Annotated in this window: 47 protein-coding genes and 3 rRNA genes (1 of these 50 running past the window's edge); 7 read left to right on the top strand and 43 right to left on the bottom strand. The window is 59.3% G+C overall.

From position 1 onward, the window contains the following. From coaBC to AC1EJ1_RS02645, 24 genes are all read right to left on the bottom strand, one after another. Nucleotides 1-3 carry the 5' portion of a bifunctional phosphopantothenoylcysteine decarboxylase/phosphopantothenate--cysteine ligase CoaBC gene (gene coaBC / locus AC1EJ1_RS02760; RefSeq protein WP_285014030.1) on the bottom strand. The gene continues 1,218 nt to the left of window position 1, outside the view, so the window shows 3 of its 1,221 coding nt (coding positions 1-3); the start codon lies at nt 1-3; its stop codon lies beyond the left edge, outside the window. 2 nt (nt 4-5) lie between these two features. After that, the gene (gene rpoZ, locus AC1EJ1_RS02755; RefSeq protein ID WP_285014029.1) at nt 6-272 is read right to left on the bottom strand and encodes a DNA-directed RNA polymerase subunit omega; all 267 of its coding nucleotides are present in this window, start codon (nt 270-272) and stop codon (nt 6-8) included. Nucleotides 273-315: 43 nt separating this feature from the next. Next, nucleotides 316-888, bottom strand: a complete 573-nt coding sequence (gene gmk / locus AC1EJ1_RS02750; RefSeq protein ID WP_480295302.1) for a guanylate kinase — start codon at nt 886-888, stop codon at nt 316-318. 9 nt (nt 889-897) lie between these two features. After that, nucleotides 898-1,209, bottom strand: coding sequence for an integration host factor, actinobacterial type (gene mihF, locus AC1EJ1_RS02745; protein WP_058236788.1), 312 nt, complete (start codon nt 1,207-1,209; stop codon nt 898-900). Nucleotides 1,210-1,310: 101 nt separating this feature from the next. Then, nucleotides 1,311-2,159, bottom strand: a complete 849-nt coding sequence (gene pyrF, locus AC1EJ1_RS02740) for an orotidine-5'-phosphate decarboxylase (protein WP_285014027.1) — start codon at nt 2,157-2,159, stop codon at nt 1,311-1,313. Then, nucleotides 2,156-5,470 carry a carbamoyl-phosphate synthase large subunit gene (carB, locus tag AC1EJ1_RS02735; protein WP_285014026.1) on the bottom strand — a complete coding sequence of 1,105 codons (3,315 nt, stop codon included), beginning with the start codon at nt 5,468-5,470 and terminating at the stop codon, nt 2,156-2,158. The genes pyrF and carB overlap by 4 nt, the downstream gene beginning before the upstream one ends. Next, nucleotides 5,454-6,656: a glutamine-hydrolyzing carbamoyl-phosphate synthase small subunit gene (gene carA / locus AC1EJ1_RS02730; protein ID WP_070727314.1), complete on the bottom strand. Its 1,203-nt coding sequence runs from the start codon at nt 6,654-6,656 to the stop codon at nt 5,454-5,456. The genes carB and carA overlap by 17 nt, the downstream gene beginning before the upstream one ends. Beyond that, on the bottom strand, nt 6,653-7,975 hold the full coding sequence (locus AC1EJ1_RS02725) for a dihydroorotase (protein ID WP_285014025.1): 1,323 nt from the start codon (nt 7,973-7,975) through the stop codon (nt 6,653-6,655). The genes carA and AC1EJ1_RS02725 overlap by 4 nt, the downstream gene beginning before the upstream one ends. Then, nucleotides 7,968-8,960, bottom strand: a complete 993-nt coding sequence (locus AC1EJ1_RS02720) for an aspartate carbamoyltransferase catalytic subunit (protein WP_058236793.1) — start codon at nt 8,958-8,960, stop codon at nt 7,968-7,970. Before AC1EJ1_RS02720 ends, AC1EJ1_RS02725 begins: the two co-directional genes overlap by 8 nt. Beyond that, the gene (gene pyrR, locus AC1EJ1_RS02715; protein ID WP_285014024.1) at nt 8,960-9,532 is read right to left on the bottom strand and encodes a bifunctional pyr operon transcriptional regulator/uracil phosphoribosyltransferase PyrR; all 573 of its coding nucleotides are present in this window, start codon (nt 9,530-9,532) and stop codon (nt 8,960-8,962) included. The genes AC1EJ1_RS02720 and pyrR overlap by 1 nt, the downstream gene beginning before the upstream one ends. Before the next feature lie 153 nt (nt 9,533-9,685). Continuing rightward, nucleotides 9,686-10,309, bottom strand: a complete 624-nt coding sequence (gene nusB, locus AC1EJ1_RS02710; protein ID WP_285014023.1) for a transcription antitermination factor NusB — start codon at nt 10,307-10,309, stop codon at nt 9,686-9,688. Between the two features lie 2 nt (nt 10,310-10,311). Next, nucleotides 10,312-10,875: an elongation factor P gene (efp, locus tag AC1EJ1_RS02705; RefSeq protein ID WP_058236796.1), complete on the bottom strand. Its 564-nt coding sequence runs from the start codon at nt 10,873-10,875 to the stop codon at nt 10,312-10,314. Between the two features lie 42 nt (nt 10,876-10,917). Continuing rightward, nucleotides 10,918-11,451 (bottom strand): shikimate kinase, encoded by a 534-nt coding sequence (locus tag AC1EJ1_RS02700; protein WP_058236797.1) that lies wholly within the window; start codon nt 11,449-11,451, stop codon nt 10,918-10,920. Further along, nucleotides 11,441-13,039, bottom strand: a complete 1,599-nt coding sequence (gene aroB / locus AC1EJ1_RS02695) for a 3-dehydroquinate synthase (RefSeq protein ID WP_285014022.1) — start codon at nt 13,037-13,039, stop codon at nt 11,441-11,443. The genes AC1EJ1_RS02700 and aroB overlap by 11 nt, the downstream gene beginning before the upstream one ends. Next, complete coding sequence (aroC, locus tag AC1EJ1_RS02690; protein ID WP_285014021.1) at nt 13,036-14,247, bottom strand: chorismate synthase; 1,212 nt, start codon at nt 14,245-14,247, stop codon at nt 13,036-13,038. The genes aroB and aroC overlap by 4 nt, the downstream gene beginning before the upstream one ends. Nucleotides 14,248-14,304: 57 nt before the next feature. Then, nucleotides 14,305-15,000 carry a prepilin peptidase gene (locus AC1EJ1_RS02685; RefSeq protein WP_480295301.1) on the bottom strand — a complete coding sequence of 232 codons (696 nt, stop codon included), beginning with the start codon at nt 14,998-15,000 and terminating at the stop codon, nt 14,305-14,307. Between the two features lie 2 nt (nt 15,001-15,002). Then, complete coding sequence (locus tag AC1EJ1_RS02680; protein ID WP_285014019.1) at nt 15,003-15,887, bottom strand: shikimate dehydrogenase; 885 nt, start codon at nt 15,885-15,887, stop codon at nt 15,003-15,005. After that, the gene (gene mltG, locus AC1EJ1_RS02675; protein ID WP_285014018.1) at nt 15,853-17,001 is read right to left on the bottom strand and encodes an endolytic transglycosylase MltG; all 1,149 of its coding nucleotides are present in this window, start codon (nt 16,999-17,001) and stop codon (nt 15,853-15,855) included. Before mltG ends, AC1EJ1_RS02680 begins: the two co-directional genes overlap by 35 nt. Nucleotides 17,002-17,137: 136 nt before the next feature. Next, the gene (ruvX, locus tag AC1EJ1_RS02670) at nt 17,138-17,635 is read right to left on the bottom strand and encodes a Holliday junction resolvase RuvX (RefSeq protein ID WP_058236802.1); all 498 of its coding nucleotides are present in this window, start codon (nt 17,633-17,635) and stop codon (nt 17,138-17,140) included. A 24-nt stretch (nt 17,636-17,659) separates the two neighbouring features. Further along, nucleotides 17,660-20,350 carry an alanine--tRNA ligase gene (gene alaS, locus AC1EJ1_RS02665; RefSeq protein ID WP_285014017.1) on the bottom strand — a complete coding sequence of 897 codons (2,691 nt, stop codon included), beginning with the start codon at nt 20,348-20,350 and terminating at the stop codon, nt 17,660-17,662. A 124-nt stretch (nt 20,351-20,474) separates the two neighbouring features. After that, nucleotides 20,475-21,098, bottom strand: coding sequence for a 30S ribosomal protein S4 (gene rpsD / locus AC1EJ1_RS02660; protein ID WP_058236804.1), 624 nt, complete (start codon nt 21,096-21,098; stop codon nt 20,475-20,477). 112 nt (nt 21,099-21,210) lie between these two features. Then, a complete protein-coding gene (locus tag AC1EJ1_RS02655) occupies nt 21,211-22,551 on the bottom strand; it encodes a replication-associated recombination protein A (protein WP_480295300.1) in 1,341 nt (446 codons plus the stop codon). Nucleotides 22,552-22,562: 11 nt separating this feature from the next. After that, entirely contained in the window at nt 22,563-24,008 is a 1,446-nt protein-coding gene (locus AC1EJ1_RS02650; protein WP_285014015.1) for a L,D-transpeptidase family protein, read from the bottom strand. Between the two features lie 140 nt (nt 24,009-24,148). Then, nucleotides 24,149-24,766, bottom strand: coding sequence for an L-threonylcarbamoyladenylate synthase (locus tag AC1EJ1_RS02645; RefSeq protein WP_058236807.1), 618 nt, complete (start codon nt 24,764-24,766; stop codon nt 24,149-24,151). Between the two features lie 153 nt (nt 24,767-24,919). Between AC1EJ1_RS02645 and AC1EJ1_RS02640 the strand changes: the two genes are divergently transcribed. Beyond that, complete coding sequence (locus AC1EJ1_RS02640; protein WP_285014014.1) at nt 24,920-26,563, top strand: DUF4091 domain-containing protein; 1,644 nt, start codon at nt 24,920-24,922, stop codon at nt 26,561-26,563. A 60-nt stretch (nt 26,564-26,623) separates the two neighbouring features. On the opposite strand, the gene aspS is transcribed toward AC1EJ1_RS02640, so the two are convergent. Then, complete coding sequence (gene aspS, locus AC1EJ1_RS02635; protein WP_285014013.1) at nt 26,624-28,480, bottom strand: aspartate--tRNA ligase; 1,857 nt, start codon at nt 28,478-28,480, stop codon at nt 26,624-26,626. An 89-nt stretch (nt 28,481-28,569) separates the two neighbouring features. Here aspS and AC1EJ1_RS02630 point away from each other — a divergent pair, with 89 nt between their 5' ends. The 6 genes from AC1EJ1_RS02630 (at nt 28,570) to AC1EJ1_RS02605 (ending at nt 37,152) form a co-directional block, all read left to right on the top strand. Further along, a complete protein-coding gene (locus tag AC1EJ1_RS02630; RefSeq protein ID WP_285014012.1) occupies nt 28,570-29,961 on the top strand; it encodes an MFS transporter in 1,392 nt (463 codons plus the stop codon). Between the two features lie 227 nt (nt 29,962-30,188). Further along, nucleotides 30,189-32,201, top strand: coding sequence for a DEAD/DEAH box helicase (locus AC1EJ1_RS02625; RefSeq protein WP_285014011.1), 2,013 nt, complete (start codon nt 30,189-30,191; stop codon nt 32,199-32,201). A 33-nt stretch (nt 32,202-32,234) separates the two neighbouring features. Beyond that, nucleotides 32,235-32,936, top strand: coding sequence for a queuosine precursor transporter (locus AC1EJ1_RS02620; RefSeq protein ID WP_285014010.1), 702 nt, complete (start codon nt 32,235-32,237; stop codon nt 32,934-32,936). After that, on the top strand, nt 32,929-34,275 hold the full coding sequence (gene tgt / locus AC1EJ1_RS02615) for a tRNA guanosine(34) transglycosylase Tgt (protein ID WP_480295299.1): 1,347 nt from the start codon (nt 32,929-32,931) through the stop codon (nt 34,273-34,275). The genes AC1EJ1_RS02620 and tgt overlap by 8 nt, the downstream gene beginning before the upstream one ends. 16 nt (nt 34,276-34,291) lie before the next feature. Beyond that, nucleotides 34,292-35,179 (top strand): KPN_02809 family neutral zinc metallopeptidase, encoded by an 888-nt coding sequence (ypfJ, locus tag AC1EJ1_RS02610; protein WP_092648624.1) that lies wholly within the window; start codon nt 34,292-34,294, stop codon nt 35,177-35,179. Between the two features lie 74 nt (nt 35,180-35,253). Further along, nucleotides 35,254-37,152, top strand: a complete 1,899-nt coding sequence (locus tag AC1EJ1_RS02605) for an AMP-binding protein (protein WP_480295298.1) — start codon at nt 35,254-35,256, stop codon at nt 37,150-37,152. Between the two features lie 17 nt (nt 37,153-37,169). Here AC1EJ1_RS02605 and AC1EJ1_RS02600 read toward each other — a convergent pair whose 3' ends face one another. The 18 genes from AC1EJ1_RS02600 to AC1EJ1_RS02515 form a co-directional block, all read right to left on the bottom strand. After that, complete coding sequence (locus tag AC1EJ1_RS02600; protein ID WP_257590272.1) at nt 37,170-37,613, bottom strand: metal-sulfur cluster assembly factor; 444 nt, start codon at nt 37,611-37,613, stop codon at nt 37,170-37,172. Further along, on the bottom strand, nt 37,606-38,076 hold the full coding sequence (sufU, locus tag AC1EJ1_RS02595) for a Fe-S cluster assembly sulfur transfer protein SufU (protein ID WP_092648626.1): 471 nt from the start codon (nt 38,074-38,076) through the stop codon (nt 37,606-37,608). The genes AC1EJ1_RS02600 and sufU overlap by 8 nt, the downstream gene beginning before the upstream one ends. Next, nucleotides 38,076-39,356, bottom strand: coding sequence for an aminotransferase class V-fold PLP-dependent enzyme (locus AC1EJ1_RS02590; protein WP_285014007.1), 1,281 nt, complete (start codon nt 39,354-39,356; stop codon nt 38,076-38,078). The genes sufU and AC1EJ1_RS02590 overlap by 1 nt, the downstream gene beginning before the upstream one ends. Before the next feature lie 16 nt (nt 39,357-39,372). Then, on the bottom strand, nt 39,373-40,122 hold the full coding sequence (gene sufC / locus AC1EJ1_RS02585; protein ID WP_058236816.1) for a Fe-S cluster assembly ATPase SufC: 750 nt from the start codon (nt 40,120-40,122) through the stop codon (nt 39,373-39,375). A gap of 32 nt (nt 40,123-40,154) precedes the next feature. Beyond that, complete coding sequence (sufD, locus tag AC1EJ1_RS02580) at nt 40,155-41,306, bottom strand: Fe-S cluster assembly protein SufD (RefSeq protein ID WP_285014006.1); 1,152 nt, start codon at nt 41,304-41,306, stop codon at nt 40,155-40,157. Nucleotide 41,307: 1 nt separating this feature from the next. Further along, nucleotides 41,308-42,756, bottom strand: a complete 1,449-nt coding sequence (sufB, locus tag AC1EJ1_RS02575) for a Fe-S cluster assembly protein SufB (RefSeq protein WP_058236818.1) — start codon at nt 42,754-42,756, stop codon at nt 41,308-41,310. Nucleotides 42,757-42,826: 70 nt separating this feature from the next. Next, nucleotides 42,827-43,522: a helix-turn-helix transcriptional regulator gene (locus tag AC1EJ1_RS02570; protein ID WP_285014005.1), complete on the bottom strand. Its 696-nt coding sequence runs from the start codon at nt 43,520-43,522 to the stop codon at nt 42,827-42,829. Between the two features lie 126 nt (nt 43,523-43,648). Then, nucleotides 43,649-44,278: an NUDIX domain-containing protein gene (locus AC1EJ1_RS02565; RefSeq protein ID WP_285014317.1), complete on the bottom strand. Its 630-nt coding sequence runs from the start codon at nt 44,276-44,278 to the stop codon at nt 43,649-43,651. A gap of 28 nt (nt 44,279-44,306) precedes the next feature. Next, on the bottom strand, nt 44,307-45,311 hold the full coding sequence (locus tag AC1EJ1_RS02560) for a copper transporter (protein ID WP_285014004.1): 1,005 nt from the start codon (nt 45,309-45,311) through the stop codon (nt 44,307-44,309). Between the two features lie 11 nt (nt 45,312-45,322). Beyond that, on the bottom strand, nt 45,323-46,504 hold the full coding sequence (steA, locus tag AC1EJ1_RS02555; protein ID WP_285014003.1) for a putative cytokinetic ring protein SteA: 1,182 nt from the start codon (nt 46,502-46,504) through the stop codon (nt 45,323-45,325). Further along, a complete protein-coding gene (gene recN / locus AC1EJ1_RS02550; protein WP_285014002.1) occupies nt 46,497-48,173 on the bottom strand; it encodes a DNA repair protein RecN in 1,677 nt (558 codons plus the stop codon). The genes steA and recN overlap by 8 nt, the downstream gene beginning before the upstream one ends. 39 nt (nt 48,174-48,212) lie before the next feature. After that, on the bottom strand, nt 48,213-49,052 hold the full coding sequence (locus AC1EJ1_RS02545) for an NAD kinase (protein WP_058236919.1): 840 nt from the start codon (nt 49,050-49,052) through the stop codon (nt 48,213-48,215). After that, on the bottom strand, nt 49,052-49,888 hold the full coding sequence (locus AC1EJ1_RS02540) for a TlyA family RNA methyltransferase (RefSeq protein WP_285014001.1): 837 nt from the start codon (nt 49,886-49,888) through the stop codon (nt 49,052-49,054). Before AC1EJ1_RS02540 ends, AC1EJ1_RS02545 begins: the two co-directional genes overlap by 1 nt. Nucleotide 49,889: 1 nt before the next feature. Beyond that, nucleotides 49,890-50,075 carry a hypothetical protein gene (locus AC1EJ1_RS02535; RefSeq protein ID WP_070727364.1) on the bottom strand — a complete coding sequence of 62 codons (186 nt, stop codon included), beginning with the start codon at nt 50,073-50,075 and terminating at the stop codon, nt 49,890-49,892. After that, nucleotides 50,068-52,692 carry an HAD-IIA family hydrolase gene (locus AC1EJ1_RS02530; RefSeq protein ID WP_285014000.1) on the bottom strand — a complete coding sequence of 875 codons (2,625 nt, stop codon included), beginning with the start codon at nt 52,690-52,692 and terminating at the stop codon, nt 50,068-50,070. Before AC1EJ1_RS02530 ends, AC1EJ1_RS02535 begins: the two co-directional genes overlap by 8 nt. A gap of 291 nt (nt 52,693-52,983) precedes the next feature. Beyond that, a 5S ribosomal RNA gene (gene rrf / locus AC1EJ1_RS02525) occupies nt 52,984-53,102 on the bottom strand. Between the two features lie 125 nt (nt 53,103-53,227). Continuing rightward, a 23S ribosomal RNA gene (locus AC1EJ1_RS02520) occupies nt 53,228-56,333 on the bottom strand. A 261-nt stretch (nt 56,334-56,594) separates the two neighbouring features. Further along, nucleotides 56,595-57,671, bottom strand: a 16S ribosomal RNA gene (locus tag AC1EJ1_RS02515); the annotation flags it as partial.

The raw sequence follows: 57,671 nt of genomic DNA, 5'->3' as shown, positions 1-57,671 counted from the left end.
CATGGTCAGGCCTCAGGCGCAGATTCGAGCGTCAGCTTGCCTTCGTTGATTTCGCGTAGTGCGATTGACAGCGGTTTATCGTCGGGGTCACTTTCCACTACGGGTCCGACGAACTGCACCATGTTCTGCTCGAGTTGGAGCTGGTAGGTGTTGATCTGCCGGGCGCGCTTTGCCGCGAAGACCACCAGCGCATACTTGGAGTCGACGCGGTTCAGAAGGTCGTCGATCGGCGGGTTGGTGATGCCTTCAGGCTGGGCAACAATTCCGGACATGGGACCTCTTCTCATGTAAATCTGGCTAATTAGCTTGTCCAGTCTACTCCAGCCCCATCAAGACGGCTAGGTCCGTCACGGCCTGGTCAAGGTCGTCATTGATCACAATTGCGTCGAATTCGTGAGCTGCGTCAAGTTCGGCTCGCGCGGTGGTCAGGCGCCGCTCCTGCTCCTCGAGCGTTTCGGTGCCGCGTTCAGTGAGGCGTCGTTTCAGTTCATCCCACGAGGGAGGCGCCAGGAAGATGAAATGCGCTTGAGGCATGGAAGCACGAACCTGTCGTGCGCCTGCCACGTCAATTTCGAGCAGAACGCTCTTTCCTTCTGACAGCCATTGTTCAACCGGCTTGCGAGGAGTGCCATATCGATGTGCGCCGTGTACCAATGCCCATTCGAGCATCTGTCCGTCATTGACCAGGCGATCGAATTCGTCGTCGCTCACAAAGAAGTAGTGCGTGCCATTGATTTCACCTGGGCGCGGTGCACGGGTGGTGGCTGATACGGACAGTGCGATCTCGGGATGGCGGCTCAGGAGGGCGTGCACAACGGTTCCCTTACCGACCGCCGTCGGCCCAACCAGAACAGTAAGATGGGGCTCATGAAGTTTCATGAGCCCCATCTTGCCACGTCATCCGAATTTCTTGAGTAATTCTTCCCGTTGAACAGGTCCGAGACCTCGCACACGTCGCGTGGGCGCAATACCGATGTCTGCCATCAACTTTGCAGCGGTATTGGTTCCGACGCGCGGAAGAGACTCCAGTAGGGACGTCACCTTCATCTTTGCGACTGCCTCATCAGACTCAGCCAAGTCAAAAACTTCACTCAATGTCATGGATCGAGACTTCAGCGCAGTTTTAATTTCAGCACGCCTGCGCCTCGCCTGCGTGGCTTTCTCCAGTGCAGCTGATCGCTGTTCCGGAGTGAGTTTAGGTAGTGCCACGCCGCTCACCTCCCTTAATTGTGACATGTGTTACTCACACTCTAAGTATGGCCCCAAAGCGCCACTTACGAGGGAATTCGAGGCGTGTCATCAACTCCGTGTCACTGGAACCTCAAAGAGTCACACACCTCCTTCACGGCACCAACCAAACGGTCTTTTTCCGGACCGCAGCGTAAGATCTGCCTGGACGAAGACGCCAGCACTCGATCGACAGCACGTCCAAAAACATCTCTGACCTGTTCCGATCCGGCACCCTGCGCGCCAACTCCTGGAGACAGGATTGGACCTGTGAAATCCTCAATGTTGATGTGCAGGTCGGTTAACGCCGACTGAATCGTTGCTCCAATCACCAAACCAAACGGACCAATGTGTTGGAAATCACATTTCGTGTTGAGGGTGTTGACCTCGCTGATGATAAGCCCTGCAACGCTGTGAGCATTGTCCACCGTCGCATGCTGAATGCCGTGACCATCGGGATTCGATGTCAGGGCCAGTGTGAACACACCATGTCCGGATTGTTGTGCCTGCTCGTAGGCAGGTGCCAGCGCTCCGACACCCAGATACGGACTGACGGTCAGTGCATCGCCGGCAAGCGGTGACCCCTCCCCCAGATATGCTGCCGCATACGCATCCATCGTGGATCCGATGTCACCACGCTTCGCATCCACAATGCATACCGCATCCGTGTCGCCGCAGCGGGCGATCACTTCTTCCAGGACAGCTACGCCGGCAGAGCCGTACTGCTCGAACAGTGCACTTTGGGGTTTAAAGGCAGCAACATGATCGCCCAGGGCATCAACAACCCGCATCGAAAATTCGCGCACACCCTGCGCGCTGCGTTCCAGCCCCCACTGATCAAGCAGCGCCGGATGGGGATCAATGCCCACACACAGCGGGCCTCGCTGGCGCATCAGATCCCACAGACGATCACCAAAACCTGGTGTGCTCATTTGTCTTCACCGCTCTCGTTTCCATGCGCACGCAACTCATCCCATCGCTGAAGTGAACACACGTCATATGTGCCACCCAAGCGCACGTCGATTGCCTGAACAGCGGCACTGAATGCCTGCAGCGTCGTGATGATCGTGCGGTTGTTTGCGGTTGCCCCTGCTCGAATCATGAAGCCATCCTGGCGATGCGCCGAACGCTGGGGCGTGTTCACCACCATGTCGACAAATCCGTCACGAATCAGGTCAATAATGGTCGGTTCCCCGTCGGGGCCAGGACCGTCAGACCCCTTGCGCACAATGTGCGCATCCACGCCGTTGCGACTCAGAACTGAGGCAGTGCCTTCCGTTGCCAAGATGTGGAAACCCAATTCAGCCAGACGCACGACCGGCAGAATCATGGCACGCTTATCACCGTCAGCAACCGAAATAAACACTGTGCCATCCGTTGGCAACTCGCCGTACGCGCCAGTCTGAGACTTGGCGTAGGCTGCCGGGAAACGCCAGTCAATTCCCATCACTTCACCGGTCGACCGCATCTCCGGACCCAGAATTGTGTCCACTACCCCGCCGTCAGCGCGGCGGAATCGTGAGAACGGCAATACCGCTTCCTTCACGGCAATGGGAGCATTCATATTGATGATCCGAGAGTCAACAGCGGGCAGGACACCCTCGTCGACGAGCTGCCGGATCGATGCGCCGACCTGGATGCGGGCTGCCGCCTGCGCCAGCGGAACGCCTGTCGCCTTCGATGCAAACGGCACCGTACGCGAGGCACGCGGGTTGGCCTCGATCACGTACAGAACGTTCGACATGAGCGCGAACTGGACGTTGATCAGGCCGCGCACTCCGATCTGGCTGGCGAGTGCTTCCGTCGAAGCTGTAATGCGGGCAACTTCCCGCTCCGACAGTGACATGGGTGGCAGCACACACGCCGAATCGCCCGAGTGGACGCCCGCTTCCTCGATGTGTTCCATCACTGCGCCCATGAACAACTCGGTGCCGTCGTAGAGCGCATCAACGTCAATTTCAATGGCGTCGTCAAGGAACCGATCGATCAGGAGCGGACCTGAGGTGAACAGCTCGTCAATGTCGGGGCGGTCGAGGTAGGCGCGCAGGGCGTCCGCATCGTTAATGACCGCCATTCCGCGCCCGCCAAGCACGAACGAGGGGCGCACCAGGACCGGGTATCCAACCGCCTGCGCCACACCCAAAGCCTGCGCCGGCGTGTGCGCAATATCGTGGGCAGGTGCGGGCAGCTCCACCTCGCTGAGAATATGACCAAAGGCTTCGCGATCCTCCGCCAGCGCAATCGACGAGGGCGTAGTTCCCAGAATCGGCACACCTGCCGCTTCCAAGTCGGAGGCCAGTGACAGTGGCGTTTGTCCACCCAGCTGGACCAACACACCCTTAACGGGACCAGCCTCGCATTCTGCCCGGTAGATTTCAATGACGTCTTCCAGGGTCAGCGGCTCGAAATAGAGACGATCTGAGATGTCATAATCGGTCGACACAGTCTCTGGGTTGCAGTTGACCATAATCGTGTCGTAGGTATCCTGCAGTGCGAATGCTGCGTGCACACACGAGTAATCGAACTCAAGACCCTGACCAATTCGGTTCGGCCCAGCACCCAGAATCATCACTGCTTCGCGACTGCGTGGAGTAACTTCCGTTTCCTCATCGTAAGAGGAGTAATGGTACGGGGTGCGTGCCGCGAATTCGGCTGCGCACGTGTCGACTGTCTTGAACACCGGGTGGATGTTGAAGGCGTGGCGAACCTGGCGCACAGTATCTTCGGTCAGGCTACGCAATACCGCGATCTGTCGATCCGAAAAGCCGTGCCGCTTGGCCGCGGTGAGCACGTCCGGAGTCAGCGCCGGCGCGTTCCTGACGCTGCGGGCGACCTCGTTGATCAGCATGATCTGGTCGATGAACCACGGGTCAATGCCGGTTGCTTCGCATACCTGTTCCAGGGTTGCACCCCCGCGCAGAGCTTGTTGGACCTGAACGAATCGGTGTTCGGTCGGGGTGGCGATGCGGGTGAGCAGGTCCTCGACATCCGCCGGTGTCGGATCGGCGCCGTCCCAGTGGAACTGCACGCCCGTCTTGTCGAGGGACCGTAGCGCCTTATTGAGGGCTTCGGTGAAGTTGCGCCCAATCGCCATTGCTTCGCCCACGGCCTTCATGGATGTCGTCAGCGTCTCATCGGCTTCAGGGAACTTCTCGAAAGTGAATCGTGGAACCTTCACCACCACGTAGTCCAACGTCGGTTCAAACGAGGCCGGCGTGGAGCCTGTAATGTCGTTGCGAATCTCATCGAGGGTGAAGCCAGTGGCCAAACGTGCCGCGATCTTCGCGATCGGGAAACCGGTTGCCTTGGAGGCCAGAGCTGAAGAGCGTGAGACGCGCGGATTCATCTCGATGACGATGATGCGCCCGCTCTGCGGGTGCACAGCGAACTGAATGTTGCAGCCACCCGTATCCACGCCGACTTCACGGATCACGGCGATCGCAATATCGCGCAGCCGCTGGAGTTCACGGTCGGTCAGGGTCAGAGCCGGAGCAACCGTGATCGAATCGCCGGTATGCACGCCCACAGGGTCAACATTTTCAATCGAACAGACAACCACCACGTTATCGGCGGCGTCGCGCATCAGTTCCAGCTCGTATTCTTTCCATCCCAGGATGGACTCTTCCAGCAGAACTTCGGTGGTCATGGACGCTTCGAGGCCTGCGCCAGCGATGCGGTCAAGGTCGTCGGGTGTGAACGCAATACCCGAACCCAGACCGCCCATGGTGAACGAGGGACGCACTACCAGCGGATAGCCGAGCTCTTCGGCAGCAGCATGGCAATCTTCCAGCGTGTGCGCAATGGATGAGCGTGCAACTTCAGCTCCGCAGCGCGCCACGATTTCCTTGAACGTCTCACGGTTTTCACCAGCCTGGATCGCCTCGATGGAGGCGCCGATCAGTTCAACGCCGTAATGCTCGAGTACGCCTCTTTCTGCCAGTTCAACGGCGAGGTTGAGGGCGGTCTGGCCACCCAGGGTGGGCAGTAACGCATCGGGTCGTTCCTTTTCAATGATGGAGGTGACCACTTCGCAGGTCAACGGTTCCACATATGTCGCATCCGCCATCGCCGGATCGGTCATGATGGTTGCGGGGTTCGAGTTAACGAGAATGACCCGCAGGCCCTCTTCTTTCAGGACACGGCAGGCCTGCGTCCCGGAGTAGTCAAATTCGCATGCCTGACCGATGACGATCGGGCCTGAACCAATGACGAGGACGGATTTCAGATCAGTGCGCTGAGGCATCGGAAGCATCCTCCTTATCGTGGCTCAGCATGGAAAGAAACTGGTCGAAGAGGTGTTCCCCATCGTGGGGACCGGCCGCCGCCTCGGGGTGGAACTGGACGGAGAATGCTGGAATGTCGAGGGCGCGTAAGCCTTCCACCACTCGATCATTGAGGTCAATGTGGCTGACCTCAACTCGTCCGTACCGTCCCTTGTCGAAGGGAGCAACTACCGGCTCACCGACTGGCACGTCCACGGCGAAACCGTGGTTGTGGGAGGTAATCTCCACTCGTCCGCTGCGCTCATCGCGCACTGGCTGGTTGACCCCCCGGTGACCAAATTCCAGCTTGTAAGTGCCAAATCCCAGAGCTCGGCCGAAAAGCTGATGGCCAAAGCAGATGCCAAAGAAGGGAATCCCCTGGTCCAAGATGGCGCGGAGCACACCAATCTGGTGCTCGGCGGTTGAGGGGTCACCCGGACCGTTGGAGAAGAATACGCCGTCAGGTTCGAGTTCGAGGATCTCACCGGCGGTGATGTCCTGGGGCACGACGTAGACGTCAACACCCCGTGCCGCGAGCTGCTCGGGTGTACGTGATTTGATGCCCAGATCCACTGCCACGACGCGTTTGTGATTGTCGGCTCCGTCTTCTGCTGCCGGCACCACGTACGTGTGCGACGTTGACACCGCCTGTGAAAGCGATGAACCGGCCATGTGAGGCTGGTCCTGCACGATGCGTACCAGTGACTCACACACATACTCGCTCATGTACTCGGCACCTGCAGGCAGCGCGGTGCCGGAGAAGATCCCCCCGCGCATCGCACCGTGAGAGCGGATGTGGCGTGTAATGGCTCGCGTGTCGACATCTGCGATTCCGACGATGTCCTGGCGGATCAGTTCTTCTTCCAACTCTCCTGAGGCACGCCAGTTGGACGCGCGACGGGCCGGGTCACGCACCACGAATCCGGCGACCCAGATCTGTGAGGATTCGGAGTCCTCCGAATTGACGCCGGTATTGCCGATATGTGGGCTGGTCATGACGACAATCTGCTGATGATAGGACGGATCCGTCAATGTTTCCTGGTACCCCGTCATTGACGTGGCGAAGACGACTTCACCCAATGTGCGGCCACGCGCTCCCCACGCACGTCCACGGAAAATGCGCCCATCTTCGAGGACGAGCAAGGCCAGATCATCGTGTGTGGTCATTGTGCGGTCCCTTCTGCCGCCAAAGCACCATCACGGACGGTGACCTTCCCGTTGAAGATCGTATGAATGATCCGACCTGTGACATCCATTCCGTCATACGGCGTGTTGACGGAGCGTGAATGCAAGTCAGAGCGGTTGACGCGCACACGCACGGTCGGATCGACCAGCGTAATATTCGCGGGGTTACCCACGGTGAGAGACAGCCCCTGATGGTCAACCAAGCCGATGCGCGCCGGGGTGCGTGACAGGACGCGGGCCACGTCGTGCCAGTCCATCAGTCCGGGCTTCACCATCGTTTCGATAATGATGGGCAGCGCCGTTTCCAGTCCAAGCATGCCGAATGCGCCGGCTTGCCATTCGCAGTCTTTTTCTTCCATGTTGTGCGGCGCATGATCCGTTGCGACGATGTCAATCGTGCCGTCGGCCAGGCCTTCACGCACCGCGTCCACATCTTCTCGTGAGCGCAGCGGCGGGTTGACTTTATAGATCGGATCGTAGGTGGCAGCCAGGTCCTCCGTCAGGAACAGGTGGTGCGGGGTCGCTTCGGCTGTCACATTGACACCCATGCGCTTACCCCAGCGGATCAGTTCCACCGATCCTTTGGTCGACACGTGACACACATGCAGGCGAGATCCCACGTGCTGAGCCAGCAGAATATCGCGCGCAATCACGGACTCTTCTGCCACTGCAGGCCAGCCGGTCATGCCCAGCTCACCGGACAGTTCTGACTCATTCATCTGGGAGCCCTCGGTCAGTCCAGGATCCTGCGCGTGCTGGGCGACTACTCCCCCAAAGGACTTGACGTATTCGAGAGCGCGGCGCATGAGCACCGGGTCCGACACGCACTTGCCGTCATCTGAAAAGACACGAGCCTGAGCGCGCGAGTTCGCCATCGCGCCCAGTGCGGCCATGTGTTTGCCTTCAAGACCTTTCGTGACGGCGCCGACGGGGCGTACCTCGGTCAATCCGATTTCCTGGCCCATCCACCAGATCTGTTCAACTGCCGATGCTGTGTCGGCTACGGGTAACGTGTTCGCCATGGCGTGCACGCAGGTGAAGCCGCCTGCCGCCGCAGCGCGGGAGGCTGATTCGACGGTTTCGGCGTCTTGTTTGCCTGGCTGACGCAGGTGCGTGTGGAGGTCTACCAGTCCGGGCAGTGCAATGAGCCCGTCTGCATCCAGCGTGTGTGCATGGGCGCCATCGACGCGAGCCTGGTCGCCCTCGGCAATGATGACTCCGTCTTCGATGAGCAGGTCGGTCTGACCGTCTCCTTCGATGTTGAGTCCGGTGATGAGCAGTTGAGTGGGGTGATCAGTCACGGTGGGTTCCTTCCGGGGCAAGCAGCATGTACAGAGCCGCCATACGGACGCTCACGCCATTGGCAACTTGTTCAACAACAACGGATCGCGGCGAATCGGCCGCTTCTGCGCAGATTTCGAGGCCGCGGTTCATGGGGCCGGGGTGCATGATGATGCAGTGGTCGCTCAGACGCGCATAGCGGTGCACGTCCAGGCCGTAGGCATCGTGATATTCACCCGGTGACGGGAAGAATCCTCCACCGGCACCGCTCATGCGTTCACGCTGGACGCGCAACATCATGAGCGCATCGGGAGCCTCGTCGATCGCATGATCAAGATCGTAGTCAATGTCGCAGGCCCACTGCTCCACACCCATCGGCAGCAATGTGGGCGGTGCCACCAGGGTCACGTGCGCACCCAGCAGGCTCAGCAGGTCAACGTTGGAACGCGCCACACGCGAATGCAGAACATCGCCCACGATTGTCACGCGTGCGCCCGCCAGATCCGTGCCCGCAGGAACAGGGTTGACGGACGGGTCGCTCACGTCACGCTTGAAGTGGCGACGCAGCGTCATCGCATCGAGCAGCGCCTGGGTGGGATGCTGGTGAGTGCCATCGCCTGCGTTGATGACGGGCAGGTCGATCCAGCCCGCGTGAGCGAGGCGGTGAGCTGCGCCCGATGAGGGGTGCCGGATCACGACGGCATCTGCGCCCATTGCCTGCAGCGTCAAGGCCGTATCTTTGAGGGTTTCACCTTTGGCGACCGATGATCCTTTGGACTGGAAGGTGATGACATCGGCGGACAGGCGTTTCGCAGCCGTCTCAAACGACCAGCGTGTGCGCGTGGAGTCTTCGAAGAACAGGTCAACGACGGTGCGTCCCAACAGTGTCGGCAATTTCTTGACTCGCTGGGACTGCGTGGCCGCCATTGCTTCGGCAGTGTCGAGGATGTCGATGGCATCTTCGCGGGTCAGGTCGCGAATACTGAGCAGGTGCGAGAAAGTCATCAGTTGTGTCCTCCCAGAATGACGGCGTCTTTCCCATCGGCTTCAGTCAGGAGAATCTTGACTGTTTCCTCACGCGAGGTCGGCAGGTTCTTGCCGACAAAGTCGGGGCGGATTGGCAGCTCACGGTGTCCGCGATCGACGAGGATGGCCAGTTGTACAGAATCTGCACGTCCCAGTGATCCAAGGGCATCCAGCGCCGCTTTGATCGTGCGTCCGGTATACAGCACGTCATCGACGAGGACAACCACGCGCGCATCGATCCCGCCGGCAGGGATACTGCTCGGGTGGGGTGTGCGGATGGGATGACGATGGAGGTCATCGCGGAACATGGTGGTGTCAATGATCGCCAGATCGGCTTGCTCGCCAGAGACTTCCTTGATCCGTTCAATGAGGCGGCGGGCGAGGTATTCACCGCGTGTAGGAATTCCCGCAATGACAAGGCCACGTGCACCCTTGTTGCGTTCGATGATCTCGTAGGCGATTCGGGTCAGGGAACGAGCGATGTCATCACCTCCCAGGACTTCTTTGCCCCGGGCATCTCGCTCGGTTGATTGTGGATATGACTGGCCCACAGTGGACCTCCCTTCCCCGCCTCACAGGACGGACCTTAAAGGTTGATCGTTCCGGTTTTTAGAGTAGCGCACTCGCGCGTCTGTCGGCGGGCGCGCCGAGGTGACATTACATACGTGAAGGCCGCTTCCGTTTAGTGGAAGCGGCCTCCAGGCTCAGTAGTCCGACAAGAGCTCGTCAAGCTCATCCATATTCATATTTTCAACATCCGCAAGGCTTGGATGCTGCTTTTCAACATCAGCAAAGCTCGGATTCTGCGTGTCAGCTTCGCTGCCGCTGTCCGGGGCAGGCTCGTCAAGACGTGCAGGCTCGTCCATCACACGCTCACGCGTCCACGATGGCGTCTCGAGGCCACGCCGAATCGCATCGAGCACGGCATTGACAAAAGCAGGCGAATCATCAGTCGAAATGGACTTCACGATCGACACCGCCTCGTCAATGACAACCAGCGGAGGAACGTCGTCCTCGTTCACAAGCAGTTCCCACACTGCAACGCGCAGCACGGCCAGGTCAACGGCCGGCATCCGATCCAGACCGTGCACTTTTGCGTGTTGACGCAGCAATGTATCGATGTCGTGCAGGCGCTCTGCCACGCCCTCGATAATCTGCAGAGAGTATTCCGGCAGCGGTGTCTGCGCTGCGGTAACGACACGCCGCTCACGCAGAAGGTCGCGCAGAACTTCCGGGTTGCGACCCATACCGCGTTGGTCGGCCTCGTAAATGACGTCGGCTGCGCGCTTGCGGGCCTTGGTGCGGGCAGTGAAAGCGAAAGCGGACACGGTCAGTCAGTGACTCGTCCGGAGTATGTGCCGGTGCGGGTGTCAACCTTGATGCGGCTTCCTTCCTCCATGTACAGAGGAACCTGGATTTCATAGCCGGTTTCGAGCGTCGCTGGCTTGGTGCCTGCCGAGGAGCGGTCACCCTGAAGGCCGGGCTCGGTGTGCGTAATAGTCAGTGTCACAGTTGCCGGCAGGTCAATGAAGAGAACCTGGCCGTCGTGCTGGGAGACGATGACATCCTGGTTCTCCACCATGTAGTTCACGGCGTCGCCCACAGTTTCGCGCGGCACCATGATCTGCTCGTAGGTTTCCTGATCCATGAAGACGTAGTCATCGCCATCTTGGTACAGGTAGGTCATGTCGCGGCGATCCACAGTGGCTGTTTCGATCTTGACGCCTGCGTTGAACGTCTTGTCGACGGTCTTGCCGGACATCACGTTGCGGATCTTCGTGCGAACGAATGCAGGGCCTTTACCGGGCTTGACGTGCTGGAATTCGACAACCTGCCACAGCTGGCCGTCAATCACCATCACCAGGCCGTTCTTCAGATCATTTGTAGTAGCCACGTGCATTCCTTCACTCTCGACAAAACCTAATCGCCCGCTATCTTACAACGATTGAGCAATATTCCTCACCACGTCAGCGGGACTGACCCCAACCGTGTTCACACTCACGTCAACCAGTGGCGCATATGATTCCCGCAGTTCTTTCATCATCTGCGTCATCATCGCGCGCGGAGCGCCCAGGGCGACTGACCGAGGGGCGCCCATATTCTCTCGGCGTGCGATCTCTGCAGGGGTGGCAGCCAGCTCCACTACGGTTGTGCCGTTGCTGCGTGCTTTGAGCAGTGCGGCACGCACCCCTTCATCTGTCGGCAACGATGCGCTGAGGGTGACGATCTGACCACGTGCCTGGCCGTCTGGGCTGAGCAGACGAAGAGCTGTGCGCCGCTGCGCGTCTTCCAGGCGCGGATCGCGGCTCACAATCAGCTGGTGGATGGACAAATCCAGGTCACGTGAGACCACGTCGTCTGTCTCCATGAGACGCAATCCCAGACGGTCAGCCAAGAGCCGTCCCACCGTCGTCTTACCCGATCCTGTCACTCCAATAAGGACGACACTCGGTCCACTCTCAGTCAGCATGAATGCCTACCTTGCTCGCTGGAATGCGCAGCTGCTCAGGATCAACCACCTGCACAACCGGATGGCCACTACCGTCCAAAAGGACGAACCTGAGTTCGCCGTTGCGCACTTTCTTATCCAGCTTCATGATCTGGACAAGGTCGTCGAGGCGCGCACCGCTGTAGGACACAGGCAAGTCAAACGCGCTGAACAGGTCGCGGTGAAGCTGGACATCCTCGTCAGTGAGCATGCCGCGGGCGTGGGCGAGTTCGGCGGCAAAGATGCAGCCGACGGCCACAGCGTCACCATGTCGCCACGTGAAGTTTTCCTGCCGCTCAATGGCATGCGCGAGGGTGTGGCCATAGTTAAGAATTTCGCGCATACCGGATTCCTTGAGGTCGGAACTGACAACACGCACCTTGACGGCAACGGAACGCTCCACCAGTTCTCGCAGGTTGAGTCCGTGCGGATCGATCAGCACAGCAGTGTCTTCGATGTGGTCACGAATCAGGTCAATGATCGCGCGGTCTGCGATGAAACCGCACTTGATGACCTCGCCCATCGCTGAGCGCATCTGCTGGCTCGGCAGCGTGTCCAGCAGCGCGACGTCCTCGATCACAACGCGCGGCGTGTGAAATGATCCCACGAGGTTCTTGCCGGCCGGCGTATTGATACCGGTCTTGCCTCCCACCGCTGCATCGACCATGCCCAGGAGCGTCGTCGGGATCTGGATCACGTCCACTCCGCGCAGCCAGGTGGCGGCGATGAACCCTGCCAGGTCAGTGGTTGCTCCCCCGCCAATCCCAATCACGGTGTCTCGTCTGCCAATGTGAGCTTCAGCTGCTGCCTGCCATCCAGCTTCCGCGACCGCAAAGGTTTTTCCGCTTTCGCCATCTGGATGTTCCATGACGGCCACCTCAACACCGTGGCGCGTCAGGTTGTCAGCGATCTGGTTGACGTACTCGGCCACTGCCGGTGGGTGCACGATGAGGGTGCGTGACCCGGCGGGAACGTAGTGGGTCAACACCTGTGGCACAAGCGAGTGTCCGATCAGGACGTCATAGGGAGCGGGTCCGTCCACTGTCAGTGTCGTCACGTCACTGAACGTCATCACGATGTCCTCCACAACACGCTCCACTGGACCTGAATCCGAGGTCACACGTATGGTCGCCACTTCATCGTAGTAGCCTGCGCGTTCACTGCGTAGTCTGCGTAAAGCAGCATCGGCATCACCTGCCAGGAGCGGACGATGATTCTTGCCCGAGGTCCGGCGCACCAGTTCATCGTGGTCCGCGTCGATAAAAACAACGGTCTGACCTTTCAGCAGTTGCCGCACCTGAGGCGAGGTCACAGCTCCCCCGCCCAGTGAGATCACCGAACGGTGGTTCAAGACCAATTCGATCGCCTGACGTTCATATTCACGGAAAGCTGCTTCGCCCTCGTCCCTGAAGATATCAGTGACGGGACGACCCTGGGTGCGCACAACAATCTCATCAGTATCTTCGCACGGCACTCCGAGGCGTTCAGACAACAGCCGTGCGACGCGGGTCTTGCCTGCCCCCGGCAGTCCGACCAGGAAAATCGGCAGATGTGCGGGGATCGCGCTCATGCGCGCGCCTCGATAGCGGCCATGTAGGCTCGCAGATTGCGCTTGCATTCTTCCAGTGAATTCCCGCCCGCATGTGATTGAAGCGCCCGAGCCATGACGAGGGCGACCATCGCCTGCGCGATGACTGCTCCGGGGACAACCTGACACGTGTCGGAGCGCTGATGCAGTGCCTGAGCATCCTCACCGGTTGCCATATCCACGGTTCGCAACGCGTGCGGCACCGTGGAAATCGGTTTGAAGCCTGCGCGCACAATAATCGGCTGCCCGTTGCTGGTCCCGCCCTCAATGCCGCCCGCATGGTTGGAAGTTCGGGTCAGGTGGCCGTCGTCGGCATGAACTATTTCATCATGTGCGGTTGACCCAGGCATGCGTGCCTGCAGGAAGCCGTCACCGATTTCGACGGCCTTGACGGACTGGATGGACATGAGCGCACCGGCAAGCTGGGTATCCAGGCGTTGGTCAGCACTGACATGCGTGCCGATTCCGATCGGAACGTTGTAGGCGATGACTTCAGCAATACCACCGATCGTGTCACCGTTGCCTTGAGCCTTATCAATCGCCTCCGTGAATTTCTGTTCAGCCTGCGGATCCAGGGTGCGTACGGGCGACTCATCAAGGGCCTGGGTTTCGCGCGGAGTCGGAAGCGTGGTGGAGCCAACATAGCGGTCTCCGACAGCAACGACGTGGCTGACCAGTTCAATTCCGGCAACTTGGCGCAAATATTCCTCGGCAATAGCTCCCAAAGCGACCCGAGCGGCAGTTTCGCGCGCAGAAGCGCGCTCGAGGATATTCCGGGCATCCTCGTGGCCGTACGACAGCATTCCTGGCAGATCAGCGTGTCCTGGACGAGGCCGAGTCAGGCGTTTATTGCGGGCAACTTCGCGCTCATCGCCGGTTCCGGCATTGACGAGCAATGCGTCGGGATCCACCGGATCCGCACTCATGACGGTTTCCCACTTGGGCCATTCTGTGTTCTCGATGGTCACGGCGATCGGAGATCCGAGGGTGGTGCCGTGACGAATACCGGACAGAATGTGCACGACGTCTTGTTCGAAGCGTTGACGTGCGCCTCGTCCGTATCCAAGGCGGCGGCGAGCCAATGCCTGCGTGATGGTCTGCGTCGTGCATGTGATGCCGGCGGGTAGTCCATCCAGGGTCGCGACAAGAGCCGGGCCATGTGATTCTCCAGCGGTGATCCATCTGAGCATGCTCCGAGTGTGTCACATTGAGCGACGTCGAAGCATCTCATTCCACTACCGTGTGCCTCACGCAGGTATCTGCCAGGACGGGATGATCTCCCACAGGACCAGTGCCAGCGCTGCTCCGCCAATGAGCCACGGGCCCAGAGCGACGCGGGTGCGGCCATGAGCTCCCAGTGCAATGATCGCCCACACCGCTGCGATGCCCGCTCCCACAAAACAGATGACCAGACCACCAAACGTGCATGCCCATCCGGGGATACCTGTCAGTGCACCCAGCACCGGCGCAAGTTTGACGTCACCGTAGCCTGCTCCGTGCGAAATCTTCGCTGACAGCCACAAGGGCAGAGTCCACATCACCATTCCGCCGATCATGGAGATCCACCACGTGTCGTTGACCTGTTGAGCGTACTCGCTGCAGAAAATGACTGACGCGATGCCGATGATGGCACCCCCAGCAAGGACGAGGGTGTAACGCGTGGGCAACTTATGGGTCTTGGCGTCAACGAACGCGCTCAGAGGCCCGATCATCGCAAGAGTGACGATCGCGGGCGCCATCGGTGAGGCATGCGCGGCAAGCAGGGTGACCATGCCGGTGAGGGCACAGACCCATACCACCGTCATGCGATTCATGGGCCTCATGTTGATGGTGGTGAAGCAGCGACGCTGAACGCGCCATCCTGCGCGGTTCAGCCACATGGCGATCGCGATCCAGACCATCAGCGACAGCGCCAGTGACAGCGCTCCAACATCGTTGCCCATGATCATGATGCTCGAGGTACTTCCGCTGCACGATACACCGCATCCATGACGGGTTCGACTCGGGGTGTTCGACTGGTCATCACGCGCACCTGCGCCAGTCCCTGGAATACCAGCATGTCGAGGCCGTGAGCAATGCGCGCCCCACGGTCACGGTAGGCCTGAACGAGTGGTGTGATAGTCGGTGCATACACCACGTCCAGCAGAGTCTGTTCGGATCGTGGCCGTACACGTGCGGCAATGTTGTCACACACGCCGGCCGGCATAGTGGAGATCACGACATCGGTTTCATCCAGGCTGGCGATGACGCGTTCAGTGTCATCCCACATGATGTGGGTACTGGTCACGCCCAGGCGGCTTTCTGCCATAACAACGGATCCTGGCCCCGAAAAGCGCCGCGCGACGATACGGACATCATCAACGTGCATGCTCTTCAGCGCAGCCAGCGCGGATGAGGCAGTTGCGCGGCCCCCCAGGATCGTTGCGCTGCGAATCGGCTCGAGTCCAGTGCGCGCTCGCCTGACAGCTTCCACGATGCCTTCGACATCCGTGTTCAGACCGGTCAGTAACCCGCCTGCCGGGACGACAGTGTTGATGGATCCCACTGCTTTGGCCAGCGGATCAACTACATCCATGAGCGGGGCAATGACCTGCTTACACGGCATGGTCACTGACAGTCCCAGACAGTTCGGATCCCACTGCTGGATCAGGGATGCAACGCCGTCCCTGTCGCATTCGATGCGTCGGTAGGCCCACCGTGGGTCACACCCCAGATCGTCCCATGCGGTCCTGTGCAGGACGGGTGACAACGAGTGCGCCACGGGCGACCCAATGACCGCCGCCCAGCGGCTCGTGTCAGCACTTTCCGGGATTGGCTTCGCAATATTCATCGAACTTTACCTTGTTCTTTTCCTGTTCCTCGTTCGTCGTCGCGAACAGGGTTTCACCGGTGTCAAGGTCGATGGTGACGAAATAAAGCCAGTCACCGGGTTCAGGATTGAGGACCGCGTTAATTGCTGTGGATGATGGCGAGGCGATGGGCCCCGGAGGCAGTCCCTTGATCAGGTAGGTGTTATACGGGTTGTCGTTGGCCAGGTCATCCTTCGTAGGAACGCCGCCATACTTGCCCACACCGTACAGGACGGTGGAATCCATCTTGAGCTGGCCACGAGTTTCACCTTCAGTGTCCTTCAGGCGGTTTTCAATGACGCGTGCCACCATCGGCATGTACTTTTCCAGGTGCATTTCGCGCTCCACAATGGAAGCTTTAATCAGGACGGTCTGGCGCTGATCCTCGGGCACTCCTGCCTGATCCAGTGCGTCGACTCGCGCCTGAATCATCTCCGAGAGCAGGTCAGCAGGCGTATCGTCCTGAGATACCTCGTACGAACCTGGTTCAAGCCAGCCTTCGAGATTACCCTGAGCCTGCGCAGGCAGTCCCAGTGTTTCAGGGTTGTTGATGGCTTCCTGAATCGCCTCGTCACTGAAGCCGCTCACTTCACGCATTTTATCGAGAGTCTGCTTCAGTACCGAACCTGGGGTGACAGTCACGGTGTTTTCGGTACGGTTGGTTTCATCCAGCAACGCTGCCACGGCACCAGAAGCCGACATCTGTTTCTTCAGCTGGTACGTGCCGGGTTTGATGCCCGATGCCGCCTTATTTGCGTCAAACGCGCGGTTAAAGGCTGCAACTGACTTCACCACGTCGGCCTCGACAAGTTTAGCTCCAATATCGGAACCGATCTCGCCTTTGTTAATGGTGACTTCGACGCTTCCTGAGCCGGGGCCTGGGTAGTCATCGCTTTGGTCCGCCACAACTCCGGTGGACTTCAGTGCAGACACGGCAACATACGCCGCTCCGCCCAGAACAGCCAGCACGGCAATGATGACGATAAAGGTCCGAATTTTGCGTCGAGTTCGACGTTTGCGCTGCTGACGAGCTGCATTGCGGCGCGCCTCGGCACTGAGTTGTGCACGGCGCTGCGCGCGCGTCGGTAGTTCCACACCACCTGCCGGAGTGCCCCCTGACGATGGGCGAGGTACACGCTGTGAGGGCTGAGAGGTCCTGGATTCTTGCGAGGTTTGCCGGTGACGGTGGCGATCCCTTCGTGAAGGGAACGGTGGCCGCAATGGGTCTGAATCAGTCACGTTCGGCCTTTCCACTACTCAACGATGGATCTCCCAGAGACACGGTTTGCCCTGGCGGAGTCCCCGATATTCGTTCGCTCTCCAGCGCTAGCTCCAGAATAATCTGAGCCGCGACCTGGTCCACCATCTCCCGATGGCGGTGAGTTTCCACTTTACTGTCCCGGAGCCTGCTGTGAGCCTGATTGGAGGTTAAGCGTTCATCCACCATACAGATGCGTCCGCCACGCCAGCGTGCCGCAATTCGGTTGGCCACGCTGCGGGCCATATGGGCACTTTGTCCCTCTGTCCCCTTCAAGTGCCGAGGCAGCCCGACCACGATCTCAATCGGATCGTATTCATCGATGATGTCCAACAGATCATCGATTTCAGAATGATCTCGTTGAACATGAACGGTCTCCACCGGCAGGCACACGATCCCGCGTTCATCGGACCTGGCCACACCGATGCGCACGGTCCCCACGTCCAGTCCCAGACGTACTCCCGTTCGCATGCTCACCAGGTCTACCTTCCCTGTTTACTTCAGCGAGTCGGTGATCGCTGACAGGGCCTGATCCATATTCGTCAGATCACGACCGCCACCTTGGGCAACGTCATCACGGCCACCGCCACCGCCACCGAGAACCTGCGCAGCAGTGCGCACAAGCATTCCAGCCTTGACGCCGCGCTCACGCGCACTCTGGTTGGTTGCGACAACGATACTCGGCTTGGAGTCGATATCTCCGATCAGTGCCACCACCGCAGGCTCGCCCTCGCCCATCTTGTCGCGCACGGCGAGCGCCAGGGAACGCACGTTGTCGGCAGAACTCATCTGGCCGGCCGATGCGGCAACGGCGCGGATGCCATTATGCATTGTGGCCTCAGCGATGAGCTGGTCGACATGTGCCAGCGCGCCGCGCGTTTCGGCCTCCTCGAGCGCTTTCTCTGCTTTCTTCACACGCGCCATCAGCTGTTCAACGCGCGAGGGCAGATCTTCGGGGCGCCCTCCGAGCAGCGATGACAGCTGCGAAACAAGGGCATGTTCGCGAGCCTGGAATCCGTAGGCACCAGATCCGACCAGTGCATCGATACGGCGCACACCGGATCCGATGGATGATTCACCCAGCAGCGCGATGCGTCCGATATGTCCGGTTGTGGGGACGTGAGTACCTGCGCACAGTTCCTTCGACCAGTCGCCGCCGATCGACACAACACGCACTTCGGAACCGTACTTTTCACCGAACAACGCCATAGCTCCGGTCTGCAGAGCCTGTTCGATTGGCATCACTTCATCCGTCACAGCCAGATCATCAGACAGCCGGTCGTTGACCAGGGATTCAATGTCATCAACCTGACTGGCTTCCAGCGCACTGTTGTGGCGGAAGTCGAAGCGCAGACGCGACGGCGAGTTCTCCGATCCTGCCTGCGTAGCGTTGTCCGAGACGATCTGGTGCAAAGCGCGATGAATCATGTGAGTGGCGGTGTGTGCGCGCGCAATGGCGCGCCTGCGTTCAGTGTCGATCTCCGCCCACGCGTCGGCAGCGACAGAAATGGTACCTTCGACCAGTTCGCCGCGATGGACCGTCAGCCCCTTGATCGGAGCCTGCACGTCATCAATGCGGACCACTCCCCCGCCTTCTGCCACGCGAATGGTGCCGTGGTCGGGTTGCTGACCGCCCATCTCCGCGTAGAACGGTGTTTGGTCGAGGACGACCTCAACATGTGCGGGAGCTGTTGCTGCGGGCACTGACTGACCATCCACCAGAATTGCTGCCACATGCGCGTCGGCTGCCATGTCGGTATATCCGAGGAACTGAGACTGCCCGCCCAGCTCATGTGCAATCTCGTGGAAAACGCGAACATCAACGTGTCCGGTCTTCTTGGCGCGAGCATCCTGGCGAGCACGCTGCTTCTGCTCGTTCATCAGCTCCGTGAAGCGCTGTTCATCCACGCTCACGCCCTGTTCGGCCGCCATCTCGAGGGTCAGATCAATCGGGAAGCCGTAGGTGTCATGCAGCGCAAACGCGTCTTCACCGCTGAGGGTGGCCGTCGAATGCGCCTCCTGGCTCGTTTCCCTGGCCTGCTTGACTGCCGCGTTCAGGATCGTCGTGCCCGAGGTGAGGGTGTGCATGAACGATTCTTCTTCACCGTACGCAACATCTGCGACAAGATCCCAGTTCGTCACCAGATCCGGGTACGACGGCGCCATGGCGTCACGTGAAACCGGCATCAGCGTCGGGAGTGAGGATGTATCGACACCCAGCAGACGCATCGACCGGATGGCTCGGCGCATCAGGCGCCGCAGAACATATCCACGTCCATCGTTTCCGGGTCGCACGCCATCGAGGATCAGCATCATCGCGGAGCGAATATGATCAGCCACCACGCGCATGCGAACGTCGTCATCGGCATCGTCATGGTAGTGGCGCCCGGACATCTCTTCGACGGCCTGGATGACGGGGTAAACCTCGTCAATTTCGTACATATTCGGCTTGTCCTGCAGGACGAATGCGAGGCGTTCGAGACCTGCACCCGTGTCAATGGCCTTGTCATCGAGTTCGCCCAGCAGCGGGTAGTCCTTTCCGCTGCCTTCGCCACGCATGTACTGGTCAAAAACGAGGTTCCACAGTTCGAGGTAGCGGTCGCCGCCCGGGTCAACGGTGCCGCCCACAGCTTCGGGACCGTATTCAGGGCCGCGGTCGTAGTGCCACTCACAGCACGGACCGGCTGGCCCGGGCTGGCCTGTATCCCAGAAGTTTTCCTCGCGTGGAAGCTTGACGATGTGGCGCGGATCCATACCGATCTGTTTGGTCAGCACGTCGTAGGACTCGTCATCATTCTCCCACAGCGTCGTCCACAGTCGGTCTGCGTCCAGGCCGTACATGCCGTCCTTTTGCGAGCCGGTCAGCAGGTTCCACGCCAGGTGGATCGCACCTTCCTTGAAGTAGTCACCGAATGAGAAGTTTCCGTTCATCTGGAAGAACGTGCCATGTCGCGTGGTACGTCCAACGTTGTCGATGTCGTTGGTGCGGATGCACTTTTGCACCGATGCAACGCGCGGCCACGGCGGCGGTTCAACGCCGGTGATATACGGAATGAACGGCACCATCCCCGCGATCGTGAACAAAATCGATGGATCGGGAGAAATCAGTGAAACTGATGGACGAATTTCGTGATCGTGTGCAGCGAAGTAGTCGAGCCAGCGGGAACGAATCTCAGAGGTGCGCATGTGTCCTCATCGTATTGGAAAAGTAGAGGGAAAGCGAGATACACCTGAAGGGCGACCTCGAACGGTGTGTCGATAAAGACCCCGGGGCGCACAGGCACCCGGGGTCCTCATCACACGTTCATACTCAGCGTGAGTAGTGCTCAACGACCATCTGGACGTCACAGGTCACTGGAACTTCAGCGCGCTTGGGGCGACGCACCAGTGTGGCCTTGAGACGTTCCAGCTCAACGTCGAGGTAATCCGGAACTGCCGGCAGTACATCGCGGTGCACGCCGGAGGCGGCGATCTCGAACGGAACAGTGGTCTGCGACTTTGGCTTGACTTGGATCGTCTGTCCGGGCTTCACGCGGAAAGAGGGGCGGTCAACGATCTTGCCGTCCACCATGATGTGACGGTGTACAACCACCTGGCGAGCCTGCTGGATGGTGCGGGCAAATCCTGCACGCAGAACCAGAGCATCAATGCGCATTTCGAGCAGCTCAACCAGGTTTTCACCGGTCAGGCCGTCCTGACGGCGAGCTTCTTCGAAGATGCGGCGAATCTGAGCTTCGCGGATGCCGTACTGTGCGCGCAGACGCTGCTTTTCCTTCAGACGAACGGCGTAGTCGGAATCCTGGCGACGGCGGGTACGGCCGTGCTCGCCGGGGCCGTAGGGGCGCTTCTCAAAGTAACGCACAGCCTTCGGGGTCAGTGCGATTCCGAGTGCGCGTGACTGGCGCACCTGCTTCCGTGAACGATTCGTCGACATAAAACGGTTTCCTTTCCTGTTTCATGGGTCATGTCCGGCTCCCGTTGAACCGAACATGGGGTCAACACAAACGGCTAAGACCCCAGGTGTTGTCGTGGACAACCCTCATAGCTTACCCCATGGACAGCAGCTGCCTTAACACTGTCAGCCGCTTCGTGATCATTGCCTCAATTCCGTTTTCAGTCGGACGGTAGTACTGAGTGCCTTGCAGATCATCCGGTAAGTACTGTTGTGCGGCCACAGAATGCGGCGCATCGTGGGCATACAGGTAGCCTTCCCCGTGCCCAAGTTTCTTCGCTCCTGCGTAATGGGCATCACGCAGATGAGCAGGCACCGGGCCGCCTTTCCCGCTGCGCAGGTCGGCCAGCGCCTTATCGATCGCGAGATAGGACGCATTGGATTTCGGGGCGGTCGCCACCGCGATCACGGCCTGTGCCAGGATAATACGCGCCTCAGGCATGCCGACCATCGCCACTGCCTGAGCAGCTGCCACGCAGATTCCGAGGATTTCCGGCGCCGCCATTCCCACGTCTTCAGAGGCACAGATCATGACGCGCCTGGCTATGAAACGAGGGTCCTCCCCCGCTTCGATCATCCGAGCCAAATAGTGCACGGCGGCATCGACATCAGATCCGCGCATTGACTTAATAAACGCGGAAGCCACGTCATAGTGCTGGTCCTGATCCCACCGCACGAGCGCCTGGTTTGCGGCGGTTTCCACGTGGTGTTGAGCAATGACCGTATCGTCCGCATCGCGCGCCGCACCTGCTGCAGCTTCAAGCAGTGTCAACGCCTTCCGGCCATCTGCTCCTGCCAGTCGGACGAGGCTAGCCAAAGCGGCCTCGTCGATGGTGAATTCACTCTTCAGTCCGCGAGCATCGTCAAGGGAGCGGGTAATCAATGCGCTAATCCCGTCTTCGTCGAGTGGATGCAGCGTCAACAGCAAAGAACGTGACAGCAATGGCGAAATGACGGAGAACGACGGGTTCTCGGTTGTCGCCGCCACGAGTGTGACCCACCGGTTTTCAACAGCCGGAAGCAGTGCGTCCTGCTGGGACTTGGAGAATCTGTGGACCTCATCAACGAACAAGATGGTGTCTTCGCCGCTGGCAGCGGTGCGACGGCGTGCCGATGCGATGACATCGCGAATGTCCTTGACTCCCGATGAAACAGCGGACAATTCTTCAAAATGTCGATGTGAGGCGCGTGCCACCAGGTAGGCAAGGGTCGTTTTGCCGGTTCCCGGCGGACCCCACAGGATCATGGAGGAGAGCGGTCCAGAATCTGCTGCCGCTGACAGCATGCGTCGCAGGGGCGATCCCGCCGTCAGCAGATGGTTCTGCCCGACGACCTCGTCAATCGAGGTGGGGCGCATCCGCACAGCGAGCGGCGCATGCTCGTCGAACGAGGGTACCCCATTGGTGTCAATGCCTTCACTGTCAAATAAATCCATAGGGATACGGCTTAATAGTGGCTCATGACAGGGGTGCCGATTTCGTCGAAATCGTAGATGAGTTTTGCGCCCCACACGGGCATGTTCAGGCATCCGTGCGAACCGCCCGGTCCGGACCATCCGAATTCACTCACCCACGGTGCGCCATGCATGGCGTACGAGCCCGTGAAGTAGGACACCCACGGCACGCCCTTGGCGCAGTATGGCCACTCGGGTGTGCACCCCATGTCCTGCTTCTCATACTTGAGGTAGACGTGATACAGGCCGGTGACCGTTTCGTGGCCAGGTGAGCCGGGAACAATGCTGATGGGTTCGTGAGCCTGTTTCGTGCCGATGTACGGGGTGACCGTCAGCCTGGTCAGATCAATATCGATCCACTTTTCGCCCTCAGCAGCCGGATACGGCAGATTCTCCGCACCCGGGGCGATCGGGCGCGTCTTCGTTTCCTGCGGCACGTCGTCATAGGTGATCGTGCCTTCATACGTTTCGCCATTGTCGAGGGCACTCATCAGCGCGTTCGACAGGTCAGCGACATTATTGGCTTTCAGGCCGGGTTTACCTGGCCATGCTTCTACCAGCACGTCGCCTGCAGCATTGACGTTGTTGATCGTAGGGTCGGCTTCCACATTTGAGGCTTGGGCAGTTGCTGATACCCACGAGCCAACAGCTTCAGAGGAGTAGTGGGCGGTGAGCTTGCTGTCCGTGTTCTCGAAGGAAATCCACTGGGCAACGTCGGCGCGCGAGGGTGTGAAGGAGTCGATCGTGTCGGTCAGTGAAACGTCTGTCTCCAGCATTTCATCTGCCTGCTGGGCAGCCTGCTGTGCGGCTTCTGTGGTAACGGACGGCTCCGACTGCGTCGAGGACAGGTCAACTTCCGTGTCGCCCAGCGTTGTCGCAGCGTCCATCAGAGCTGTCGTCAGTGCTTGCGCGTCAATCGTTGTGCCATTTTCGGCAGGATCAACCACGAATGCATCACGGTCGGCGTCGTAGTGGGCGGACGCATCGACGGCAGCAGGTCCCGCTTGACGCGCAAGCGTTTCCGCCATCGCGCTGAGTGCCTCTTCATCCGTTGTGGTCACCACCGGGATCTGTCGGGATGTGAACAGTCCCTGCAGGCGGCTTGTCCAGGAACGGCTCGATTCAAGAGCCAGGGTCGCTGTGGCTTCGGCGTCGATCTGGATACCGGCGTCAGCCAGAGCGATCTCAGTTTCTTTGCCATCAACCCGGGCGGTGACACGAATGTTCTGCGCACGTTCGTTGATAGCGGCAACGACCTCGTCATGCGTCATTCCTGAAACTGGAATAGCGGCAACAGATGTACGCGGAAGCGCCCGCTCATCGTAGTGGGCAGCGTAGGCAGCCCCCGAACCGACCAGCGCAACCAGCACGGCAGTGCATGCCGCGATCAGGATCCACACACGTGTCCTGCGCGGTTCTCGCCTGACGTGTTCGCTCACAACATCGCTCCTTCGAATATAGCTCCATGCCGGATGCTACCTAAGGAACTGAAATTTGGATACTGATTGTGAGCAAAATTCCCAAATTCGTGTACTCTCGCGCTGCGCCATTCCACAGTGCGAGAGCGCACAGGAAACTTCTATTCAAATAGTGACGTGTCGCCAGCGCCCTTACGGGCGATCACTGCCGTACCGTCGGTGTAATCGATGACGGTTGTCGGTTCGGCCAGACCGACCGGGCCAACAATGACAAGATCCACCATGTTGCCGATGCGGTCGTCAACATCGTGTCCGTCCACCAACGGCTCGTCTTCGCCAGGCATGATCAAAGTCGAGCACAGAAGCGGCTCCCCCAGAGCTTCGACAATCGTTTGAGTAATCACATGATCTGGCAGCCGGACGCCCACTGTGTGCTTCTTCTTGTTCAGCGTCATACGAGGCACGACCTTGGTGCCTTGGAGAATGAACGTGTACGGTCCGGGCGTCAGCGCCTTAATCGTGCGGAATTGGTGGTTGTCGACGATGACAAGCTCACCCAGCTGCGCAAAGGAATGACACAGCAACGAGAAGTTGTGCTTCTCGTCGAGTTTTCTGATCTGCCGGATGACATCCATCCCTTCCTTGTTCCCCAGGGTGCAGGCAATCGCATATCCCGAGTCGGTCGGTAATGCGATGGTGCCACCCTCCTTGAGGAGGTCAACGGTCTTAGTGACCAGGCGGGCTTGTGGATTCTCCGGATGCATTTCAATGTGAGCCATGTCTCTAGTGTGCCTCATTTTTGTCCTCTTCGCTGGAACTTGTCGCGTGTCTCTTCCAAAAAGAAAGTGCCCATTGATCAGCGTCGTTAGGCGGCACGGGCGAGAACTTCATGGCACACTGGAAGGCAACTGACACCGTGCGGAAGGATCTTGATGGCTGCCCCCACTTCACGCGTCGATATCCGATTGGTTGACGACCTGACAAAGGTGCTTCCCAGCGAGGAGCCCGACTCGCTCACGCAGCCATTGGTCACGCGCACCGGTCAGTCGATCAATTTCCAGGTGGCCTGGCACGAGCACCAGGACGTGTACTGGTCGCGCTCTGAATTGACGTTGACCATTCGCACGGACGGTGAGCCCGTCCAGGTCTGTCACGTTGACCTGGTTGCGGCCGGCCTGCCAGCACCGGCAGATGCAGATGACGGGTATCTGGCAACCCAACCATCCCTGCTGCCCGATCTGCTGACCCCTCTGGACGCGAGCGTCGACGGTGCTCTGACGACTGTTGTGCTGCAGGCGCACCATATGGGATGGAATGCCGTATGGGTGAGTGTGCCGGCATTTTCGGGCACAATCACCGTAACTGTCACCCGCGCCGATTCAAATCTGTTCGAACAAACCGTATCTGTCACAGGCGTTGATCTGACACACCACGACAGCGATTTCATCAACACCCAGTGGCTGCATCCGGATTGCCTCGCCACGTACTTTCACGTTCCCATGTGGTCCGAGCAGCATTGGCACGCCCTCGCCAATCATGTGCGGGCCGCTACACAGATGGGCGTGAACAGCTTGCTGACCCCGATCTGGTCTCCCCCACTCGACACGGCGGTCGGCACCTACAGGCCTGCGGCACAGTTACTGGATATCAGCTATGACGGGACGTACCACTTCGCCACGGAGCGTCTCGATCGGTGGGTTGATATGGCACTGGATGCGGGTATCCGCTACCTCGAACTGCCACACCTGTTCACGCAGTGGGGTGCGCACGCGTGTCCGCAGTTCATCGTGAAAACAACTGAGGGGGAACAACGGCGTTTCGGATGGGACACGGAGGCAACCTCGCCCAAGTACCGCGCGTTTGTCGAACAGCTCATCCCATTCCTCATCGGTTATTTCCGTGGACGCAACCTCGGTGATGCGATCTGGTGGCATATTTCAGACGAGCCTGATGAGACCAACCGTTCCAGCTATCAGGCGGCGCGCAAGCAGGTGATCGATCTGCTGGAAGGGCAGATGGTGGGCGATGCACTGTCCGATCCGGATTACATCGACCTGGTTGACCATCCGATCGTGGCCACCACTGCGGTGACGCGTTTCCGTGAGGCTGGCTACGAGCCATCCTGGGTGTACTACTGCGTGGGTCAGGCGAACGCTGTGGCCAACCGTTTCATCGCGCAGCGCCCGATTCGTCACCGCATGCTCGGTCTGCAGCTGTTCTGCGCGAACAGTCGCGGTTTCCTGCACTGGGCGTTTGACTTCTACTACTCGCAGCTGTCGGTGCGTCCCATTAATCCGTTCGCCGATTCCAGCGCCGGCGGAGCGTTCTTCTCAGGCGACCCATTCGTCGTGTATCCGGCGGACGACCTCGGCGTGTATTACTCGCTACGTTACGAAATGCTCCGAGCTGCCTTCGAAGACCTCGTCTTGTTCCACGACGCCGCCACGCGTATTGGTCGCGAGGAGGTGCTGCGCATCATGGATCCGAATCGCACTGTTGATTTTTCGTCCGGATGGATCAGCGAGGGCGACTATCTTGCGCGGCGTGCCAGACTGTTTGAACGCCTGGCGTCGTAAAAGCCGAGGGCGACCCGACACATGTGTGTCCGAGCCGCCCTGACAAAATGGCACTGACGATCACGACTTGTCAGCCTGGCCAGCCTTTTCGGCCTTCTCCGCCTTGTCGGCTTTGTCGGCCTTCTGATCCTGGTCTGTTTCACCGCGCTTGCGCGGTTTCGCATCGACCCCTGCTTCCTTACGCTGACGCGGCGTGATCGGCGCGGGCGCGTCGGTCAGCGGGTCGTATCCGCCACCGGACTTCGGGAAGGCGATGACGTCACGGATCGAGTCGGCATGCGTGAGCAGCGAGACGATGCGGTCCCATCCAAATGCCACGCCGCCGTGTGGCGGTGCGCCGAACTTCAGTGCGCTCATGAGGAATCCGAACTTCGATTCGGCTTCTTCCTCGGAAATTCCCATCACGTTGAAGACGCGCTGCTGAATGTCGTCACGGTGAATACGGATCGAGCCGCCACCGATTTCGTTGCCGTTGCACACGATGTCGTAGGCGTAGGACAACGCGTGCTCCGGATCGTCCTCGAAGTTGTCACGCCATTCGTCCTGCGGCATGGTGAACGCGTGGTGGACAGCGGTCCATGAGGAGTGCCCCAGCGCCACGTCACCTTCTGCTTCAGCTTCGCCGGTCGGTTTGAACAGGGGTGCGTCGACGATCCACACGAATGACCATGCGTCCTCGTCAATCAGGTTGCAGCGGCGTCCCACTTCCAGGCGCACAGCGCCAAGCAGTTCGCGGGTTGCTGTGGGCTTTCCGGCGCCGAAAAAGATGCAGTCACCGGGGTTGGCTCCTGTGGCCTCGACCAGGCCTTCGCGTTCCTGATCGGAAATGTTCTTTGCTACGGGACCGCCCAGTGTTCCGTCCTCAGCAATGGTCACGTAGGCCAGTCCCTTGGCTCCACGAGCCTTGGCCCATTCCTGCCACTTGTCGAAGGTGCGGCGAGGCTGTGAAGCACCGCCTGGCATCACGATTGCACCCACATACGGGTTCTGGAAGACGCGGAACGGGGTGTCCTTGAAGTAGTCGGTCAGGTCGATCAGTTCGCATCCGAAACGCAGATCCGGCTTATCGGAGCCGTATTTGGCCATTGCTTCGTTGAACGGCATGCGTGGGATCGGAGTCTTCAAGTCGTAACCGATTTCAGCCCACACTGCTCGCAGCACGTCCTCGGACACGGCAATGACGTCGTCCTGGCTGACGAAGCTCATCTCAATATCAAGCTGAGTGAATTCGGGCTGACGGTCAGCTCGGAAGTCCTCATCTCGGTAGCAGCGCGCAATCTGGAAGTAGCGTTCCATTCCACCGACCATGAGGAGCTGCTTGAACAACTGCGGTGACTGAGGCAGGGCGTACCAGCAGCCTGGAGACAGGCGCGCCGGCACGATGAAGTCGCGGGCACCTTCAGGGGTGGAACGCGTCAATGTCGGTGTTTCAACTTCCACGAAATCGTGTTCGTACAGGGCTTCGCGAGCCGCCCTCGACACGCGGGAGCGCAAACGCATCGCATGCTGCAACTGGGCGCGACGCAGATCGAGAAAACGGTAACGCAGACGTGTCTCTTCGCCCACGCTGCCGGATTCTTCGGCATGGGCCGACACCTGGAAAGGCAAAGCCGGCGAGGTGTTCAGAATCTCAATGTCATCGCCCAGAATCTCAACCTGCCCCGTGGACAGTTCCGGATTCTCGTTGCCTTCGGGACGGGCGCTGACTTCGCCGGTTACCCGTAGGCAGTATTCTGAACGCAGCTCATGGGCGACGGATTCATCGCGGACAACAACCTGCACGATTCCGCTGGCATCTCTCAGGTCAATGAACACCACTCCGCCATGATCACGGCGGCGGTCAACCCACCCGGTTAATGTCACTGTCTGACCGACCAGGTCGGTCCCCATCTGAGAGATCGTGTGTGTGCGTAACACCAGTTTTCCTTTCATTGACTTCACTGGTCGCCGCATCTGCGAAACAGGCAGCGCAGCAATCCAGAGTGACACAGGGTAGTCTACGGCTCATGGAGACCAACCGCGAAACGCCTGCTCAGATCACCGAGGGTGACGCCGTCACGCGGTGGAGTCGCGATGAGAAAGTTCTGCTGGCTGGTTCCATCGTCTTGATCACCCTGGCAGCATTTGAAGCGCTGGCAGCTATGACGATCATGCCGAATGTTGTGGCCGATCTGGGATCCGATACGTGGTTCGCCGTCGCGTCCGGAGCGGCGATCGCCATGCAGCTTGCCTCCACCGTCATCGCCGGACCTCTGTGTGATGCACGCGGCCCGCGCAAGGTGCTGCTGTGGGGTGCCGCACTGTTTGTGGTGGGGCTGGCGCTGTGCACATTCGCCGGGCATATCGCACTCTTCGTCATCGGACGCATGATTCAGGGTCTGGGCGGTGGCCTCGTCATGGTGCCGATCTATGTTTTCGTCGGCTCCATCGCGTCACCGCGGCATCGGCCCACGTTTTTCGCCGCCTTTTCGATGGCGTGGGTGTTTCCCTCTCTGGTCGGTCCTGCGATTGCCGGATGGGTCACGGCCACGTGGGGCTGGCGATGGGTCTTCGGCGTAGTGCCGTTCATCGCTGCCGTCGGCCTGGCGGCAATGGTCCCCGTGCTGCGGCGTTTCCCTTCTCGTCAGGGTGCGGTCGAAGGTTCGATGCGTCATCTGGCCGCGTTGGCGGCCGGAGCGGGTGGCTCCGTTGTGCTGGTGCAATTTGCAGGAACGCTGAGTGGATGGGCGCTCGTTACGGCGACTGTTCTCGGCCTGGCCGGCTGTGCCATGACATTGAAGCGCCTGGTTCCCGACGGCACGTTTACTCTTCGCCCCGGTATTGCCTCAATCATTGCCACTCGCGCACTGGTCATGGGCGGTCTGTCTGGCGCGGAGGTTTTCCTGCCGCTTGTTCTCCAGCGTGTGCACTTATGGAGTGCAAGTCATGCATCGCTCGCCGTGACGATTGGCTCAATCACGTGGGCGATAGGCTCAGCGATTCCCACGCGCGTCAACACTCAGGCAACGCGCGAAAGACTGCCGCTGGTGGGCGCGAGCCTCATGGTGGTCGGCGTTCTTCCCGTGTGTTTCCTGGTGTTGAAAGGGCTCCCGCCGGCTGTCGCCCTTGTGGGGTGGAGTATTACAGGTCTGGGGATCGGAATGGTGCACTCAACATTGTCTGATCTCACGCTCGGGTCAATTGATCCGTCTGAACACGGACGGGCCTCCTCGTGGCTCCAGATTGCTGACAATGCGGGCGGCGCCGTGGAACTGGCAATCGTTTCGGTCGTGTTGGCCGTCTGGATGCCGGCGTTTGAGGGCGGTATTCAGTATGTTCCAGCCCCCGTAATCGCGCTGGGCGTGTGCCTGCTGGCGGTGTTCGCCTCCTCCAGAATCCGCTCAAAACAGGCGCGGTGAGGCATTTCACCGCCGCTCACGCTAGGAAATGAGCGCGAAACGCAATAGTGTTAAAACTCGTCAAGGCGCTTCCCACTGTGATAGTGATCGGCCAGGAGCCGATGTGTGTTGTTGGTGTAATGGGTCGCGCCCTGTAGCCCCAGGCATTCCTGGTGGCATTTTCGAAACCGCGAGCCCTGTGTTCACAACAGTAAGAGGAAACCGTGCCTTCACAAGATTCTGCCCCTATGTCCATATCCGATGCCCTCGGCCTCGATGACGTTCTGTTTCACGAGGATGACGTTGCACAGGATTCGGATGCTGACAGCGAGGCCCTCGCCGATGGAACTGACGACAATGACCATGCCGACGATGTCGATCAGGACGACATCGACCTCGAAGATGACGAGGATGACGATGGAAATGACGACGAGGATGACGACGCCGACGATCAGGTGAACTTCGCTGACCTCGGTCTGCCCGCTCCCCTGCTGGACATGGTCACAGCGATGGGATTCGAGACGCCCACGCCCATTCAGGCTGAGGCGATTCCCGCACTGCTTGAGGCGCGTGACGTGGTCGGCATCGCGCAGACCGGCACCGGTAAGACGGCGGCATTCGGGCTGCCGATGCTGACGCTGATTGATCCGAAAGAAAAGGATGTCCAGGCGGTCGTTCTGGCTCCGACGCGCGAACTGGCGCTGCAGTCAGCCGATGCGATGGAAGAGTTTGCGGCGAGCTACCGCGGCATCAACATTGTCGCCGTCTATGGTGGCTCTGCATACGGCCCGCAGCTTCGCGCGCTGAAGGATGGCGCGCAGATCGTCGTGGGCACACCTGGCCGCATGATCGACCTGATCGAGAAGGGCGCGCTGGATCTGTCCTCGGTGCGTATGCTCGTCCTTGATGAAGCCGATGAAATGCTGCGCATGGGATTCGCCGAGGATGTGGAGACCATCGCCGCCACAGTTCCCACCCAACGCGTCACGGCACTCTTTTCGGCCACAATGCCGGCAGCGATTGAAAAAGTGGCGCAAACCCACTTGCATGATCCGTTGAAGATAGCGGTGTCGGAAGAGTCGTCGACCGTTGACACCATCCACCAGACCTACGCGGTTGTGCCGTTTAAACACAAGAACAATGCGCTGGCCCGCGTCTTGTCGACCCGCTCGGCCGACGCCGTCATCGTCTTTGTGCGCACGCGACTGGATGCTGAAGAGATTTCACTGGATCTGACGGCTCGAGGTTTCCGCGCGGCCGGAATTTCCGGCGATGTGGCACAGCAGGAACGTGAGCGCATGGTGGAGCGTCTGCGGTCCGGTTCTTTGGACGTTCTGGTTGCCACCGATGTGGCGGCCCGAGGCCTGGACGTGGAGCGGATCGGCCTGGTCGTCAATTTTGATGTGCCACGCGAACCTGAAGCCTACGTCCACCGTATCGGTCGCACCGGGCGCGCCGGCCGCGAAGGCGAATCACTGTCGTTCTTCACTCCTCGCGAGCACTACCGTCTGCGTCGTATCGAAAAACTGACGGGCACTGCGATGGAGGAAGTCCACATCCCCACGCCACAGGCTGTCAGCGAGTTCCGTTCGCGCCATTTCCTCGACATGTTGCCCACGCGTATTGAACGCGGGCAACTCGACATGTTCGAGCAGCTTATCCGCGAGTTCGCAGATGAGCACGCGTGCGATCCACTGATCATCGCCTCAGCAATGCTGGCGCGCACTGTCCATGACAATGGCACGCACGATCACAAGGACCGCCGCTCCGACGGCAAGATTCGCCGCGAGGAAGTCCTCGATGAGAACGGTGAGTTCCTGTCTGCATCTTTCGAAAACGGGCGTGATTCGAAGCCGCTCAAGGGTGGGAAGAACGGTGCCCGCCGGCGCGCCGGCGGCAAGCCGCAGCGTACCCCGATGGGGACGCGCTACCGCATCGAAGTCGGCAAGAAGGATGGCGTCAAACCTGGATCCATTGTTGGAGCAATCACGGGCGAAGCTCATCTGAAAGGCTCTGATGTGGGCCGTATCGATATTTACCCGACATTCTCACTGGTGGACATCGGCCCGAGCCTGTCCGACGATCAGATGGAAAAACTCGGTAAAGCCCAGGTTGCCGGGCGTACACTGCGTATCCGTGTTGATGGCGGGCCGCGTTCGCGTGCCACCGATGCAGGACATGTGCGTCGTCCCCGCAGCGGATCGGGTGATCATCACTCGGGACACCGTTTCGGTGCACGCGGCCAGCGCAGGCCTCGCTAAAGCGGGCCTTAGACCCAGGTACGGAAACACGTCATGAGTACTTCTTCACAACCACGCGTCCAGCGTCATCGATCCGTCTACGACATCGTCGCAATATGTTTTGTCGCGTTCTTGCTGATCTCCAATATCGTGGCAACCAAAGTGATCGGGATCCATATTGGCCCGCTCATGCTGGTTTTCGATGGCGGCGCGGTCTTGTTCCCACTGACCTACATCCTGGGCGATCTACTCTCTGAGATTTATGGCTTTGTGCGGGCAAAGCGCGTCATTCTCACCGGTTTTGCAGTTTCCATCCTGGCCTCCCTGACCTTCCTGGTTGTCGGGGCTGCCCCTGTAGGCCCGGGGTATGAGAATCAGGATGCTTTCGTCGCCGTGCTCGGTTTCGTGCCACGCATCGTGGCTGCATCGGTGTGTGGCTATCTGGTCGGGCAGTTGCTGAACTCCTGGGTCCTGGTGCGCATGCGCCAGCGGTGGGGTGAGCGTAACCTGTGGGTTCGACTCATCGGTTCGACAATGGTGGGCGAGCTGGCTGACACGCTGATTTTCTGCACCATCGCCTTCGCCGGAATTATTCCCGGATGGGACTTCGTCAACTACGTGGTGGTCGGATACCTGTACAAGGTGGGGGTCGAGGTCATTTTCCTGCCCCTGACCTACGCAGTGATCGGTGCGGTGCGCCGCTGGGAACAGCCAGAGCGCAACGCGGCACATGAACGTGAGGTAACGCATGACTGACGCGCCGCAGTGGATCGCGCTCCCGTCCCGCCCGCACCTAGAAATCACGCCCCAGCCCGGCCAAGCTGGCACAGTGAGCGAGGGAGGAGTCGGTTTCGAGGTCACATACCGTCACGACAGCGGTATGGGACTGTCCCGCACGGGTGTCATTACCACGCCTCACGGTCAGATCCACACCCCCGCATTTATTCCAGTGGGCACGAAAGCCAACGTCAAGGCACTGGTTCCCGAGATGGTGGCGAATCTGGGCGGTCAGGCGGTCCTCGCGAACGCCTACCACCTGTACCTGCAGCCCGGATCCGACATCGTGGATCGTGCCGGCGGCTTCGGCGCATTCATGAATTGGCACGGCCCAACATTCACCGACTCGGGTGGTTTCCAGGTGCTCTCACTGGGCGCTGGCTTTAAGAAAGTGCTCACGCAGGAGTTTTCGGGAGTCTACAAGGAGGCTTCTGCCGCCGAGCAGGACTGGATGTTCCGCCAGGCCGTGAAATCTTCGCGCGCAGTGGTCGACAGTGACGGCGTGGTGTTCCAAAGCCACATTGACGGTTCCCATCACCGTTTTACTCCGGAAAAGTCGATGCAGATTCAGCATCAGCTGGGTGCAGACATCATGTTCGCATTTGACGAGTTGACTTCGCTGCTGCATCCGCGTTGGTATCAGGAGGAATCCCTGGAGCGTACGCATGAGTGGGCGCGGCGTTGCCTTGCTGAACATGAACGTTTGACCCAAGAGCGCGCGGATCATCCTTACCAGCAGCTATTCGGCGTTGTCCAGGGCGCACAGTATGAGGATCTGCGTCGCTGTGCTGCGCGCACCCTAGCGCAGATGGAAGTCGATGGCCGCACCTTTGACGGGTTCGGAGTGGGAGGCGCCCTCGAGAAAGAGAATCTGGGGCGCATTGTGTCGTGGGTATGCGAGGAACTGCCCGACGATCGTCCTCGTCACCTGCTGGGAATTTCCGAACCGGATGACCTGTTTGCCGGAGTGGAAGCTGGGGCGGACACGTTCGACTGCGTGAATCCGTCGCGCGTAGCGCGAAATGCCGCGATCTACACCCCGGACGGGCGCTTTAACGTGACGAATGCGCGCTTTGCTGACGACTTCACTCCCCTGGTCGATGGATGCGGGTGCTACACGTGTCAGCACTACACCCGCGCCTACGTGCGTCACCTGTTCAAGGCCAGGGAGATCCTTGCGTCCACGTTGGCGACGATTCACAATGAGTGGTTCACTGTGCACCTGGTCGATGCGATCCGCGGAAGCATCCAGTCAGGTGACTTCGATGCTTTCCGTGATGAAATGCTCGGACGCTATCATCACGCTGACCAACGCTAGGGGCTACTCTTGCGATATGAGTTTTAACGAGGGGGTCCAGTCTAATTCTGGACGAGTGCGTACCAGCCGCGGCGGACGTGGCGTTGCCATCGGTGGCGGATCCGTTGCCGTACTGATCGGCCTGTTCCTGCTGTCACGTCTGACGGGAATCGACCTGACCGGCTTGGCCGGAGGGGCGCAGCCCAGCGTGGAAGAACAGTCCGGATCGTCTCTGCAACACTGCCAAACTGGTGCAGATGCCAATCAGTACGTCGAATGCCGCATGGTGACGACCGCTGATTCACTGGACGTAGTTTGGCAGACTCAGTTGCCCGAGCAGGCCGGAATGGACTACCAGCCGCCCAGCTTCCAGCTCTTCGAGCAGGCGGTGAACACAGCGTGTGGTACGGCCTCTTCACAGGTCGGTCCTTTCTACTGCCCCTCAGATGCGTCAGTGAACCTGGACCTGGGTTTCTTCCAGCAGATGGAATCGCAGCTCGGTGCTGCCAACGCACCTTTGGCTCAGGAGTATGTGGTCGCTCATGAATGGGGCCATCACATCCAGCATCTTCGCGGCATCTTTGCCGAACATCGCAGCCAGGAGACCGGTGAGCAAAGTGATGCAGTGCGTCTTGAACTGCAGGCAGACTGCTACGCCGGCGTGTGGATGCATTGGGCCTCACAGACCAAGGATCCCGAATCAGGCGAGGCATTCCTGAAAGAGCCGACTTCTGAGGAACTGGCGCAAGCATGGCAGACTGCCGAAGCCATTGGTGATGACCGTATTCAGGAGCAGGCGCAGGGCACGACCAATCCTGAAAGCTGGACACATGGGTCAGCTGAACAGCGACAACGCTGGCTTGAAACTGGCGTGCAAAACGGCTCGCTGGAGAAGTGCGATACATTCGCTGCACCGGAAGTGTGACGGCAAGCGCCTCGATTGGGAGGCAGTGTTGGCGGTGCGATAGCATCGAACCGTATCGGTGAGGAGATTGCGCTATGAGTATCGTCGAGCAGGCACACGCCCACTATGAGCCGGGATGTCCGTATGAAATTCCGATCCCGGACACGCCACTGTTCGAACTGCTCAATACGACTGCCCGACTGTACCCGTCGCATGTGGCGCTGGATTACATGGGTGCGACCACGACCTATCGGGAAGTCCTCGCTCAGGTGCTGCGCGCCGCCCAGGTCCTGGTGGATGCTGGCGTGCGAAAGGGCGACGTGGTCGCGATCGCGCTGCCGAACTGCCCGCAGGCTTTTGTCGCGTTCTATGCCTGCATGAGGATCGGAGCCGTAGCGGCTGAGCATAATCCACTCGCGCCCGCCCACGAAATCGAAGGTCAGCTCAAGCGTCACCACGCCAAGGTCGCGATTGTGTGGGAAAAGTGCGTCGGCTCCTACCCCACTGACGGGTCGGTTGACATCGAGAAGGTTTTCACCGTCAATATCGCAGCCGGTCTTCCCACCATTCAGCGCCTCGCGCTGAAGTTGCCGGTCGCCAAGGCGAAGCAGATGCATGACAAGATGCGCGGTGAGGTTCCTGATTCGACGCGTTCCTGGGATCATGCAGTGGCCGCTGCTCACAGTATTCGTCGCGATTATCCGCATCCAACTGGCTCAGATCGAGCCGTTATCTTGCACACGGGCGGCACCAACGGTATTCCGAAGTCGGTTCCGCTCACTCACACCAACATCGGCGCCAATGTCAATCAGAACCTGTTCTGGGTGTGGAAGCTGCACGAAGGCGCGGAAACGTTTTTCTCCCTGCTTCCCTACTTCCACGCATTCGGGTTGACGTTTTTCCTGTGTACCTCCGTCAGGAAGGCGGCGACGCAGGTCCTGATGCCGACTTTCGATGCGGCAATGGCTGTTGCTGCGCATCGTCGTCGTGCCGTCACGTTCTTTGTCGGTGTTCCCGCGATGTTTGAGAGGATCCTGAAGGAAGCACGAAAGACGCATACGCCGCTCGATAGCATCCGGTATTCGGTCTCCGGAGCGATGCCGTTGTCTACCGCATTTGCCGACGAATGGGAAGAATATACCGGCGGCATTATCCTAGAGGGCTATGGCTTGTCTGAGACCTCTCCTGTCATCTGCGGATCACCTCTGGGACCAGGCAGGCGACACGGAACTCTAGGCATCCCCTTCGCTTCCACCGAGCTGCGCCTAGTCGACCTTGAGGATCCCACGCGTGATGTCGACGATGGCGAACCAGGCGAGATCGTTGTGCGCGGCCCGCAGGTCTTTGAGGGCTACCTGGATGCTCCCGAGGAAACCGCAAAAGTCTTCACACAGGACGGCTGGCTCCGCACCGGCGATATCGGTGTCAACGATGACGGTTTCATCACGCTCGCTGACCGCCGCAAGGAACTCATTTTGTCCGGCGGCTTCAACGTGTATCCCTCGCAGGTCGAGGACGCGATTCGTTCCATGCCTGGAGTGAAGGATGTGGCCGTTGTCGGTCTGCCGAAGGGTGATGAGACCGAGGAAGTGACCGCTGCGCTGATCATGGACGAGGGCGCTCCCCTGATTTCGTTGGATCAGGTCCGCGAATGGGCAGAGCGATCGATCTCGCACTACGCATTGCCGCGCCAGATCGCGTTCATCTCCACCATGCCGCGTAATCAGCTGGGCAAGGTCATGCGGCGCAGGGTTCGTGAGCAGTTGCTGAATCCGGCAGCAAAGTTGTGGGATTCCACGTCAAAAGCGGTTGAGGACGCCGTCACGCCAGTGGTGAAAGGTGTCAGCGAAGCTGCCACAACGCTCTCCCGCGGAGTATCCGATGCAACCGAGGCGGCGATCCGGTCCTATCAGGAAGAGCAGATCCGCCACGAGGCTGCCAAGCGCGCCGCAGATGGACAGACGGATACGGGCGAGAGTTCCTCACGCGACTAAGCACAAACAGACGATGCTCAGACGTTGAATCCGAGGGCGCGGAGTTGATCCCGCCCATCAGGAGTAATGCGTTCTGGCCCCCAAGCGGGCATCCACACCCAGTTGACCATCACCAGATCCGTGAAAGTCTGCAGCACCATCTGCGCCTGCTGTTCGATCACGTCGGTCAGTGGGCATGCAGCAGATGTCAGCGTCATATCCAGCTGGATACTGTCATCCTCACTGACCGTGATGCCGTAGAGCAGACCGAGGTCAACGATGTTGATTCCCAGTTCGGGGTCGATGACGTCCTTGAGTGCTTCTTCCACGTCTGCGGCGGGAACGGTGCCGTTTTCCACGTAGTCAACGCCGGTGGGCAGTTGCTGCTGTGGTGCGGGGGCAAAGCGCTGTTCGACAGGTTCCGTCTGAGCCATCGGGTTTGCTGACTGCGCGCCTTCGGGCGAATAGGGCGTGTCACTCATGATCGTCTCCTGCTATGTCGATACCAACTTGTGCCAGCGCGTCACGCAGGGCGTACCATCCCAGCAGTGCGCACTTGATTCTGTTCGGGAACTGGCTGGTTCCTTCAAGGGCCGCGGCATCCCCCAGCGCGTCCAGGACTGTATCGTCCACACCCTGACCGCGCGAATGCATCATGGTTTCCATATCGGCGTACAGGTCACGCACCGTGTCAGTCGGTTGGCCTTCGACCATGTCGGAGAGCATCGACAGGCTGGCCTGCGAGATGGAGCAGCCATCCCCGTCCCACACCAGGTGTTCAATGTTTCCGGCATCGTCGACTCTGATGCCCAGGGTCACCTCGTCACCGCATGTGGGGTTGACCTGGTGTGAGGATGCCTGGATGTTGTCCACCGTGCCGCTGCCTCGGCGTTCGCGTGAGTGATCCAGGATCACTTGCTGATACATCTGTTCAAGACTGCTCATTATGCTCCTGTGAAAAATCCTGCTGTTGCGCTCACTGCGTCGATCAGCTGATCGATCTCGGCGCGTGTCGTGGTCACTGTTGCCGTCGCCCGTGTCGATGCGCGCTCGCAGAAAAACTGGTGCAACGGGATGGCGCAGTGGTGTCCTACTCGCACCGCAACGTCACGCGAGTCAAGGAACTGGCCCACATCATGTGGGTGGACTCCGTCCATCGTCCAGGCGACGACTGCCAGACGGTCGTGCGTGGATGTCGGTCCCAGGATCTTCACGCCTTCGACGTCGGACAATCCTTCCAGCATCAGTGTGGCCAGTTCCTCTTCGCGCCTGGCAATGGCATCCATTCCAATGGTGGATATGTACTCCAGTGCGCGTGCCCACCCGACCGCCTGTGCCACTGGTTGCGATCCGGCTTCGAAGCAGTCAGGTGCAGGCAGGAACTCAGTGGAATCCATCGTGACAGATGCGACCGTTGAGCCGCCCGTCAGCACTGGTGGCATCGCTTCAAGCAGGTCGCGACGTGACCACAATGCACCAATTCCAGTCGGCCCACACATCTTGTGTGATGACAGAGCAATGAAGTCTGCGCCCAGTGTTGTCACGTCAATCGGAAGGTGCGCAGATGACTGGCATGTATCCAGAACCACCAGTGCGCCGACGTTATGGGCTGCCTGGATGATCGGCTCAATCGGAGTGATCGCTCCGGTCACGTTGGATGCGTGTGTGACGGCGACGACCTTCGTGTTCGGCGTGATGACGTCCAGTGTATCGAGGTCGATTCGTCCCTCGGGGTCCAGATCGAGCCACTTGAGCTCGGCTCCGCTGCGCTGGCAGGCCAGCTGCCACGGCACCAGGTTCGAGTGGTGTTCGGCGCGTGAGATCACGACCCGGTCCCCTGCCTGCAGGCTGAAGCGGACATCGTGGCCTGTCGAGCCACCAGCTGACCCGTTCGTCATCGCGTAGGCGACGATGTTGAGTGCTTCAGTGGCGTTCTTCGTCCACACCACTTCGTCCGGCCGCGCTTTGATGAAGCGTGCGACGGTGGCGCGCGCGTCCTCGTACAGTTGCGTTGAGTCATCTGACAGCACGTGGGTACCGCGATGCACGGCACCGTTGTGGTACCGGTAAAAGTCAGTAACCGCGTCTATGACGCACGAGGGTTTTTGAGATGTGGCTGACGCGTCAAAGTAGGCGATGGGGCCACCCGCCCTACCGCGCCGCGTCAGGTACGGGAAGTCCTGACGAATCTCATCGACGGTGAACGCGCCGATCGTCTCACTCACAATCTGCTCCTACTGCTTACTGAAGGTATGAGTCGTACCCTGTTTCTTCCAGTTGTTCAGCCAGTTCCGGGCCGCCTTGAGCGGCAACGTGACCGTCAACAAACACGTGCACATGGCTGGGGTGAATGTAACGCAGGATTCGCGTGTAGTGCGTGATCAGCATGATCCCGCAGTTCGTGGACTCGTGGACCCGGTTGACACCCTCGGAGACGATCCTCAGCGCATCCACGTCAAGGCCGGAGTCAGTCTCGTCAAGAATGGCGAACGAGGGGCGCAGCATCTCCATCTGCAAAATTTCGAGGCGCTTCTTTTCACCACCGGAGAAGCCCACGTTGACGTCACGCTCAGCGAAAGCCGGTTCGATGCGCAATTTCTCCATCGCGGCGTTCATGTCCTTGACCCAGGTCCGGATACTCGGCGCCTTCCCGTCGATCGCGGTCTTGGCGGAGCGCAGGAAGTTCGACACTGACACGCCCGCCACTGCCACGGGGTACTGCATCGCCAGGAACAGGCCGCTGCGGGCGCGCTCATCAACGGTCATGTCCACAATGTTGTGACCATCGAGGTAGGCGGCGCCTTCGGTCACCTCGTAGGCTGGATGACCGGCCAGCGCGTAGGCGAGTGTGGATTTGCCTGATCCGTTCGGTCCCATGATGGCGTGGATCTCGCCAGATTCGATGGTGAGGTCGACACCTTTGAGGATCTGTTTCGTGCCCTCAGGTGTTTCTACGTTGACGTGAAGGTTCTGAATTTCCAAAGTCGACATGTCGCGTTCTTTCTCTTACGTTCGAGGGCGGCTCAGCGTCCCGTAACTTCAAGTTCTCTTTCAACCGATTCCATCAGATGCTTTTCAATGGCCGGAACACCGATCTGGTCAATCAGTTCCGCGAAGAATCCTCGCACCACGAGGCGACGGGCATCTTCCTCGGTGATTCCGCGGCTCATCAGGTAGAACAATTGTTCATCATCAAAGCGTCCTGTCGCTGATGCATGTCCTGCTCCGGCGATCTCACCGTTTTCAATCTCAAGGTTGGGAACTGAATCAGCATGAGCGCCTTCGGTCAAAATGAGGTTACGGTTCAGCTCATAGGTGTCTGTTCCGTCAGCAGGTTCCTGGATGAGGCAGTCACCAATCCACACCGAGTGCGCATCCTTACCCTGCAGGGCGCCTTTATACGTCACGCGTGAGTAGCAGTTGGGTGCTGAGTGGTCCACGAACACACGGTGTTCCAGGTGTTGTCCTCCGTCCACGAAGTACACGCCCAGCATAGTCAGTTCAGCGCCCGGCCCTTCAAAGTCAGTATCGGCGCACAGGCGAACCGTATCGCCACCCAGTGTGACCACGATGTGACGCACTTTCGCGTTCTTGCCAATGCGGATGCGGTGGTTCGACGCGTGTACAACACTGTCGTCCCATTCCTGCAGGGACACGAACGTTAACGATGCGTTCTCACCGGTAGTGATCTCAATGCCCTGGTTGATTCGCGCATCGGCGCTGTCCGTGTGGTTGAGGATCACTGTGGATTCGCTGTGTGCGCCAGCGTCGACGACCAGGTGCTGGCTGCGTTGGTCAGAGGCCGTATCCACCGTAATAAGAATTGGATCGTCGATGCGTTGTCCGGTTGGAACGGACACGACCTGAGCATCATGGAACGTATTCCATTCAACTACCGCGGTCCTGTCACCAGGAGCCAGCACGGTGCCCACGCGTGAATCGTTTCGCGAGACGGTTTCAACGCAGACGCCTTCGGGAGCTTCCACAGTCAGCGGAGCGTCCTCGGTATCGTAGTTGGCCGGGTCGAACAACATCGAGATACGGCGCATCGGGGTAAATCGCCAGTCTTCTTCCTTGCCTTTGGGCACGGGAATATCGTCGAGGTTGAATGACGTCGGCCGATCTGCGCGCGATGGGTGTGGGCTGACGTGATCTTCGCGATGGTCTTGAGCCAACTCAGCCCACCGATCCTTCCATTTGTAGTTCGATGAGGCGGTTCAGTTCGAGTGCGTACTCCATGGGGAGTTCCTTCGCAATAGGCTCGACGAATCCGCGCACAATCATGGCCATAGCTTCGTTTTCATCCAGGCCGCGACTCATCAGGTAGAACAGCTGATCTTCTGACACTTTCGAGACGGTGGCCTCGTGCCCCATTTCCACGTCGTCGGTGCGCACATCCACATACGGGTATGTGTCGGTGCGGGAGATCTTATCGACCAGCAGCGCGTCGCACAGAACATTCGACTTGGAGTGGCGCGCACGCGCATTGACCTGCACGAGGCCTCGATACGAGGTGCGCCCACCCCCTCGTGACACTGATTTGGAGACAATGGACGAGGACGTGTGCGGCGCCATGTGCACCATCTTCGCACCCGTGTCCTGGTTCTGGCCGGGGCCGGCAAAACCGATCGACAGTGTTTCGCCTCGGGCGTGGTCACCCATGAGGAAGCACGCGGGGTACTTCATCGTGATCGCGGAGCCCATGTTGCCATCGATCCACTCCATCGTTCCACCCTCGTCAACGATGGCACGCTGAGTCACCAGGTTGAGCACGTTGGTCGACCAGTTCTGGATGGTCGTGTATCGCACGCGGGCATCCTTGCGCACGAAGATTTCCACGACTGCGGCGTGCAGCGAGTTGGAGTCGTAAATCGGGGCCGTGCAGCCCTCGACGTAGTGAACGTAGGAACCTTCGTCCGCTACGATCAGCGTGCGCTCAAACTGGCCCATCGCTTCGGTGTTGATGCGGAAGTAGGCCTGCAGAGGGATCTCAACGTGGACGCCCGGTGGCACGTACACGAATGAGCCACCCGACCATGCTGCCGTGTTGAGTGCTGCGAACTTGTTGTCACCTGAAGGTACCGAGTGCCCGAAGTATTCCTTGAAGATCTCGGGGTATTCACGCAGGCCGGTGTCGGTGTCCATGAAGACGACGCCTTGCTTCTCCAGATCAGACTGAATCTGCTGGTAAACAACTTCAGATTCGTACTGCGCGGCCACGCCTGCGACCAGACGCTGTTTTTCCGCTTCGGGAATGCCCAGGCGGTCATAGGTCTGACGAATGTCTTCGGGCAGGTCGTTCCAGTCTTTAACCTGACGGTCGGTGGGACGCACGTAGTACTTGAAGTCACCGAAGTCGATGTCGGACAGGTCGGGACCCCATGCCGGCATGGGTTTGCGCTCGAAGATCTCCAGAGCTTTCAGTCGGCGCTCCAACATCCATTCGGGTTCATTCTTTTCGGCCGAAATGTGGCGCACCACCTGCTCGTTGATGCCTTTGGGAACATCATGTGAGTAGTCGTCCTTGTCGTGCCATCCGAATTCGTATGCACCGATGGATTCGATAATCGCTTCATCACTTCTGCGCTTATCCTCAGATGAAACGATTGGCGGTGACTGGCTCATATTGTCCTTTCCTCAGTGACTTGACTGGCGTCAAGATCGTGACTTTGCCGCTGTGTCAAAAGCACTCACGCTATCGCCTGAGAGCCGCCAACGCAGAGCGCCGGATTGTGGGGGCACCCACGGGAATATGCGTGGTGCATACGTGCTCCCCTCCGGCCAAGGTGGCCAAACGTTGAACATGCACGTCCAGCAGACGCGCAAAGGCTTGGGTTTCCGCTTCGCACAATTGTGGGAAGTCATCGGCTACCTGCTGGATCGGGCAGTGACCCTGACATAGCTGGATTGCGAAGGCGCCATCGCCAATGTCGCGCACTGTCGCTGCGTAACCGTCCTGGGTGAGCGCGTCAGCCAGAGCCTGTGCGCGCACTTTCGGGTCGTTCCCTGCTTCACGCACGATCGGCGCGTATCGACGTTCGATTTCGCGTGAGCGGGCAGCGGCAAATGAGTCAATGGCCGGGCCACCTCCGACCTGTCCCAAGTAGCCCAGAGCCTTGACAGCCAACTCGGAGTATCCCTCTGGGAGCCTGTCGTGTGCTCGCTCGGTTGCCACGTAGTGACGCGCTGGTCGCCCTCGTCCACGCTTTTCAGTCGAGTAGTCCTGATACTGAACGATTTCTCCAGCGTCCTGCAAAATGGTGATGTGCCGTCTGACCGCCGCCGTGGTCAGATCCAGGATCTTCGCGATGACCGTAGCGGTCACGGGACCTTTTTCGACGATTAGGTCGAGCACCTGCTCGCGGGTGCCGATTTCAGTCGGCTCTCCCATGACTGTCCTCCTTATCGCCGTCAGTAACTACCCCACCAGTGTACGGCTTTTAGCAACACGATGCTTTCTAAATTACGGCGATTGAGATCACTTGCACGCTATAAGGAGGATTCGAGTCTGGAGCAGTCAGTTCTGACGCGCAGAACGCATCCACGGCGCGTCGCTGGCACGCAGGGTCTGCCACCCGTGGGCGCGCGCAGCGAAGGTGGAGAGGATTCCCACGCAGGCTGAAGGGTTATGCAGATTTCCCGCAGCAACGAGGCGAACAGCTTCATCCAGGTTGACCCAGCGGGTCACCATCGCCGCTTCCTCATCCTCACGCTCGAAGGTGGTGCCAGTCGGAGAAACATCGCGGGCAAGGAAGATCCGCAGAGATTCTTCGGATCCTCCAGGTGAGGTGAAGTAATCGACGAGGACATCCCAGCGCTCGGCCTTCTGATCCGTTTCTTCAGCAAGTTCGCGTTTGGCCGCTGTCAGGGGGTCTTCACCCTCGATATCGAGAAGGCCGGCCGGTATCTCCCACAGGTGCGCGCCTACTGGATGGCGGTACTGGTATTCCAGCAGTACTTCCTCATTACCGTCCTCACCGCGCAATGCGACGATGCCGACTGCGCCTGGATGCGACAGGTACTGGCGAATCACTGAGTGAGAGTCGTCAAGGATGACCTCGTCTTCAGCCATGTCAAAGACTTTGCCGCGCCATACGATGTCGTGACTGGCGACGGATGCGCTTCCGCTGCGATCAGCGATGGGCATCTGTTCATCCTCGTGTGCCGTCACGGTGTTACTCTCCTCCGCTTTGTGACTGGGCTCCGTCTGCCGGTTCGTTGTGTGGCGCGGGTGGAGCCGCTTGCCGGCCTGAGAGCTGAAGCTCTGGGAACACGCTGGTGGCGCTGTCCTCACCGCCCAGTGCGCGTGGCTGAGCCTGGGCGCTCGGAAGTGCGAGAACTGTTGCCAGCGTGGCGATCGCTGTTCCTACGGAATCAACGGTGGTGATTGGAGCGTTCTGTGCACGCAGCTGGGCAATCATCGCGTCCGCATCACCGGCATCACCCACGATCACGCCGGGATTGGGCGCACTTGCCAATGCGCGAGCCATTCCGACCCATGCGCTCGAAGAAGTCGGGCCTCCTGTGCCGCTCTGGGCGTCCTGCGCGGTTGCTATTCCAGCCTTCATCGTGCGCGGCCCGACCAGAATCAGGGTGTCAGCCTGACCGCCCTCGGATTCATCGAAGGTGACAATGGGACGCGAATCATCGGTCAGGATGTCACGGAGCAGATCCTGGTTGGCGCCAGAGGAGGTCATAATAGTCACGATGGCCTGCCCGATCACTCCGTCACTGGTCAGATCTGCCGGAACGTCACCGGCGAGGTTGGTCTCAACTGGCGTGGCCAGCGTATTGCGATACTCGGTCATGGACTGAGAATCCCAGTTGTCTGTCAGTGTTGCGACGCTGACAACTGTTGCACCGGCTTTGCTCAGCATAGTCTTGAGTTGCTCGATATCAGCAGGATCGGTGGCCGCCATTTTCAGCAGACCAATATTGCGTCCTTCGAGGGTTCCCGGCACAATCTCGTCGCCCATTTGCGAAACGGCTGCTTCTGACAGCTTGAGGCTGTGTTCGGCTTCTTCGAGTTGTTCCTGAGCGGTTCGCTGCGCCTGTGCGCGCGATGAGCTCAGTGCGTCATCGAGCCGTACCTGCAGGGGGCCGGCACCGAGGATCACGCCCACGCACAGCGCGATGAAGATCGCGATGATGGAGACTAGGTGATAGCGAAAATTAACCATGATGACCTCTTTTAACTGCTCCCTGCGCTGAAGGGCCACCAGCTTGCGACCCAATGGGCTACGACTTCCATAGCACCCTGCCCCCACGGTGTGGACCACAGTGCCGCACCGGCCAGCAGGACGGCGACGATAACGAATACGATCAGCCAGAACGCTGAAATGCGTGGACGGTAGGTTTCGCGAATGGCACGCGATGAGATAAGCGCGTCACCTGCCTTGAGACGCGTGAAGAAGGTTGACGCCATTCCGGCGCGTCCGCGATCGAGGAAATCCTGGAGCGTCAGGTGAATACCGATCGTGGCGATCACGGAGGCACGTTGCGTGGCAGCCAGAATGATCGCTGCATCCTCACTGGTCCCAGATGCGGTCATCACTTCGTAGGAGCGTCCCTGTCGGTTGAGGCGTTCGCGTCCTGGAGCGGTGCCGTCACGGTTCTCCCGCACCACTAGTTCAGCCCCGCATCCCAATGCCTTTTCTGAGACCGCATCCATGTCGGCCACGATGATGTGGGGCTTCATGCGTTCGCGAAGCAGCAGGTCCGCTCCCCCGTCAACGCCGACCAGGATGGGGTTGGTATCGCGAATCCAGCGACGCAGCCCTTTGAGTTCCTTGACAGAATCTTCAGCCTTATTCACCAGGAGAACCGGGCGACCCTGCATCTTGGTGCGCAGGGTCGGAATCCCTTTTTCGTGGTAGAGCAGGTCAGATTCGCGCTCAAAATAGTCATCTGTGAATTCATCGAACGCTTCGATCTGAGTGCTCAGACCCACGCGTGCTTCCTCGCGTGCGCGCAGGTCGTCCTCGTCAGTCATCACGTGGCCGGATGCGATCAGTCGACCATCTTGCGTCACCTCCGTGCCGCTGATCGTGATGGTGTCTCCCTCACGCAGGGTCATAATGTCAGAACCCAGGTCATCGAGCAACAAAATGCCTGCTTTGAGGACGAGGGCTGGACCGAGGTTCGGGTAGCGGCCGGTAGAGGACGCTGACGCGTTCAAAATTGCTGTGGGTTGTGCGTCAATGAGCAGTCGGGCGGTGGCCCGGTCCAGGTCAGGCCTGTCAATAACCGCAATTTCACCGGCTTCGAGGCGCCGGGCGAGCCGCACGGGATTCTCGTCGATGCGAATCCGTGCCCTCACATCCGCATCGCTGGGAGCCTGCGATGGTGGCATACCTGTCTCATTGTCACTCACAGGGCGATTGTGGCACGGTTGCGGCCAGAATCAATTCTTTCGCGTGACGGCGTGCCGTTTCTGAGGTGGTCGGCGAGCCGGTCATTCGCACGATCTCGTCGATGCGTTCTTCCCCGTCAACGCATGTCACACGCGCAGTTCCACCCTCTTTGTGCACTACCAGGTGGGTGTCTCCATAGGCTGCCACCTGAGCCAGGTGGGTGACCACGATCACCTGGTGTACGCGTGCCAGCCGTGCCAGTCGCGCGCCCACCTCTGTGGCTGTGCGCCCACCGATTCCGGCGTCGACCTCGTCAAAGACGAAGGTGCGGGGCGTCGCACGATGCGAGAGCGCCACTTCCAGTGCCAGCATGACGCGTGAAAGCTCGCCACCTGATGCTCCGCGAGACACTGGCCGGGCGGGCGCGTCAGGATGAGGCTGCAGCATGAATGTGATGTCTTCACACCCCGTGGAGTTGGGTTTACGGTGCATCAGTTCGACGTTCAGGTGTGCCCCTTTCATCGCCAGTGCTGCCAGCTCGGCATCGACGTGCTCGCTGAGTTCGTCTGCGAGGTGCCGGCGGGAGGTGCTCAGGCGCTCCCCCAGTTCCAGTACGCGCTGCTGAGCCTGCGCAAGTTCAGCGGCGAGGGAGTCTTCGTTGACATCCGGATCTGTCAGTTCTTCAAGTTCAGCGCGCGCCTGAGCTTCCCATTCAAGCAGCTGAGTGGCATCTGCGGCCCGCCCCTGCAGCAGGCGATTCAGGTCGGCGCGCCGTTGGTGCAACGCGTTAAGACGCTCCGGGTCGGCGTTCAGTGTGGACAGGTAGGCCTCGGCATCATCTGCCAGCGAGTCGGCATCAAGACGCAGAGTGTGGGCACGCTGGGCGAACGAATCGAGCGTGGAATCAAACCGCGAGGCATCAGCGAATGCGGCCTGGACGCGGTGCAGCAGATCGATCAGGTGGGTCTCGTCAGATTCACCGCGCAGACATGCGTAGGCCAGAGCCACCTGGGCGCGCAGATCCTCAACGTTGGTCAGTCTTTCAGTCTGAGTGCGCAGATCGTCGTCTTCACCCGGATACGGGTCCAGCTGGCGGATCTGGTCAGTGATGCGGGTCAGTTCCTCAATGCGTGTCGCACGTTCGTCGGCGTGCGAGCGCGCCATGTCCAGGCGTTTTTTCGCATTGACTGCTGCTTTCCAGGCTTGCGCGTAGTCGCGGAGAAGCTCCTGGTGCTGATCGTCGCCTGTCTCATCGAGAATGGCGCGCTGGACGGATGTCTGACGTAGACGCATCTGGTCGGCCTGGCCGTGAATCGTGACGAGACTATCGCCAATATCAGCAAGAATGGATACCGGGATGGGGCGTCCTGCAAGGTGGGCGCGTGATCGACCCTTGGTACTAACCGTTCTGGACACGATGAGCTCACCGTCTTCGACGCTGGCTCCAAGCTCCTGGGCGCGTGCGGCAACCATGTCATCGACTTCGAAAATGCCGTCTACTTCGGCCTGCTCACACCCCTGACGCACGGTCTGAGAATCGGCCCGAGTGCCGAGCAAAAGTGACAGTGAGGTCAACACCATCGTCTTACCGGCTCCGGTTTCACCGGTGACGACAGTCAGGCCAGGTGAAAATTGCACGTCGGCTTCGTCAATGACGCCCAGGGACTTGATGCGGAGCGCATCGATCACGTTGGCCTCCTCTCGCCTCTCCAGCTCTCACGTGACAGATTAACGCTCGGATGGGCGTTTCCTCCAACCATCCACAGGCAGCTGGAATCGTTTGACCAGTCGCGTGGAAAATGGAGTGTCATCGAGGCGCAGCAGGTGGACGGGGCGACATCCTCGTGTGGCAGTGATGGTTGTTCCGCTGGGGACGGTGCGCTGACGCAGACCGTCGCACCACACTTCTGGCGCACTCCACGCATCTTCGAGGATATTGACGCTGAGCACTGACGAAGGGCTGACAACAAGTGGCCGCGTGAACAGGCCATGCGCGGCCAGCGGAGCCATGATGATTGCCTCCGTGTCGGGCCATACCACTGGCCCGCCAGCAGAGAACGAATATGCAGTTGAGCCGGTGGGTGTGGAGAAGATGATGCCGTCCGCCCCGTAGGTGGATACAGCCTGTCCGTCCACTCCGAATCCCAGGTGGACCGGGTGCGCCACGTCCGTGTGCATGACGACTGCTTCGTTCAGCGCCCAGTCGTGCCATTCGGTGCCATCGGGGAAGTGCGCATGGATGTCGAGCGTCATGCGCGTGTCCATGGTGTAACGCCCATCTGCAATCATGTCAACAACTGACAGGATGCCGTCCGCAGACACTTCCGCAAGGAAGCCCATGTGCCCCATGTTGATGCCGAGCAACGGTGCGTCGAATTTCCGGGCGTATTCTGCTGCGGCAAGAATCGTGCCGTCGCCTCCTGTGGCCAGCACCAGGTCGATATCGCCGGTGCAGTCTCCTTCAGGCACCACGTCAATGTCGCGTACCGAAAGCTCACGTGCTGCTGCCTGGGCGGCTGCCTGTGCTTCTGGGCGGTTGATGTGGCGCACCAGCATGACGCGCTGAATCACGAATGTTTCCTTCCCCTCACTGCCGGCCCTTCCTGTACTGCTCTGACAATCCGATTGTGCAGGTTTTGCTCCAAGATCGCATCCGGATGACCTGAGCGCATCGCCAGGAAATACTCGACATTACCGGCAGGACCCGGCAACGGTGAAGCCTGAACGGCGTAGATATCCAACCCATTGCTACGCGCACATTGCGCGACTTTTTCCACCGTTTCCACGTGCTGATCGGGGTCACGCACCACGCCTCCGTGGCCGAGCCTGTCTTTGCCGATCTCAAATTGAGGCTTGACCATCAGCAGGTAGTCCGCGTCGGGTGTTGCCACGGAGATCAGCGGCGGGATCACCAGTGTCAGTGAAATGAACGATAAGTCGGACACCACTAGGTCAACGGGTGGCGTGATATCGGCGGGCGCGAGCGTACGAATATTGGTGCGATCACGTACCTCGACGCGCGGATCCGACTGCAGCTTCCAGGCAAGCTGCCCATATCCCACGTCAACAGCGATCACCTGCTGTGCTCCTCGTCGCAACAGGACGTCAGTAAATCCGCCCGTCGATGCTCCCGCATCCAAGCATCGTCGCCCCTGTATGAGCGGTGCTGATTTTCCGAGGGCGTCCAGCGCACCGGCAAGTTTGTAGGCACCGCGTGAAGCGTAGTCGACGGTGTCCCCCTCGGTAATGACGATTGCCTGTGCAGGATCCATTTGTCGAGCCGGCTTGAGCACCACCTGCCCGTCGAGTTTGACGCGCCCATCGTGGATAAGTTCCTGAGCGTGGGTGCGTGAGCGTGCCAGGTGGCGGCGCACCAGTTCGGAGTCGATTCTCCTGAGTTTCATCTCAGCGGCTCACGTGCTCGAGGGCAGCACGAAGCTGCGCATCGAATCCTGCCAGCGTGCGTACCTGAATCTGTGCGCTTGCCTCGTTCAATCCGTCGAGTTCGACTTCTGCGTTGGGAATTGTGACCGCGTCCTCACGATCATGCGGATCATGAGGGCGCGGTGTCACGGGGTCGTTCTCACTCACTGGCACTGTCCTGCGACACGTCCTGCGCGCTGTCCGCCGCGGCAGCGTCATCTTCGCTTTCAGCGGTCTTCACGCCGGTCTCGTCATCTGCGCCCTCGCGCAGCAGAGCTTCGAGTTCTTCTTCACCAGGAAGGAACGCCGGGATCGGATTGTCTGTGTTGAGGGCTTCCTCTTCGACTTCGGAATCCGGGCGCGTATCTTCAGCCAATTCCGCGTCAATGGCGTCTGAAACCTCGGGATTTTCCGCTTCGTCTTCCGATTCGTCCTGAGGTTCAGGCGGAGTCACAATCCCTGCCGGATCGTCGTTGGGCACAACCGTCAATTCCGGGCACCGCACGGGCTCATCTGATTCGACAGCCCACGCTGCGGCTGCCAGCGCACGATACGAATCCAGGGTGACCGTGGTCGGTTCAGTCAACTCGATACCGTCCAGGCGCAGCGTGCCCCACTTGGTCACCGATGCTACCTGGGAGTACCCACAGGTCCACGTGTTGTCCTTGTGATGTTTGGGATGAGGATGAGCCTCGTTCAACCCTCGCATGTCAAGGGCGAGGTAGGTGGGTCGCTGACCCTTTCGTGCCCGAATCACATCTGCTGCCTGATGGACACCGGTCAGCACGTGAAGGGCAGGGTAGCCAGCTGAGACAGCGCCGGCAATATCGGTTTCGAGTCGGTCTCCCACGCTCAGTGGATTGTGTGCTTCGACCAGGTTCGCACCGCGTTGGTAGATTCCGGGCGTCGGCTTACCTGCCGCGGTTGCACGCTGTTTGGTGGCATGTTCGACGGCGGTCACCAGAGAGCCGTTTCCGAGGGCAAAGCCTTCTTCTGTCGGCAGTGTGGAGTCCATATTGGAGGCAAAGAATCGGGCGCCGGCCTGAATCGCGTAGGCAGCCTGCGACATCTGTTCCCAGCCGACAGTTCGGTCCAGTCCCATGACGACTGCATCTGGCTGGTCACTTGCACGTTCAACGAGGGTGAATCCAGCTTTTTCGAGAGCCTCGCGCAGTCCAGGACCACCAACCATAAAGACCTTGGCGCCGTCATCGAGCTCGTCGCTCATAATAGCCGCCACGTCCATCGCGGATGTCATGATCATGGATTCGTCCGCTTCGAATCCCATCGAATTCAGCTTTTCAGCGACTGCCTGAGGCGGACGTGAGGCATTATTGGTCACGAACACCGTCTTGATGCCGTTCTCACGCGCGGCGACGACGGACGGGGCCGCATGCTCAATGGGGTCTGACCCCATCCATGCCACGCCGTCCAGGTCAAGCAACGCTGTGTCAAAGAGACTGGACAGTGGTTCGTCGGTTCCGTGCAACGTGCTGCCACGCTTGGTGACGTCCGCATCAGCAATCATTTCGATGTCCACGATGTCGGGATCTTCGATTTCCGGCGGCATCGATTCTTCGACTTGAGTGGCTTCCTCGTCGCGCCCCAGTTCGCGCAGACGATCGGCTTTGACGCTCATCAGACGGCGCACATATTCGGTGTCGGCATCTTCAGGCAAGGCTGCCAGCGCATCATCGACCAGCACCAGGCCGACTTCGTTTTGTCCTAGATCCGCACGCGCACCAGACGAAACGAGGACGAGTTCGACCTGTTCACCCAGGTCAAGAGCGGCGGTGTCGGTCTTGTCAATAATGTCAACTGCTCGTTCTGGATGGCCCAGTCCGCGTTCACAGTCCGCTTCCACGGCGCGCAGAGACTGGTCTCCGCGCATGCGTCGCACGGCTCGCACCTCACGCAATGCTTCTTCATAGCGTCCCGATGCGTAGGCAGTCAATGCGGCTGCTTCGCGTACTGTATCGACACGACCGGCTCGCTTGGCTGCGGCGCGGGCATGCTCGTAGGCCTGCTCGGGATCCAGATCAATGAGTTGACCGGCCATAACGAGGTGGCGTGCCACGATGTCATGGTTAGCTCCCGATAGCGTCTTGAGTGAACGCAGGGCTTCAGAGTCGAGTTCACTGGCTGATACGCCGGCTGGAATTGTCGGCTCATCACCGTGAGGTGACACGTATTCTTCGGTGCTCGCGTAGTTGGCATCGCCGCGCTGATTGTTTCCTCGGTCATGACGTGAACGGGAGCGGTCATCGCGCCTGCGGTCTCCACGATCGTTTCGGTCGAAACGGCTGCCACGTTCGGAGTGGTCATGACGGTCATTCCGATCGCCTCGGTCTGACCAATTCCTGCCTTTACCGTCACCTCGTCTGTTGAAGCGCTTTCTGCCATCGCGGTCGAAACCGTCAGAACGTCCGCCGCGACGATCGTCACGTTCTCTAAAGCCGCGCCCCGCGCCATGACGGTCGCGGTCACGGTCTGAGCGGTTGAAGCTGCCGCGTTTGAAATCACGGTCATTGTCGCGCTGCTGCCATTGTCCGCTTCCGCGTCGTGACTCACCGTCGCGTCGGAAACCACCGTCACGCTGAAAACCACCGTCTCGCCGTGATTCGCCGTCATCGAAGCGACGATTGCGTGACTGGTAGCCACCGGAAGAGCGCCGACCTCCCTGGTCATCTCGACGGCCGAAGCCTCGGCGGTCTGAGGAGCCCCTCCATGAACGCTCGCCTCGTGAGCGGAAGTCGTTCGATCGATCGTGTCGTTCGTCTGCCATGAATGGTCTCCCCTATTCGTCTGTGTCCCGCCCTATCTACGGAGCTGCTTCACACGTTAATACTGCTGTTAATGCTACCTGATATGCGCTGACATACCTGTCAGCTCATGAATTTCGTGCGCAGATACACGTCTGAGGCGGGCAGTTGCCCGTGCACTACTATGTTGGTTGACTGGGTATCCGGTCGGTCGGCCCCGCTGGGTGTGCGGGCTTGCGTGTGCGCGTAAAAAGGGGGGGGTGGGGTACTGGCCTGTCTCCAGGCCTGTACCCCACCCCCGAACTCACGGTTGATTGCGGCAGTGTCTTACTCTCCCACGACCCCCCGGTCGCAGTACCATCAGCGCAAAGGCGGCTTAGCTTCCGGGTTCGGAAAGGAGCCGGGCGTTTCCCGCCTGCCATGAGCCACCGCAAAAAATGTCACCCACCCACAACGTGTGGGTTGAGTGTGTACCGCACAGTGATTGCAAGCACCACACCCCAAACATAGGGTGCACGTGTTTTCTCGCTTCGCCCCACACACACTAGTGTGTGAGTGTTGGTTTAGAATCGGCCCATTAGTACCAGTCGGCTCACAACACCTCACAATGCTTCCACCTCTGGCCTATCAACCCAGTCATCTACTGGGGACCTCCCACCCCCACAACGGGGGCACGGAAACCTCATCTCGAAGAAAGCTTCCCGCTTAGATGCTTTCAGCGGTTATCCCAACCGAACGTAGCCAACCAGCAATGCACCTGGCAGTACAACTGGCACACCAGAGGTTCGTCCATCCCGGTCCTCTCGTACTAGGGACGGGCCTTCATCAAGTTTCCAACGCGCGCAGCGGATAGGGACCGAACTGTCTCACGACGTTCTAAACCCAGCTCGCGTACCGCTTTAATGGGCGAACAGCCCAACCCTTGGGACCAACTCCAGCCCCAGGATGCGACGAGCCGACATCGAGGTGCCAAACCATGCCGTCGATATGGACTCTTGGGCAAGATCAGCCTGTTATCCCCGGGGTACCTTTTATCCGTTGAGCGACCACGCTTCCACAAGCCATGGCCGGATCACTAGTTCCTACTTTCGTACCTGCTCCACCCGTCAGTGTCACAGTCAAGCCCTCTTGTGCACTTACACTCACCACCTGATCACCAACCAGGCTGAGAGAACCTTTGAGCGCCTCCGTTACCCTTTAGGAGGCAACCGCCCCAGTTAAACTACCCACCAGGCACTGTCCCCAAACCCGATCAGGGCTCCAAGTTAGATGCATACTTGAACCAGAATGGTATTTCACCAACGACTCCACCACACCTAGCGGCACGGCATCACAGTCTCCCACCTATCCTACACAAGCACAAACACACACCAATACCAAGCTATAGTAAAGGTCCCGGGGTCTTTCCGTCCTGCTGCGCGAAACGAGCATCTTTACTCGTACTGCAATTTCACCGAGATCACGGTCGAGACAGCGGAGAAGTCGTTACGCCATTCGTGCAGGTCGGAACTTACCCGACAAGGAATTTCGCTACCTTAGGATGGTTATAGTTACCACCGCCGTTTACTGGGGCTTAAATTCAAACCTTCACCACAAAAAAGCAGTTAAGTCGTCCTCTTAACCTTCCAGCACCGGGCAGGCGTCAGTGCGTATACAGCGCCTTACGGCTTAGCACACACCTATGTTTTTAATAAACAGTCGCTTCTCCCAATTCTCTGCGACCCCAACCAGCACCACCCACGCACAGCAGGCACACCAGCAGGGCCCCCCTTATCCCAAAGTTACGGGGGCAATTTGCCGAATTCCTTAACCATGATTCACTCGCACGCCTCGGTATACTCTACCTGACCACCAGAGTCGGTTTAGGGTACGGGCGCTCATCTTCCTCACATCCAGGCTTTTCTCGGCAGTACAGGATCACCACTAGCCACCCCAACAGGCAGCCCCATCAGCCCTCACCCACGCGATCAAACGCAGCTTCCCGGATTTCACCCAAGAAACAGGCCACAACCTTAGACACACATAACCACCAGTGTGCAGCAACTACCTCCCTGCGTCACCCCAATGCTCACCACACACTCCACACCACACACAGCCACACTCAGCATCATCCCGAAAGACAACACCACGCACGGCAAGCACACGACGCGAAAGCATGCAGCGTTAGACGGAAAACAAACGGTACCAGAATATCAACTGGTCACCCATCGACTACGCCTGTCGGCCTCGCCTTAGGACCCGACTAACCCAGGGCGGACAAACCTGCCCCTGGAACCCTTAGTCAATCAGCGCGTAGGATTCTCACCCACGAAACGCTACTCATGCCTGCATTCTCACTCCCACCCCGTCCACCACCCATCACCAGGCAGCTTCACCCAGAGCAGGACGCTCCCCTACCCAAAAACAACAAAAAAATTGCTATTGCCACGGCTTCGGCGGCACGCTTAAGCCCCGCTACATTATCGGCGCACAACCACTCGACCAGTGAGCTATTACGCACTCTTTCAAGGATGGCTGCTTCTAAGCCAACCTCCTGGCTGTCAACGCGACTCCACATCCTTTCCCACTCAGCGCACGCTTAGGGGCCTTAGCCGATGATCTGGGCTGTTTCCCTCTCGACCACGAAGCTTATCCCCCGCAGTCTCACTGCCACACCCACTTGAAATGGCATTCGGAGTTTAGCTGACGTCAGTAACCAACACGGCCCATCAACCAACCAGTAGCTCTACCTCCACCAAGCCCAGTGTGACGCTGCACCTAAATGCATTTCGGGGAGAACCAGCTATCACGGAGTTTGATTGGCCTTTCACCCCTACCCACAGTTCATCCCCCAGGTTTTCAACCCTGGTGGGTACGGGCCTCCACCACGTCTTACCATAGCTTCACCCTGACCATAGGTAGATCACCCCGCTTCGGGTCCACAACACGCGACACACGCCCAAAATTAAGACTCGCTTTCGCTACGCATCCCCCACACGGGTTAAGCACGCCACGCATCACTGACTCGCAGGCTCATTCTTCAAAAGGCACGCCATCACCCAACAAAAGCAGGCTCTGACGGCTTACAGGCACCCGGTTTCAGGCACTATTTCACTCCCCTCCCGGGGTACTTTTCACCATTCCCTCACGGTACTATGCACTATCGGTCACCAAAAAGTATTCAGGCTTACCAGGTGGTCCTGGCAGATTCACACGAGATTCCACGAGCCCCGCACTACTCGGGCACCCCTTCAGCACACACGCACACACACAGCTACACGACTATCACGCACTACGGTCACCCATCCCAAGATGTTCACCACACGCACACGCACACACCCCCACCCCCGGCAGAAGATGAGAAAAAAGAGCCCCACAACCCCGCACACGCAACCCCCGCCGAGTCACACACGCACACGGTTTAGCCATCATCCGCTTTCGCTCACCACTACTGACGAAATATCTTCTCCTACGGGTACTAAGATGTTTCACTTCCCCGCGTTCCCCCTACCACCCTATGAATTCAGATGATAGTGACCAGGCACAACCCCAGCCAGGTTCCCCCATTCGGACACCCTCAGATCAACGCTCGCTCGCCAACTCCCCAAGGATTATCGCAGGCCGCCACGTCCTTCATCAGCTCTTGGTACCAAGGCATCCACCGAATGCCCACAAAAACTAAACACAACACAAACATGAAAACATGCAAAAACAACAAAACACAGAAAACACAATAAAGATGCTCACAACCACTATACAGTTCACAAACAACCCACCACACACCCAACCACCACAACAGCAGCCAGACGCAGGCAACAAACACTTCCAAAACACACAGGAATTGAAAGAAAACCCGACAATGTGTCCGCTCCGCCAACACTTGCAACCCCACAACGCGCCCCACCCCAAAAAGAGCAGAAACAAACGCACAAACAGGGCTCCCTAGAAAGGAGGTGATCCAGCCGCACCTTCCGGTACGCCTACCTTGTTACGACTTCGTCCCAATCGCCAATCCCACCGTCACCTGCTCCCCCCAAAAAGGTTAAGCCACAAGCTTCGGGTGTTACCAACTTTCGTGACGTGACGGGCGGTGTGTACAAGGCCCGAGAACGTATTCACCGCAGCGTAGCTGATCTGCGATTACTAGCGACTCCACCTTCACGAGGTCGAATTGCAGACCCCGATCCGAACTGAGACAAGCTTTAAAGGATTCGCTCCACCTCACAGCATCGCAACCCTCTGTACCTGCCATTGTAGCATGCGTGAAGCCCAAGACATAAGGGGCATGATGATTTGACGTCATCCCCACCTTCCTCCGAGTTAACCCCGGCAGTCCCCCACGAGTCCCCACCATAACGCGCTGGCAACATAGGGCAAGGGTTGCGCTCGTTGCGGGACTTAACCCAACATCTCACGACACGAGCTGACGACAACCATGCACCACCTGCACACCCCCAACCAAATGCACACCTATCTCTAGGCGCTCAGGGCGCATGTCAAGCCTTGGTAAGGTTCTTCGCGTTGCATCGAATTAATCCGCATGCTCCGCCGCTTGTGCGGGCCCCCGTCAATTCCTTTGAGTTTTAGCCTTGCGGCCGTACTCCCCAGGCGGGGCACTTAAAGCGTTAGCTACGGCGCAGAAACCAAGGGCGGCCCCCACACCTAGTGCCCAACGTTTACAGCATGGACTACCAGGGTATCTAATCCTGTTCGCTCCCCACGCTTTCGCTCCTCAGCGTCAGTAACGGCCCAGAGACCCGCCTTCGCCACCGGTGTTCCTCCTGATATCTGCGCATTCCACCGCTACACCAGGAATTCCAATCTCCCCTACCGCACTCAAGCCTGCCCGTACCCACCGCACACCCCCAGTTAAGCCAGAGGATTACACGACAGGCGCGACAAACCGCCTACAAGCCCTTTACGCCCAATAAATCCGGACAACGCTCGCGCCCTACGTATTACCGCGGCTGCTGGCACGTAGTTAGCCGGCGCTTCTTTACCCGCTACACTCACCACTACCCAA

This window comes from Pauljensenia sp. C0170B4, assembly GCF_056590235.1.
Note: the sequence above shows the minus strand (reverse complement) of the source record. Positions and strands in the feature narration are given on the sequence as shown.

Coding starts and splice junctions, on each gene's coding strand:
- rpoZ (WP_285014029.1), bottom strand. CDS start 272: ATGTCCGGAATTGTTGCCCAGCCTGAAGGCATCACCAACCCGCCGATC.
- gmk (WP_480295302.1), bottom strand. CDS start 888: ATGGGGCTCATGAAACTTCATGAGCCCCATCTTACTGTTCTGGTTGGG.
- pyrF (WP_285014027.1), bottom strand. CDS start 2,159: ATGAGCACACCAGGTTTTGGTGATCGTCTGTGGGATCTGATGCGCCAG.
- carB (WP_285014026.1), bottom strand. CDS start 5,470: ATGCCTCAGCGCACTGATCTGAAATCCGTCCTCGTCATTGGTTCAGGC.
- carA (WP_070727314.1), bottom strand. CDS start 6,656: ATGACCACACACGATGATCTGGCCTTGCTCGTCCTCGAAGATGGGCGC.
- AC1EJ1_RS02720 (WP_058236793.1), bottom strand. CDS start 8,960: ATGACTTTCTCGCACCTGCTCAGTATTCGCGACCTGACCCGCGAAGAT.
- AC1EJ1_RS02700 (WP_058236797.1), bottom strand. CDS start 11,451: ATGCTGACTGAGAGTGGACCGAGTGTCGTCCTTATTGGAGTGACAGGA.
- aroB (WP_285014022.1), bottom strand. CDS start 13,039: ATGAGCGCGATCCCCGCACATCTGCCGATTTTCCTGGTCGGACTGCCG.
- aroC (WP_285014021.1), bottom strand. CDS start 14,247: ATGCTCAGATGGATCACCGCTGGAGAATCACATGGCCCGGCTCTTGTC.
- AC1EJ1_RS02685 (WP_480295301.1), bottom strand. CDS start 15,000: ATGGGCAACGATGTTGGAGCGCTGTCACTGGCGCTGTCGCTGATGGTC.
- AC1EJ1_RS02680 (WP_285014019.1), bottom strand. CDS start 15,887: ATGAATATTGCGAAGCCAATCCCGGAAAGTGCTGACACGAGCCGCTGG.
- ruvX (WP_058236802.1), bottom strand. CDS start 17,635: ATGCGAACGGGAGTACGTCTGGGACTGGACGTGGGGACCGTGCGCATC.
- alaS (WP_285014017.1), bottom strand. CDS start 20,350: ATGCGCACCTCTGAGATTCGTTCCCGCTGGCTCGACTACTTCGCTGCA.
- rpsD (WP_058236804.1), bottom strand. CDS start 21,098: ATGTCGACGAATCGTTCACGGAAGCAGGTGCGCCAGTCACGCGCACTC.
- AC1EJ1_RS02655 (WP_480295300.1), bottom strand. CDS start 22,551: ATGGATTTATTTGACAGTGAAGGCATTGACACCAATGGGGTACCCTCG.
- AC1EJ1_RS02645 (WP_058236807.1), bottom strand. CDS start 24,766: ATGGCTCACATTGAAATGCATCCGGAGAATCCACAAGCCCGCCTGGTC.
- AC1EJ1_RS02640 (WP_285014014.1), top strand. CDS start 24,920: ATGGCTGCCCCCACTTCACGCGTCGATATCCGATTGGTTGACGACCTG.
- AC1EJ1_RS02630 (WP_285014012.1), top strand. CDS start 28,570: ATGGAGACCAACCGCGAAACGCCTGCTCAGATCACCGAGGGTGACGCC.
- AC1EJ1_RS02625 (WP_285014011.1), top strand. CDS start 30,189: ATGTCCATATCCGATGCCCTCGGCCTCGATGACGTTCTGTTTCACGAG.
- AC1EJ1_RS02620 (WP_285014010.1), top strand. CDS start 32,235: ATGAGTACTTCTTCACAACCACGCGTCCAGCGTCATCGATCCGTCTAC.
- tgt (WP_480295299.1), top strand. CDS start 32,929: ATGACTGACGCGCCGCAGTGGATCGCGCTCCCGTCCCGCCCGCACCTA.
- ypfJ (WP_092648624.1), top strand. CDS start 34,292: ATGAGTTTTAACGAGGGGGTCCAGTCTAATTCTGGACGAGTGCGTACC.
- AC1EJ1_RS02605 (WP_480295298.1), top strand. CDS start 35,254: ATGAGTATCGTCGAGCAGGCACACGCCCACTATGAGCCGGGATGTCCG.
- AC1EJ1_RS02600 (WP_257590272.1), bottom strand. CDS start 37,613: ATGAGTGACACGCCCTATTCGCCCGAAGGCGCGCAGTCAGCAAACCCG.
- sufU (WP_092648626.1), bottom strand. CDS start 38,076: ATGAGCAGTCTTGAACAGATGTATCAGCAAGTGATCCTGGATCACTCA.
- sufC (WP_058236816.1), bottom strand. CDS start 40,122: ATGTCGACTTTGGAAATTCAGAACCTTCACGTCAACGTAGAAACACCT.
- sufB (WP_058236818.1), bottom strand. CDS start 42,756: ATGAGCCAGTCACCGCCAATCGTTTCATCTGAGGATAAGCGCAGAAGT.
- AC1EJ1_RS02570 (WP_285014005.1), bottom strand. CDS start 43,522: ATGGGAGAGCCGACTGAAATCGGCACCCGCGAGCAGGTGCTCGACCTA.
- AC1EJ1_RS02565 (WP_285014317.1), bottom strand. CDS start 44,278: ATGCCCATCGCTGATCGCAGCGGAAGCGCATCCGTCGCCAGTCACGAC.
- AC1EJ1_RS02560 (WP_285014004.1), bottom strand. CDS start 45,311: ATGGTTAATTTTCGCTATCACCTAGTCTCCATCATCGCGATCTTCATC.
- AC1EJ1_RS02540 (WP_285014001.1), bottom strand. CDS start 49,888: ATGAAACTCAGGAGAATCGACTCCGAACTGGTGCGCCGCCACCTGGCA.
- AC1EJ1_RS02530 (WP_285014000.1), bottom strand. CDS start 52,692: ATGGCAGACGAACGACACGATCGATCGAACGACTTCCGCTCACGAGGC.